46 protein-coding genes are annotated in these 49,759 nt (G+C 73.3%); 34 read left to right on the forward strand and 12 right to left on the reverse strand.

The annotated features are described in order from the left end of the window. Positions 1 to 44: 44 nt before the first annotated feature. Positions 45 to 3,194: an isoleucine--tRNA ligase gene (gene ileS, locus V9U70_RS02670; protein WP_336672786.1), complete on the reverse strand. Its 3,150-nt coding sequence runs from the start codon at positions 3,192 to 3,194 to the stop codon at positions 45 to 47. A 564-nt stretch (positions 3,195 to 3,758) separates the two neighbouring features. Here ileS and V9U70_RS02675 point away from each other — a divergent pair. The 4 genes from V9U70_RS02675 to V9U70_RS02690 are packed head-to-tail and all read left to right on the forward strand — an operon-like array spanning position 3,759 to position 6,688. Next, positions 3,759 to 4,595, forward strand: coding sequence for a TraR/DksA family transcriptional regulator (locus V9U70_RS02675; RefSeq protein ID WP_336672787.1), 837 nt, complete (start codon positions 3,759 to 3,761; stop codon positions 4,593 to 4,595). A 58-nt stretch (positions 4,596 to 4,653) separates the two neighbouring features. Next, positions 4,654 to 5,241 carry a signal peptidase II gene (gene lspA / locus V9U70_RS02680; RefSeq protein WP_336672788.1) on the forward strand — a complete coding sequence of 196 codons (588 nt, stop codon included), beginning with the start codon at positions 4,654 to 4,656 and terminating at the stop codon, positions 5,239 to 5,241. A gap of 23 nt (positions 5,242 to 5,264) precedes the next feature. After that, complete coding sequence (locus tag V9U70_RS02685) at positions 5,265 to 6,206, forward strand: RluA family pseudouridine synthase (protein WP_336672789.1); 942 nt, start codon at positions 5,265 to 5,267, stop codon at positions 6,204 to 6,206. Continuing rightward, entirely contained in the window at positions 6,203 to 6,688 is a 486-nt protein-coding gene (locus tag V9U70_RS02690; protein WP_336672790.1) for a GNAT family N-acetyltransferase, read from the forward strand. Before V9U70_RS02685 ends, V9U70_RS02690 begins: the two co-directional genes overlap by 4 nt. 179 nt (positions 6,689 to 6,867) lie before the next feature. On the opposite strand, the gene V9U70_RS02695 is transcribed toward V9U70_RS02690, so the two are convergent. Further along, positions 6,868 to 8,019 (reverse strand): mechanosensitive ion channel family protein, encoded by a 1,152-nt coding sequence (locus V9U70_RS02695; protein ID WP_336672902.1) that lies wholly within the window; start codon positions 8,017 to 8,019, stop codon positions 6,868 to 6,870. 38 nt (positions 8,020 to 8,057) lie between these two features. Here V9U70_RS02695 and V9U70_RS02700 point away from each other — a divergent pair, with 38 nt between their 5' ends. Continuing rightward, the gene (locus V9U70_RS02700; protein WP_336672791.1) at positions 8,058 to 8,636 is read left to right on the forward strand and encodes a dienelactone hydrolase family protein; all 579 of its coding nucleotides are present in this window, start codon (positions 8,058 to 8,060) and stop codon (positions 8,634 to 8,636) included. A 27-nt stretch (positions 8,637 to 8,663) separates the two neighbouring features. On the opposite strand, the gene V9U70_RS02705 is transcribed toward V9U70_RS02700, so the two are convergent. From V9U70_RS02705 to V9U70_RS02720, 4 genes are all read right to left on the reverse strand, one after another. Continuing rightward, entirely contained in the window at positions 8,664 to 10,334 is a 1,671-nt protein-coding gene (locus V9U70_RS02705; RefSeq protein WP_336672792.1) for an alkaline phosphatase D family protein, read from the reverse strand. 225 nt (positions 10,335 to 10,559) lie between these two features. Then, positions 10,560 to 11,375, reverse strand: a complete 816-nt coding sequence (locus V9U70_RS02710; protein WP_336672793.1) for a DsbA family protein — start codon at positions 11,373 to 11,375, stop codon at positions 10,560 to 10,562. A gap of 64 nt (positions 11,376 to 11,439) precedes the next feature. After that, a complete protein-coding gene (locus V9U70_RS02715) occupies positions 11,440 to 12,168 on the reverse strand; it encodes a hypothetical protein (RefSeq protein WP_336672903.1) in 729 nt (242 codons plus the stop codon). Positions 12,169 to 12,246: 78 nt separating this feature from the next. Then, positions 12,247 to 13,572, reverse strand: coding sequence for a DUF2252 domain-containing protein (locus V9U70_RS02720; RefSeq protein ID WP_336672794.1), 1,326 nt, complete (start codon positions 13,570 to 13,572; stop codon positions 12,247 to 12,249). 191 nt (positions 13,573 to 13,763) lie between these two features. Between V9U70_RS02720 and dnaE the strand changes: the two genes are divergently transcribed. Further along, positions 13,764 to 17,303 (forward strand): DNA polymerase III subunit alpha, encoded by a 3,540-nt coding sequence (gene dnaE, locus V9U70_RS02725; RefSeq protein ID WP_336672795.1) that lies wholly within the window; start codon positions 13,764 to 13,766, stop codon positions 17,301 to 17,303. Positions 17,304 to 17,397: 94 nt separating this feature from the next. On the opposite strand, the gene V9U70_RS02730 is transcribed toward dnaE, so the two are convergent. Beyond that, positions 17,398 to 17,577 carry a hypothetical protein gene (locus tag V9U70_RS02730; RefSeq protein WP_336672904.1) on the reverse strand — a complete coding sequence of 60 codons (180 nt, stop codon included), beginning with the start codon at positions 17,575 to 17,577 and terminating at the stop codon, positions 17,398 to 17,400. 308 nt (positions 17,578 to 17,885) lie between these two features. Between V9U70_RS02730 and V9U70_RS02735 the strand changes: the two genes are divergently transcribed. From V9U70_RS02735 to V9U70_RS02750, 4 genes are all read left to right on the forward strand, one after another. Beyond that, positions 17,886 to 19,160 carry an NYN domain-containing protein gene (locus V9U70_RS02735; RefSeq protein ID WP_336672796.1) on the forward strand — a complete coding sequence of 425 codons (1,275 nt, stop codon included), beginning with the start codon at positions 17,886 to 17,888 and terminating at the stop codon, positions 19,158 to 19,160. 117 nt (positions 19,161 to 19,277) lie between these two features. After that, on the forward strand, positions 19,278 to 20,261 hold the full coding sequence (locus V9U70_RS02740) for an ABC transporter ATP-binding protein (RefSeq protein WP_336672905.1): 984 nt from the start codon (positions 19,278 to 19,280) through the stop codon (positions 20,259 to 20,261). A gap of 91 nt (positions 20,262 to 20,352) precedes the next feature. After that, the gene (locus V9U70_RS02745) at positions 20,353 to 21,186 is read left to right on the forward strand and encodes an ABC transporter permease (protein ID WP_336672797.1); all 834 of its coding nucleotides are present in this window, start codon (positions 20,353 to 20,355) and stop codon (positions 21,184 to 21,186) included. A 111-nt stretch (positions 21,187 to 21,297) separates the two neighbouring features. Then, positions 21,298 to 22,086, forward strand: a complete 789-nt coding sequence (locus V9U70_RS02750) for an ABC transporter permease (RefSeq protein WP_336672798.1) — start codon at positions 21,298 to 21,300, stop codon at positions 22,084 to 22,086. Positions 22,087 to 22,172: 86 nt separating this feature from the next. Here V9U70_RS02750 and ybaK read toward each other — a convergent pair whose 3' ends face one another. The 4 genes from ybaK to V9U70_RS02770 form a co-directional block, all read right to left on the reverse strand. Next, positions 22,173 to 22,673, reverse strand: a complete 501-nt coding sequence (gene ybaK, locus V9U70_RS02755) for a Cys-tRNA(Pro) deacylase (RefSeq protein WP_336672799.1) — start codon at positions 22,671 to 22,673, stop codon at positions 22,173 to 22,175. A gap of 17 nt (positions 22,674 to 22,690) precedes the next feature. After that, on the reverse strand, positions 22,691 to 23,455 hold the full coding sequence (locus V9U70_RS02760; RefSeq protein WP_336672800.1) for an LON peptidase substrate-binding domain-containing protein: 765 nt from the start codon (positions 23,453 to 23,455) through the stop codon (positions 22,691 to 22,693). Positions 23,456 to 23,460: 5 nt separating this feature from the next. After that, positions 23,461 to 24,489 carry a hypothetical protein gene (locus V9U70_RS02765; protein ID WP_419723921.1) on the reverse strand — a complete coding sequence of 343 codons (1,029 nt, stop codon included), beginning with the start codon at positions 24,487 to 24,489 and terminating at the stop codon, positions 23,461 to 23,463. 233 nt (positions 24,490 to 24,722) lie between these two features. After that, entirely contained in the window at positions 24,723 to 26,324 is a 1,602-nt protein-coding gene (locus V9U70_RS02770) for an oxidoreductase (RefSeq protein WP_336672802.1), read from the reverse strand. Positions 26,325 to 26,482: 158 nt separating this feature from the next. On the opposite strand from V9U70_RS02770, the gene hisD reads away from it, so the two are divergent. The 13 genes from hisD (at position 26,483) to V9U70_RS02835 (ending at position 39,888) form a co-directional block, all read left to right on the forward strand. Continuing rightward, positions 26,483 to 27,805, forward strand: a complete 1,323-nt coding sequence (gene hisD, locus V9U70_RS02775) for a histidinol dehydrogenase (RefSeq protein WP_336672803.1) — start codon at positions 26,483 to 26,485, stop codon at positions 27,803 to 27,805. Continuing rightward, entirely contained in the window at positions 27,802 to 28,956 is a 1,155-nt protein-coding gene (locus V9U70_RS02780; RefSeq protein ID WP_336672804.1) for a histidinol-phosphate transaminase, read from the forward strand. Before hisD ends, V9U70_RS02780 begins: the two co-directional genes overlap by 4 nt. Then, complete coding sequence (gene hisB / locus V9U70_RS02785) at positions 28,953 to 29,549, forward strand: imidazoleglycerol-phosphate dehydratase HisB (protein ID WP_109166172.1); 597 nt, start codon at positions 28,953 to 28,955, stop codon at positions 29,547 to 29,549. Before V9U70_RS02780 ends, hisB begins: the two co-directional genes overlap by 4 nt. After that, on the forward strand, positions 29,546 to 29,713 hold the full coding sequence (locus V9U70_RS02790) for a hypothetical protein (protein WP_336672805.1): 168 nt from the start codon (positions 29,546 to 29,548) through the stop codon (positions 29,711 to 29,713). Before hisB ends, V9U70_RS02790 begins: the two co-directional genes overlap by 4 nt. Before the next feature lie 10 nt (positions 29,714 to 29,723). Next, on the forward strand, positions 29,724 to 30,365 hold the full coding sequence (gene hisH, locus V9U70_RS02795; protein ID WP_336672806.1) for an imidazole glycerol phosphate synthase subunit HisH: 642 nt from the start codon (positions 29,724 to 29,726) through the stop codon (positions 30,363 to 30,365). Further along, a complete protein-coding gene (gene priA, locus V9U70_RS02800; RefSeq protein WP_336672807.1) occupies positions 30,365 to 31,090 on the forward strand; it encodes a bifunctional 1-(5-phosphoribosyl)-5-((5-phosphoribosylamino)methylideneamino)imidazole-4-carboxamide isomerase/phosphoribosylanthranilate isomerase PriA in 726 nt (241 codons plus the stop codon). The genes hisH and priA overlap by 1 nt, the downstream gene beginning before the upstream one ends. Further along, positions 31,087 to 31,485, forward strand: a complete 399-nt coding sequence (locus V9U70_RS02805; protein WP_336672808.1) for a RidA family protein — start codon at positions 31,087 to 31,089, stop codon at positions 31,483 to 31,485. The genes priA and V9U70_RS02805 overlap by 4 nt, the downstream gene beginning before the upstream one ends. Continuing rightward, complete coding sequence (hisF, locus tag V9U70_RS02810; RefSeq protein ID WP_336672809.1) at positions 31,482 to 32,237, forward strand: imidazole glycerol phosphate synthase subunit HisF; 756 nt, start codon at positions 31,482 to 31,484, stop codon at positions 32,235 to 32,237. Before V9U70_RS02805 ends, hisF begins: the two co-directional genes overlap by 4 nt. Before the next feature lie 185 nt (positions 32,238 to 32,422). After that, positions 32,423 to 33,340 carry a bis(hydroxyethyl) terephthalate hydrolase gene (gene bdeA / locus V9U70_RS02815; protein ID WP_336672810.1) on the forward strand — a complete coding sequence of 306 codons (918 nt, stop codon included), beginning with the start codon at positions 32,423 to 32,425 and terminating at the stop codon, positions 33,338 to 33,340. Positions 33,341 to 33,474: 134 nt separating this feature from the next. After that, on the forward strand, positions 33,475 to 36,393 hold the full coding sequence (locus V9U70_RS02820; protein WP_336672811.1) for a LuxR C-terminal-related transcriptional regulator: 2,919 nt from the start codon (positions 33,475 to 33,477) through the stop codon (positions 36,391 to 36,393). Between the two features lie 185 nt (positions 36,394 to 36,578). After that, positions 36,579 to 37,868 (forward strand): PucR family transcriptional regulator, encoded by a 1,290-nt coding sequence (locus V9U70_RS02825; RefSeq protein WP_336672812.1) that lies wholly within the window; start codon positions 36,579 to 36,581, stop codon positions 37,866 to 37,868. 84 nt (positions 37,869 to 37,952) lie between these two features. Then, entirely contained in the window at positions 37,953 to 38,540 is a 588-nt protein-coding gene (locus V9U70_RS02830) for a helix-turn-helix domain-containing protein (RefSeq protein WP_336672813.1), read from the forward strand. Positions 38,541 to 38,595: 55 nt separating this feature from the next. Next, complete coding sequence (locus V9U70_RS02835) at positions 38,596 to 39,888, forward strand: MFS transporter (protein WP_336672814.1); 1,293 nt, start codon at positions 38,596 to 38,598, stop codon at positions 39,886 to 39,888. Positions 39,889 to 39,919: 31 nt separating this feature from the next. Here the strand turns inward: V9U70_RS02835 and V9U70_RS02840 are convergent, their stop codons facing one another. Then, positions 39,920 to 40,552: a TIGR03085 family metal-binding protein gene (locus V9U70_RS02840; protein WP_336672815.1), complete on the reverse strand. Its 633-nt coding sequence runs from the start codon at positions 40,550 to 40,552 to the stop codon at positions 39,920 to 39,922. A gap of 83 nt (positions 40,553 to 40,635) precedes the next feature. On the opposite strand from V9U70_RS02840, the gene hisI reads away from it, so the two are divergent. From hisI to lgt, 11 genes are all read left to right on the forward strand, one after another. Beyond that, positions 40,636 to 41,016 (forward strand): phosphoribosyl-AMP cyclohydrolase, encoded by a 381-nt coding sequence (hisI, locus tag V9U70_RS02845; protein ID WP_336672816.1) that lies wholly within the window; start codon positions 40,636 to 40,638, stop codon positions 41,014 to 41,016. 11 nt (positions 41,017 to 41,027) lie between these two features. Further along, positions 41,028 to 42,521 carry an anthranilate synthase component I gene (locus V9U70_RS02850; protein WP_336672817.1) on the forward strand — a complete coding sequence of 498 codons (1,494 nt, stop codon included), beginning with the start codon at positions 41,028 to 41,030 and terminating at the stop codon, positions 42,519 to 42,521. A gap of 14 nt (positions 42,522 to 42,535) precedes the next feature. After that, positions 42,536 to 43,210 carry a TIGR02234 family membrane protein gene (locus tag V9U70_RS02855; RefSeq protein WP_336672818.1) on the forward strand — a complete coding sequence of 225 codons (675 nt, stop codon included), beginning with the start codon at positions 42,536 to 42,538 and terminating at the stop codon, positions 43,208 to 43,210. A 114-nt stretch (positions 43,211 to 43,324) separates the two neighbouring features. Continuing rightward, positions 43,325 to 43,576 carry an HGxxPAAW family protein gene (locus V9U70_RS02860; protein WP_336672819.1) on the forward strand — a complete coding sequence of 84 codons (252 nt, stop codon included), beginning with the start codon at positions 43,325 to 43,327 and terminating at the stop codon, positions 43,574 to 43,576. A 230-nt stretch (positions 43,577 to 43,806) separates the two neighbouring features. Continuing rightward, complete coding sequence (locus V9U70_RS02865; protein ID WP_336672906.1) at positions 43,807 to 44,196, forward strand: DUF2752 domain-containing protein; 390 nt, start codon at positions 43,807 to 43,809, stop codon at positions 44,194 to 44,196. 115 nt (positions 44,197 to 44,311) lie between these two features. Then, a complete protein-coding gene (gene trpC / locus V9U70_RS02870) occupies positions 44,312 to 45,121 on the forward strand; it encodes an indole-3-glycerol phosphate synthase TrpC (protein ID WP_336672820.1) in 810 nt (269 codons plus the stop codon). An 8-nt stretch (positions 45,122 to 45,129) separates the two neighbouring features. Continuing rightward, positions 45,130 to 45,342: a tryptophan biosynthesis modulator TrpM gene (gene trpM, locus V9U70_RS02875; RefSeq protein WP_336672821.1), complete on the forward strand. Its 213-nt coding sequence runs from the start codon at positions 45,130 to 45,132 to the stop codon at positions 45,340 to 45,342. A 242-nt stretch (positions 45,343 to 45,584) separates the two neighbouring features. Then, positions 45,585 to 46,871, forward strand: coding sequence for a tryptophan synthase subunit beta (gene trpB, locus V9U70_RS02880; RefSeq protein ID WP_336672822.1), 1,287 nt, complete (start codon positions 45,585 to 45,587; stop codon positions 46,869 to 46,871). Beyond that, positions 46,868 to 47,680, forward strand: coding sequence for a tryptophan synthase subunit alpha (trpA, locus tag V9U70_RS02885; RefSeq protein ID WP_336672823.1), 813 nt, complete (start codon positions 46,868 to 46,870; stop codon positions 47,678 to 47,680). The genes trpB and trpA overlap by 4 nt, the downstream gene beginning before the upstream one ends. Before the next feature lie 75 nt (positions 47,681 to 47,755). Then, a complete protein-coding gene (locus V9U70_RS02890) occupies positions 47,756 to 48,625 on the forward strand; it encodes a DsbA family protein (protein ID WP_336672824.1) in 870 nt (289 codons plus the stop codon). An 88-nt stretch (positions 48,626 to 48,713) separates the two neighbouring features. Continuing rightward, positions 48,714 to 49,700 (forward strand): prolipoprotein diacylglyceryl transferase, encoded by a 987-nt coding sequence (gene lgt / locus V9U70_RS02895; RefSeq protein WP_336672825.1) that lies wholly within the window; start codon positions 48,714 to 48,716, stop codon positions 49,698 to 49,700. The last annotated feature ends 59 nt before the right edge of the window (positions 49,701 to 49,759 follow it).

A 49,759-nucleotide genomic window follows, 5' to 3' on the forward strand; every position in this document is an offset into this window, starting at 1 on the left:
CCCGGCCGGAGCTTCTCCGGCCGGGCCCTTCGAGGTGGTGCGGGTCAGTGCTCCGTCTTGCGGAGGCGGAACGTCAGGGCCAGGCCCTCGTCCTCGAACGGCGCGCCGTACGTGTCGTCCGCCTCGCCCTGCGCGTAGTCCGGCGCCAGCACCTCGTCCGCGATCAGAGGCGCGTGCTCGGTGAGGGCCTCCACCGTCGCCGGGGACGTGGAGCTCCAGCGCACGGAGATCCGGTCCGCGACGTCCAGGCCGCTGTTCTTGCGGGCCTCCTGGACCAGGCGGATCGCGTCACGGGCCAGGCCCGCGCGGCGCAGCTCCGGGGTGATCTCCAGATCCAGGGCGACCGTCGCGCCGGAGTCGGAGGCCACCGACCAGCCCTCGCGCGGGGTCTCGGTGATGATGACCTCGTCGGGGGCGAGGGCGACCTGCTCGCCGTCGACCTCGACCGACGCCGTGCCCGCGCGCAGCGCCAGGGAGAGCGCGGCCGCGTCCGCGTCCGCGACCGCCTTGGCCACGGCTTGGACGCCCTTGCCGAAGCGCTTGCCCAGGGCCCGGAAGTTGGCCTTCGCCGTGGTGTCGACCAGCGAGCCGCCGACCTCAAAGAGCGAGGCGAGCGAGGAGACGTTCAGCTCCTCCGTGATCTGCGCGCGCAGTTCGGGGGAGAGCGCCTCGAAGCCGGACGCCGCGACCAGGGCACGGGACAGGGGCTGCCGGGTCTTGACGCCCGACTCGGCGCGGGTGGCCCGGCCCAGCTCCACCAGGCGGCGCACCAGCGCCATGTGGGAGGAGAGATCCGGGTCGATCGCGGTCGGGTCCGCCTGCGGCCACGAGGAGAGGTGGACGGAGGCCGGGGCGTCGGCAGTGACCGGGACGACCAGGTCCTGCCAGACCCGCTCGGTGATGAACGGGGTCAGCGGGGCCATCAGCCGGGTGACCGTCTCGATGACCTCGTGCAGGGTGCGCAGCGCAGCCTTGTCGCCCTGCCAGAACCGGCGGCGCGAGCGGCGGACGTACCAGTTGGAGAGGTCGTCGACGAATGCCGAGAGCAGCTTGCCGGCGCGCTGGGTGTCATAGCCGTCCATCGCCACGGTCATCTGGTCGACGAGCGCGTTCAGCTCGCTGAGCAGCCAGCGGTCCAGGACCGTGCGGTCCGCCGGGGCCGGGTCGGCCTCGGACGGGGCCCAGCCCGACGTACGGGCGTACAGGGCCTGGAAGGCGACCGTGTTCCAGTAGGTTAGGAGCGTCTTGCGGACGACCTCCTGGATCGTGCCGTGGCCCACCCGGCGGGCCGCCCACGGGGAGCCGCCCGCGGCCATGAACCAGCGGACGGCGTCGGCGCCGTGCTGGTCCATCAGCGGGATCGGCTGGAGGATGTTGCCCAGGTGCTTGGACATCTTGCGGCCGTCCTCCGCGAGGATGTGGCCGAGGCAGACGACGTTCTCGTAACTCGACTTGTCGAAGACCAGGGTGCCGACCGCCATCAGCGTGTAGAACCAGCCGCGGGTCTGGTCGATGGCCTCCGAGATGAACTGCGCCGGGTAGCGGCTCTCGAAGATCTCCTTGTTCTTGTACGGGTAGCCCCACTGCGCGAACGGCATCGAACCGGAGTCGTACCAGGCGTCGATGACCTCCGGGACGCGGTACGCCTCCAGCTGGCAGTTCTCGTGCGAGCAGGTGAAGGTGATCGCGTCGATGAACGGGCGGTGGGGGTCGAGCGAGGACTGGTCGGTACCCGTGAGGTCCGTCAGTTCGGCGCGCGAGCCCACGCAGGTGAGGTGGTTGTCCTCACAGCGCCAGATCGGCAGCGGCGTGCCCCAGTAGCGGTTGCGGGAGAGCGCCCAGTCGACGTTGTTGTTCAGCCAGTCGCCGAAGCGGCCGGTCTTGACCGAGTCGGGGAACCAGTTGGTCTTCTCGTTCTCCTCAAGGAGCCGGTCCTTGATCGCCGTCGTGCGGATGTACCAGGAGGGCTGCGCGTAGTAGAGCAGCGCGGTGTGGCAGCGCCAGCAGTGCGGGTAGCTGTGCTCGTAGGGGACGTGGCGGAAGAGCTTGCCGCGCGCGTCCAGATCGGCGGTGAGCGCTTCGTCGGCCTTCTTGAAGAAGACGCCCCCCACCAGCGGCAGCTCTTCCTCGAAGGTGCCGTCGGGGCGGACCGGGTTCACCACGGGCAGGCCGTAGGAGCGGCAGACCACGAGGTCGTCGGCGCCGAACGCGGGGGACTGGTGGACCAGGCCCGTACCGTCCTCGGTCGTGACGTACTCGGCGTTGACGACGTAGTGGGCCTCGGCCGGGAACTCCACGAGGGCGAACGGGCGCTCGTAGGTCCAGCGCTCCATCTCGGCGCCGGTGAACGACTGGCCGGTGGCCTCCCAGCCCTCGCCGAGGGCCTTCTCCAGGAGGGGCTCGGCGACGACGAGCTTCTCCTCGCCGTCGGTCGCGACGACGTAGCGCACCTCGGGGTGCGCGGCGACGGCCGTGTTGGAGACGAGCGTCCAGGGGGTGGTCGTCCAGACCAGGAGGGCCGCCTCGCCGGCCAGCGGGCCGGAGGTGAGCGGGAAGCGGACGAAGACCGAGGGGTCGACCACGGTCTCGTAGCCCTGGGCCAGCTCGTGGTCGGACAGGCCGGTCCCGCAGCGCGGGCACCACGGGGCGACCCGGTGGTCCTGGACCAGCAGGTCCTTGTCGAAGATCTCCTTGAGCGACCACCACACGGAGTCCACGTACTCCGGGTCCATCGTGCGGTACGCGTCGTCCAGGTCGACCCAGTACCCCATGCGGGTCGTCAGCTCGGCGAACGCGTCGGTGTGCCGGGTCACCGACTCACGGCACTTGGCGTTGAACTCGGCGATGCCGAACGCCTCGATGTCCTTCTTGCCGTTGAAGCCCAGCTCCTTCTCGACCGCCAGCTCGACCGGCAGGCCGTGGCAGTCCCAGCCGGCCTTGCGGCCGACGTGGTAGCCCTGCATCGTGCGGAAGCGGGGGAAGACGTCCTTGAAGACGCGGGCCTCGATGTGGTGGGCGCCCGGCATGCCGTTGGCGGTGGGAGGGCCCTCGTAGAAGACCCACTCGGGGCGGCCCTCGGACTGTTCGAGGCTCTGGGCGAAGATCTTGCTCTCGCGCCAGAAGTCGAGCACGGCGTGCTCCAGCGCGGGCAGGTCGACCTGGGCGGGTACCTGGTGGTACTGCGGCGATGTCATGTGCGGGCTTCCTCCGGCGGATGTCTTCCACTTCCGTCGGAGGGACGAGAGCCGGTGCGCTCCCGCGGTACCACCCTCCTTGGCTCCGGGCGTGCGCCCGCGGCCCCCTCATTGGGTTCGCGATGCCGGGTCTACTGGCCTCGTGCCTGCGGGCAAGGCCCACGGGCAGAGGCGTTCTTCCGGCGGCTCCGGGGTGATCTTCACGACGCGCTCACCCCCGGGCTCCCACCGTCCCCGGGTCGCTGCTGGCTGCGTACGACGCTACTCGTCCCATCCACGCCTCTCGCTGGGCCCAGTGTACGGGCCCGGACGGGCGACGGCCGACCGGTTTTCCGGCAGGACGCGCTCCACCCGAATGGGCAGACGGAGCGCGTGGACTTCCCGGCGGGCCCAGCGGGCCGGATTACCCGGCGGGGAGCTGGGAACAACGGATGCAGACGAGCCACGAGCGGACATGGGGGAGGGGCGGAACGGCGGCGTGCCCCGTTGCCGCGGGGCTGGGGTCGATTTATCGTCCCAGCACGATTCGCGAGCAAGATCACCCTATGTGGAGGGGTCGCGGCCATGGTGGCGAGGAAGACGGCGGAAGAGGCCGCGGCCGAGCAGGACGGCGTCCAGGAGCCACGGCCGGGTCCGGCCGCCGGGCCCGGGAAGAGAACGGCCAAGAAGGCGGCGGCTGAGAAAGCTGCGGCGAAGAAGACGGTGGCGAAAAAGACCGCGGCCAAGAAGACCGCGGCCAAAAAGGCGGTGGCCAAGAAGGCGGTGGCCAAGAAGAGGGCTGCCGGGAGGACGGAGGCGGGGAGGACGCCCGCCGACGAGCAGGGCGCCGCGCACCCGAGCGCGGCGGAGAAGGCTTCGAGAACGGCCGTCGCGACGGCCACGGAGGCGGCACTGGCCGCCGAGCAGACGGGAGACCACACGGTGGTAGCCAAGAAGAGTGCGAGTCGTCCCGCAGCAGACGCGCGGACGGCGGCCCCGGTGCCGCCGGCCCGCGCCGCCGCCCCCGACGAACTGGCGGTACGGCCCGGAGAGGACCCCTGGACGTCGGAGGAGGTCACAGAGGCGCGGACCCTCCTGACGAGCGAGACGCTGCGGCTGCGCAGAGAGCTGGAGGCCTCGGGGGCGGCGCTCGCCGGACTGATGCGGGACTCCGGCGACGGCGCGGGCGACGACGAGGCCGACACCGGGACCAAGAACATCACCCGCGAGCACGAGCTGTCGCTGGCCGCCCACGCCCAGGAGACGCTGGAGCAGACCGAACGGGCGCTCGCCCGGCTGGAGGCGGGGACGTACGGGCTCTGCGAGGTCTGCGGCAAACCGATCGGCAAGGCGCGGATGCAGGCGTTCCCCCGGGCGACCCTGTGCGTCGAGGACAAGCAGAAGCAGGAGCGGCGCGGCTGATCCGCCCGGGGGTGTCGTACCCTCGTCCTCAGTCAGGCACCTAGGTTGAGGGACTCACGTGGCAGAGGCGGAGCGCATCATCGGTACGCCGGATAATCCCGAGGCCGAGGGCACGGGGGAGGAGGGCGCGAGCGCCGAGGCGGCCGTGGGCGCCGGCCGGGGTGAGCGGAAGATCCTCATGCTCGTCGGGGTGGCCGTCGTGGCCTACCTGCTCGACCTGGTCAGCAAGATGATCGTGGTCGCGAAGCTGGAGCACCAGCCGCCGATCGACGTCATCGGCGACTGGCTCCAGTTCCGCGCCATCCGGAACGCGGGCGCCGCGTTCGGGTTCGGCGAGGCGTTCACCGTGATCTTCACCATCATCGCGGCCGGGGTGATCGTGGTCATCGTCCGTCTCGCCCGCAAGCTCTACAGCCTGCCGTGGGCCGTCGCCCTCGGACTGCTGCTGGGCGGAGCGCTCGGGAACCTCACCGACCGCCTCTTCCGCGCGCCCGGCGTGTTCGAGGGCGCGGTGGTGGACTTCATCGCCCCCAAGCACTTCGCCGTCTTCAATCTCGCCGACTCCGCGATCGTCTGCGGCGGCATCCTCATCGTGATCCTCTCCTTCAAGGGCCTGGACCCCGACGGCACCGTGCACAAGGACTAGTACGCGCAAGGCATACTCGACAGGTGAGTACGCACCCCGAGATCCGCACCCTGCCCGTACCGGACGGCCTGGAAGGCGAGCGTGTCGACGCCGCCATCTCCAGGATGTTCGGTTTCTCCCGCACCAAGGCCGCCGAGCTGGCCGCAGCCGGGAAGGTCCAGGTGGACGGTTCGGTGGCCGGGAAGTCCGAGCGGGTCCACGGAGGCGCCTGGCTGGAGGTGGAGATGCCGCAGGCGGCGGCTCCCGTCCAGATCGTCGCCGAGCCCGTCGAGGGCATGGAGATCGTCCACGACGACGAGGACATCGTCGTCATCATGAAGCCGGTCGGCGTCGCCGCCCACCCCAGCCCCGGCTGGACCGGCACCACCGTCATCGGCGGCCTCGCCGCCGCCGGATACCGGATCTCGACCTCCGGCGCCGCCGAGCGCCAGGGCATCGTGCACCGCCTCGACGTCGGCACCTCCGGCCTGATGGTCGTCGCCAAGTCCGAGCGCGCCTACACCCTGCTCAAGGCCCAGTTCCGCGACCGGGTCGTCGAGAAGAAGTACCACGCCCTCGTCCAGGGCCACCCGGACCCGATGAGCGGCACCATCGACGCCCCCATCGGGCGCCACCCCAACCACGACTACAAGTGGGCGGTCACCGCGGAGGGCAAGCCGTCGGTGACCCACTACGACCTCATCGAGGCCTATCGTGCCGCCAGCCTCCTGGACATCAAGCTGGAGACCGGCCGCACCCACCAGATCCGGGTCCACATGTCCGCCCACCGCCACCCCTGCGTCGGCGACCTGACGTACGGCGCGGACCCGACCCTGGCCAAGCGCCTCGGGCTGACCCGGCAGTGGCTGCACGCCGTGCGGCTGGGCTTCGAGCACCCGGGCGACGGCCGCTGGGTGGAGTTCTCCAGCGACTACCCGGCGGACCTGCACAAGGCGCTGGACACCATCTCCGCGGAGAGCCAGTGAACCCGCGCCCCCTCGCGTACAGCGTCCGCAGGGCCGTGGAGGAGAGCGACCTCCAGGCCTGCTTCCAGATCCGCAAGGACGTCTTCGTCGGTGAGCAGCAGGTGCCCGAGGACATCGAGTACGACGCCCATGACGCGACGGCGGTGCACGTGCTCGCCGTCGCGGCGGACGGTACGGCGCTCGGCACGGGCCGGCTGCTGCACGGGGCGGACGCGGCCGGGAAGACCGGCGGCGATCCGGCCGTCGGCTCGCTCGGCCGGCTCGCGGTGGCCCGGGAGGCCCGCGGCCTGGGGGTCGGCGCCGCCCTGGTGCGGGCCCTGGAGGACGAGGCGCGGACGCTGGGCCTGACCGCCGTCGACCTGCACGCCCAGACGCACGCCCTCGGCTTCTACGAGCGGCTCGGGTACGTCGTGTACGGCCCCGAGTTCCCCGACGCGGGCATCCCGCACCGGGCGATGCGACGGGTCGTCCGCCCGGCCTGACCCGCCCGGGACGGGGAGGACGCCCCGCCCGCCGGGCGGTCCTGTCCGCCCGCGGCGAGGCCGGGCCCGACCCGGAGGCCGGGGCCCGGGCCCTGTGCTCCCTGGACGCCCGCTCGCCGCGCTGAGGACCCGGCGGCGCGGGGCTCGCCCCGCCGGGACCCCGACGCACGGGCACGGTCTCAGGCGCGCTCGGCCCCGGGGCCCCCGGGAGCGCTCCGGCCGGCGGGGAAGACCTTCTTGTCCAGGCCGAGGCCGTTCGGCGCGCCGGTCAGCTCCGCCCACTGCTCGCCGGGTGGCAGCGTGGCGGGCGCGGTGGTCACCCGCGGCAGCGCGTACGGGTGGTTGTCGCGCAGCCAGCCGATCAACTGCTCGCGCACCGCGCACCGCAGCGTCCAGATGTCGTCGGCGTCCTTCGCGGTGACCACGGCCCGCACCTCGATCGTGGTGGGCGTCGTGTCGGTGACGGTCAGCGACCAGCTCCGGCCGTCCCAGGTGGCGATGTCGCCCAGGAGGTCCCGCAGCTTCTCCCGCATCGCGGCCACCGGCGTGGAGTGGTCCAGGTGGAAGAAGACCGTGCCGGTCATCTGGGCGCCGCCGCGCGACCAGTTCTCGAACGGCTTGGCGGTGAAGTACGACACCGGCATGGTGATCCGCCGCTCGTCCCAGGTCCGTACGGTCAGGAACGTCAGGGTGATCTCCTCGACGGCGCCCCACTCGCCTTCCACCACCACGGTGTCGCCGATCCGGACCATGTCGCCGAAGGCGATCTGCAACCCGGCGAAGAGGTTGCCCAGGGTCGACTGGGCGGCGACGCCGGCGACGATGCCGAGCACACCGGCCGAGGCCAGCATCGAGGTGCCGACCGCTCGCATCGCGGGGAACGTGAGCAGCATCGCCGCGATGGCCACGACCGTCACGACGGCTATGACCACCCGCTGGATCAGCGTCACCTGCGTCCGGACCCGGCGCACCCGCGCGGGATCGCGGGTCGTCGTGGCGTACCGGGCGTAACTGGCCTCCACGACCGTCGCCGCGATCCGCACCACCAGCCACGCGGAGGCCCCGATCAGCACCAGGCTGAGCACCTGGCCGATCTCCGTCCGGTGCGCGGTGACCAGTTCGATCCGGGTCTGGCGATAGGTGCCCCGCAGCAGCGCTGTGATGAGCACCACCTGCAACGGAGGACGGCACCGCCGCAGCAGGCCCCACAGAGGCGTCTCGTGGTGACGGCTGTCCGCCCTCCGCAGCAGCAGGTCGACCAACCAGCCGACCAGCAGGGTGATCACTACGGAACCGCCGACGACGATCAGCGGGCGCAGCACGTTCTCCATTGCCTCGTCCTCCAAGCTGTTAGGGCACAAATGGCACCATGGGCCTCATGAACATCATGCTTTTCCACTCGACCTACGGGCTTCGGCCCGCCGTGCACGCGGCGGCAGCCCGCCTCAGGGACGCCGGCCACGAGGTGCGCGTGCCCGATCTGTTCGAAGGGCACACCTTCGACACCGTGGAAGAGGGCATGGCTCACAAGGAGGAGGTCGGTAAGGGAGAGCTGCTCCGGCGTGCCGTGCTGGCCGCCGCGCCCTACTCCGACCAGGGCCTCGTCTACGCCGGCTTCTCCTTCGGAGCGGCGACCGCGCAGACCCTCGCTCTCGGCGACGAGAAGGCGCGAGGGCTGCTGCTGTTCCACGGCACCTCGGACATCGCTGAGAACGCCGTGGTGGACGAGCTCCCCGTCCAGCTGCATGTCGCGGACCCCGATCCTTTCGAGTCGCACGACTGGCTGAACAGCTGGTACCTCCAGATGCAGCGTACCGGTGCGGACGTGGAGGTCTACCGCTACCCCGGGGCCGGGCACCTGTTCACCGACCCCGACCTGCACGACTTCGACCAGGCGGCCGCCGAGCAGACCTGGAAGGTGGCGCTCGGCTTCCTGGCGACCCTCTAGGAGCCGCCCGGCGGCCGCGCGCCGGGCTCAGCGCACCGGACGGTCGGCCCGCTCGACGCGCTGGGTGCCTCTGCGGGTGCGGTAGGAGCGGGTCCAGGCGGAGGTGGCGTCGTGCCGCGTCCGGTCGGAGATCACGTAGTAGTCCATCTGCGCCCGCTCGGCGGTGACGTCGAGCACTCCGTAGCCGTGGGAGTCCATGTCGATCCACTTCACATGGCGGTTGGCCGCCCGCACGGCCGCCGTCGCGACCAGCGACGCGGTCTGCGGGGCGACCCGCAGGATGTCGTCGAGGTTGTCCGAGGTCACGGAGGTGACCACGAACTCCGTCGCGGCCGAAGCCGACAGCGGGTACGTGGCCGCCCGCACCGGCACGTCGTTGGCCCAGGCCATGTGGATGTCGCCGGTCAGGAACACCGTGTCGGTGATCCCCCGTGTCCGCAGATGCCCGATCAGCTCCTTGCGGTCGTCTGTGTAGCCGTCCCACTGGTCGACGCTGACGGCGAGCCCCTCCTTCGGGAGACCCAGCAGTCCGGCCAGCGGCTCCAGCAGATGGGCGGGGAGCGCGCCGAAGGCGACCGGGGAGATCATCACCGAGGTGCCGACCAGCTTCCAGGCCGCGTCCGACCCGGCCAGTCCCGCCTTCAGCCAGTCCAGCTGCGCCCGGCCGGTGATCGTGCGCTCCGGGTCGTCCACGCTCCCGCTGCCGACAAACGCCTGCCGGGAGCGGAAGCTGCGCAGGTCGAGCAGGTGGAGGTCGGCGAGCTTGCCGAAGCGCAGCCGCCGGTGGACGGTGCCCTCGGTGGAGGCGCGGACGGGCATCCACTCGAAGTACGCCTGCTTCGCCGCCGCCACCCGCTGCTGCCAGGCCCCCTCCGCGCCCGGCGTGTGGTTCTCCGCGCCGCCCGACCACGCGTCGTTGGCGAACTCGTGGTCGTCCCAGATGGCGATCACCGCGTGGGCGGCGTGCAGGGCCTGGAGGTCCGGGTCGGTCTTGTAGTTCCCGTGCCGGACGCGGTAGTCGGCCCGCGTCAGGATCTCGTGCGCCGGCCGGTGCCCGCGCAGGGGCGCGTCGGCCGCCGGGTACTGGCCGGCGCCGTACTCGTAGAGGTAGTCGCCCAGGTGCAGGACCGCGTCCAGGTCGGGCCTGGCGGCGAGATGGCGGTAGGCGGAGAACCAGCCCGCCTCCCAGTTGGCGCAGGAGACCACGCCGAAGCGGAGCCGGTCCATGGCGGCGTCGGTCGCGGGCGCGGTGCGGGTGCGGCCCACGGGGGAGACCACGCTCCCCGCTGTGCCCCCGCCCGCCGTGAAACGGTAGAAGTACGCGGTGGCCGGCCGCAGCCCGCGGACGTCGGCCTTCACGGTGTGGTCGGACACGGCCGACGCCACGACGGCGCCGCTCGCGGCTATCCGCTCGAACGCGCGGTCCTCCGCGATCTCCCAGCGGACGGGGGTCTCCTGCCCCAGACCCGAACCGGGCGTCGCGCCGGGCTCCGGGGTGACGCGCGTCCACAACAGGACGCCGTCGGGCAGCGGGTCGCCAGAGGCGACCCCGTGCGCGAAGGAAGGGGTCGCCGCCGTGCGGGCGGGCGCGGCGGAAGTGGCGGAGGCGGTGGCGAGGACGGGGACTGCGGCGGCGCTCGCGGCGGCGGCCCGGACGACCGTGCGGCGGCTCGGCGAGGGAAGGTGTCGACTGGTCACGGCCGATCACCCTACGGCCGCGTAGGGCGAACAGGCGGGCGAACAGGGAAAGTTCGCCCGCCTGTCGGAAAACGGTCGCCGGTCGGTGGCCCGCCGGTCGGCCGAGCGGCCGGCGGGCCTTCCCGTGCGGCCGAAGGGCCGTCGGCGCCCGGCGGCCCGGGAGGAGTCCGCCACGACGCGCGGGCGGCCCCGAGCGGTGCGCGCGGGCCGGGGCCTGGCGGGCCCTCAGCCCTTCAGCGCCTTGTCGACGGCCGCCGTGAACTCGGCCGGCGTCATCGGGGCGTTGTCGCTGCCCTCGCTCGTGACCTTCTCGCCGTCCATCTTCAGCGTCGGAGTGCCCTGGACCCCGCTCTTGTCGAACTTCTCGGACATCTTCATCGCCCAGGCGTCGTAGGTGCCGTCCTCGACGTCCTTCTGGAAGGCCTTGTTGTTCTTCAGGGCGTCGACCGAGTCGGCGACCTCGATGAGGTAGCTGTCCTCTGCGAACTTGTCTTCGCTCTCCGCCGGGTGGAACTCCGCGGAGTACAGCGCGGCCTTGTACTCCATGAACGCCTCGGGGCTCACGTCCAGCGCCGCACCGAGCGCGCTCAGGGCGTTCTTGGAGCCCGAGCCGTTGTCGACGTTGTCGATGAAGGTCGCGCCGACGTACTCGATCTTGTACTTACCGGCCTCGACGTCCTTCGCGATGGTCTCGCCCACGCCCTGCTCGAACGTGGCGCAGACCGGGCAGCGGGAGTCCTCGTACAGCTCCAGGGTCTTCTTGGCGCCCGGCTCGCCGATCACGACGGTGGTGCCCTCGTCGCCCGAGGTGTTCTTCGGCGCGGTGACGTTCTTCGCGTCGGCGGCCGCCTCCCAGGCGTCCGGCTTGTTCAGCTGCGTCACGCCGTAGCTGATGCCGCCGACCACGGCCAGGGCGGCGACGACCGAGACCGCGACGACGAGCTGCTTGCGGGTCCGGTCCTTCTTCGCCTGGCGCTCGCGCTCGGCGCGCAGCCGCTCGCGGGCGGCCGCCTTGTTGGCCTGGCTGTTGCGGTTGCTCATGATCGTTCTCCGTGAAGGTGTGTGGGGAGTGGGCGGTGCGCTGCTCCGTTGCGTCGCCGTGCCCTCAGGCAGCGGCGTACGTCGCGAGCGGCGGGCCCCTGCGCCCCACGCAGTGCACGAGGAAACGGGCGCTCGCGAGCGGGCGCGGGCGGGTGGCGGGGCGGGGGCGGAGAGCCGTGGGGCCGGGGCCCGCTCCCGCCACGGCCACCGCGACCAGCAACGGCCGGAACGCCGTCAGGGCCGCCGCGCCCAACAGCCGGCCCAGAGCCGCCTCGCCGCGCCGCAGCCAGAGGGCTGCCAGCAGCCCGACGGCCAGGTGGGCGGCGAGGAGCAGCCACGGCACGGCCGGTCCGGGCTGGGCCAGCAGGGCCGCCGCGCGGTCGCCCGCACCGGCCACCCCGGCGAGCGGGACGCCCATCGCGCCGACGCCCGCGATCCGGGCCCCGCCCGCACCGACCTCGCCGCCGCCGCACAGGACGTCGAACCCCACCGCGCGCAGCGGACCCGTGACCGGGCCGCCGGCCGCCCCGTAACAGAGGTGCTGGCCGGTGGTGAGGAACGTGTCGGCGGCCAGCTCCAGCGGCACCAGCAGACCCGCGATCGCCCCGAAGCCGCGCTCCCGGCCGGCCAGGGCGTACGCCACGGCGAAGACCGCGGCGGCCAGCAGCGCGACCGCGCTCAGCGGCAGCGGGACCCGGGAGAGCAGTACGTGCGAGGCGATGGACAGGGTGACGACGAGCGCGGTGAAGAGTGCCGCGCGCGCCGCCCTGAGCTGCGTCCCCGAGATGTCCATCACGAGAAAGTGTGTCATGCGCCGAGGTAGGAGGACCTTAAGGAGGCTGGGAGCCCCGGCCGCGGCGGAGGGAGGCGCCTACAGGCCGGGGATGCGGCCGTTGCGGAAGAGGTCCACGAAGATCTGGTGGTCCGCGCGGGCCCTGGCGCCGTAGCTGTGGGCGAAATCGACCAGGAGCGGCGCGAAACCCTCCTCGTCGGCCGCGATGGCCGCGTCGATCGCGCGTTCCGTGGAGAAGGGCACCAGCGAGTGACCGCTCTCGTCGTCGGCCGCCGAGTGCATCGTGGCGGTCGCCCGGCCCAGGTCGGCGACGACCGCCGCGATCTCGTCCATCTCGTCGATGTCGGACCAGTCCAGGTCCACCGCGTACGGCGAGACCTCGGCGACCAGCTGCCCGGAGCCGTCCAGCTCGGTCCAGCCCAGCCACGGGTCCGCGTGCGCCTGGAGGGCGCGCTGCGAGATCACGGTGCGGTGCCCCTCGTGCTGGAAGTACTCCCGCACGGCGGCGTCCGGGAGGTGCCGGGAGACCGCCGGGGTCTGCGCCTGCTTGAGGTAGATCACCACGTCGTTCTCCAGGGCGTCGCTGTTGCCCTCCAGCAGGATGTTGTACGAGGGGAGCCCGGCGGAGCCGATGCCGATGCCCCGGCGGCCCACCACGTCCTTCACCCGGTAGGAGTCGGGCCGGGCCAGGCTCGACTCGGGCAGCGTCTCCAGATAGCCGTCGAACGCCGCCAGCACCTTGTAGCGGGTCGCCGCGTCCAGGTCGATCGCCCCGCCGGCGTCGGCGAACCGGCGCTCGAACTCGCGGATCTGGGTCATCGAGTCCAGCAGCTCGAAACGGGTGCGCGAGCGGGCGGCGCGCAGCGCGCCCAGCAGCGGCCCGTCCGCCGTGTCCAGGGTGAAGGGCGGCACCTCGTCGTTCTTCGCGCCCGTGGCCAGCGCGTGAATCCGCTGCCGGTAGGCCTCGGCGAAGATCTTGACCAGCTCGGTGATCTGCTCGTCGGACAGCGCCTTCGCGTAACCGATCAGCGCCACGGAGGCGGCGAAGCGCTTCAGGTCCCAGGTGAAGGGGCCGACGTACGCCTCGTCGAAGTCGTTGACGTTGAAGACGAGGCGGCCGTTGGCGTCCATGTAGGTGCCGAAGTTCTCCGCGTGCAGGTCGCCATGAATCCACACCCGGCCGGTGCGCTCGTCCAGGAACGGGCCGCCGTGCCGCTCCCGCTCCAGGTCGCCGTAGAACAGGCAGGCCGTGCCCCGGTAGAAGGCGAAGGCCGAGCCCGCCATCTTGCGGAACTTGACCCGGAAGGCCGCCGGATCGGCGGCCAGCAGCTCCCCGAAGGCGGTGTCGAAGACAGCGAGAATCTGCTCCCCGCGCCGCGCTGCGCCGGTCTGCGTTTCCGACATGTCGTGCTGCCTCCTGGTACCTGGCGTATGGAAGGGGTGCGTGACCGAGTGCATGACAAAACGGACGCCTGTCCCGCCCTGTCCAACGCTCGGCGGAGGCGGGTAGTGCCCGTCGGCCGGGTCGCTCACGCCGTAGACTTCCCCGCACTCCCCCCGTCCGTCATCGCCCGACTTCCCGGAGGCCCGACGCCGTGACCAAGCCGCCCTTCACGCACCTGCACGTGCACACCCAGTACTCGCTGCTGGACGGTGCGGCGCGGCTCAAGGACATGTTCGAAGCGGCCAACGAGATGGGCATGTCGCACATCGCGATGACCGACCACGGCAACCTCCACGGGGCCTACGACTTCTTCCACTCCGCGCAGAAGGCGGGCGTCACGCCGATCATCGGCATCGAGGCGTACGTCGCTCCGGAGTCGCGCAAGCACAAGCGCAAGGTGCAGTGGGGACAGCCGCACCAGAAGCGCGACGACGTGTCCGGCTCCGGCGGTTACACCCACAAGACGATCTGGGCGGCCGACAAGACGGGGCTGCACAACCTCTTCCGGCTCTCCTCCGACGCGTACGCCGAGGGCTGGCTCCAGAAGTGGCCGCGGATGGACAAGGAGACCATCTCCCAGTGGTCCGAGGGCCTGATCGCGTCCACCGGCTGCCCCTCGGGCGAGGTGCAGACCCGGCTGCGGCTCGGCCAGTTCGACGAGGCGGTCCAGGCGGCCTCCGACTACAAGGACATCTTCGGCGCGGACAGGTACTTCCTGGAGCTGATGGACCACGGCATCGAGATCGAGCGCCGGGTCCGTGACGGGCTGCTCGAAATCGGCAGGAAGCTGGACATCCCGCCGCTGGTGACGAACGACTCCCACTACACGTACGCCCACGAGGCCACCGCCCACGACGCCCTGCTCTGCATCCAGACCGGCAAGAACCTCTCCGACCCGGACCGCTTCCGCTTCGACGGCACCGGCTACTACCTCAAGACGACGGACGAGATGTACGCCATCGACTCCTCCGACGCCTGGCAGCAGGGATGCGCCAACACCCTCCTGGTCGCCCAGCAGATCGACACCGCCGGCATGTTCGAGGCCAAGAACCTCATGCCGAAGTTCGAGATCCCCGAGGGCTTCACGGAGATCACCTGGTTCCAGGAGGAAGTCCGGGCCGGCATGCAGCGCCGCTTCCCGAACGGCGTGCCCGACGACCGGCAGAAGCAGGTCGAGTACGAGATGGACATCATCATCCAGATGGGGTTCCCCGGGTACTTCCTGGTCGTCGCCGACTTCATCATGTGGGCCAAGAACAACGGCATCGCGGTGGGCCCCGGGCGTGGCTCCGCCGCCGGTTCGATCGTGGCGTACGCCATGGGCATCACCGACCTCGACCCGATCGAGCACGGGCTGATCTTCGAGCGGTTCCTCAACCCCGAGCGCGTCTCCATGCCCGACGTCGACATCGACTTCGACGAGCGCCGGCGCGTCGAGGTGATCCGGTACGTGACCGAGAAGTACGGCGCCGACAAGGTCGCCATGATCGGCACCTACGGCAAGATCAAGGCCAAGAACGCGATCAAGGACTCCGCCCGCGTGCTGGGCTACCCGTACGCGATGGGCGACCGGCTCACCAAGGCCATGCCCGCCGACGTCCTCGGCAAGGGCATCGACCTCAACGGCATCACCGACCCCAAGCACCCGCGCTACAGCGAGGCGGGCGAGATCCGGGGCATGTACGAGAGCGAGCCGGACGTCAAGAAGGTCATCGACACCGCCAAGGGCGTCGAGGGCCTGGTGCGGCAGATGGGCGTGCACGCCGCCGGCGTCATCATGTCCAGCGAGCCGATCGTCGACCACGCGCCGCTCTGGACGCGGCACACCGACGGCGTCACCATCACGCAGTGGGACTACCCGCAGTGCGAGTCGCTCGGCCTGCTCAAGATGGACTTCCTCGGCCTGCGCAACCTGACGATCATGGACGACGCCATCAAGATGGTGAAGTCCAACAAGGGCATCGACCTGGAGATGCTCTCCCTGCCGCTGGACGACCCCAAGACCTACGAGCTCCTCTGCCGCGGCGACACGCTCGGCGTCTTCCAGTTCGACGGCGGGCCGATGCGCTCCCTGCTGCGCCAGATGCAGCCCGACAACTTCGAGGACATCTCCGCCGTCTCGGCCCTCTACCGGCCGGGCCCGATGGGCATGAACTCGCACACGAACTACGCGGAGCGCAAGAACGGCCGCCAGGAGATCACTCCGATCCACCCGGAGCTGGAGGAGCCCCTCAAGGAGGTCCTCGGCCTCACCTACGGCCTGATCGTCTACCAGGAGCAGGTCCAGAAGGCCGCCCAGATCGTCGCCGGCTACTCGCTCGGCGAGGCCGACATCCTGCGCCGTGTGATGGGCAAGAAGAAGCCCGAGGAGCTGGCGAAGAACTTCGTCCTCTTCGAGAAGGGCGCCAAGGAGAAGGGCTTCTCCGACGCGGCGATCAAGGCGCTGTGGGACGTCCTCGTGCCGTTCGCCGGCTACGCCTTCAACAAGGCGCACTCCTCTGCGTACGGGCTGGTCACCTACTGGACGGCGTACCTCAAGGCGAACTACCCCGCCGAGTACATGGCCGCCCTGCTGACCTCGGTCAAGGACGACAAGGACAAGTCCGCGGTCTACCTCAACGAGTGCCGCCGCATGGGCATCAAGGTGCTGCCGCCCAACGTCAACGAGTCGCTGTCCAACTTCGCCGCCCAGGGCGACGACGTGATCCTCTTCGGCCTGACCGCCGTCCGCAACGTCGGGCAGAACGTCGTCGACTCGATCATCCGGTCCCGGAAGGCGAAGGGGAAGTTCAGCAGCTTCCCCGACTTCCTGGACAAGGTCGAGGCGATCGTCTGCAACAAGCGCACCGTCGAATCGCTCATCAAGGCCGGTGCCTTCGACGAGATGGGGCACACCCGCAAGGGCCTCGTCGCCCACCACGAACCGATGATCGACAACGTGGTGCAGGTCAAGCGGAAGGAGGCCGAGGGGCAGTTCGACCTCTTCGGCGGCATGGGCGAGGAGGAGAGCGACGAGCCGGGCTTCGGGCTCGACGTGGAGTTCTCCGACGTCGAGTGGGAGAAGGCCTACCTGCTCGCCCAGGAGCGGGAGATGCTCGGCCTGTACGTCTCCGACCACCCGCTCTTCGGTCTGGAGCACGTGCTGTCGGACAAGGCCGACGCCTCGATCTCCCAGCTCACCGGCGGGGACTACGCGGACGGCTCCGTCGTCACCGTCGGCGGCATCATCTCCGGCCTCCAGCGCAAGATGACCAAGCAGGGCAACGCCTGGGCCATCGCCACGGTGGAGGACCTGGCGGGCTCCATCGAGTGCATGTTCTTCCCCGCCACCTACCAGCTGGTCTCCACCCAGCTCGTCGAGGACACCGTCGTCTTCGTCAAGGGACGCCTGGACAAGCGCGAGGACGTGCCCCGGCTGGTCGCCATGGAGATGCAGGTCCCCGACATCTCCAACGCCGGGACCAACGCGCCCGTCGTCCTCACCATCCCCACCGTGAAGATCACCCCGCCGATGGTGACCCGGCTCGGCGAGGTGCTCAGCCACCACCGCGGCGACACCGAGGTGCGCATCAGGCTCCAGGGCCCCCGCAAGACCACGGTGCTCCGGCTCGACCGGCACCGCGTCAAGCCCGACCCGGCCCTCTTCGGCGACCTGAAGGTGTTGCTCGGCCCGTCCTGCCTGGCCGGCTGACGGCCGCCGCCACCACGACGCCAGGGGCGTCCCGCACCGGCGGGACGCCCCTGGCAGTTCTCCGGCGCACGTCCTGACGCACGCGGCCGGCGCGTCAGTTGTGGCCGAAGCGCCTCTGATGCTTGCGCGCGACGTCGGCGGGGCTGCCCTGCGCCTGAGCCCGCGGCTGTGCCTGCGTCTCGTACGCCGTCGACTTCGCCTGTTCCGCACCGCGCTCCGCCGCGGACGCGCGGTCGGACCGGCTGCCCTGCTTGCGGTTCTTGTTCTTGGCCATGGTGAACGCCTCCTGTGGGGAATCCTGGTGGGCCAGGACCGATGTCAGATTCACATGGCACCGCAAACGCCGCATGTTGGATCATTACGGGGCGTAGCGGCGATCGCCATCGCCCCGCGACCGCCCCCATCCAGCCCCCTGGGGTCGCTCCCCGGCCTTTTCGTGATCCTTTCCGAATCCGCCACGCCGATGATCCAGTTCCGGCAGTCAACCCTTGCGCCGTCGGGCAGACTCGAAGGAAACCCTGGGTAAGCGGACCCGGTCATCGAGGAGCGGGCCGCTGAACCGTTCCCGAATTCTGGAAGAGGGTGGAACGCGTGGACCGTTGCGTCGTCCTGGTGGACGCCGGCTACTTGCTGGGCGCAGCCGCGAGTCTGCTGGCCGGAGAGCCCGCCCGTTCCCGTATCACCGTCGACCACGCGGCCCTGATCCTCGGGCTGCGCGAGCGCGCCGAGGCCGACACCCAGCAGCCGCTGCTGCGCATCTACTGGTTCGACGGCGCGCCGGACCGGGTGCCCCAGCCCGAGCACCGGCGGCTGCGGGTGATGCCGCGCGTGACGGTCCGGCTGGGGGCCCTGACCCGCAGCGACGGACGCTGGGCCCAGAAGGGCGTGGACGCCGCCATGCACGCCGAGCTGACCGAGCTGGCCAGGAACCGGGCCTGCTCCGACGTGGTCCTGGTGACCGGCGACGGCGATCTGCTGCCCGGCCTGATGTCCGCCAAGGAACACGGCGTCGCCGTTCACCTGTGGGCCGTCCAGGCCGCCGACGGCGACTACAACCAGTCGGAGGACCTGGTCGCGGAGGCCGACGAACGCCGGGTCCTGGACCGGGCCTGGATCACCAAGGCCGTACGCGCCAAGGACGCGCCAGGCGTCTGCGCCCCAGCCTCCGCCCCCCGCCCCGAGATCGCCGCGATCCTCTCCGCGCCGCTGCCGGAGGCCGCCCTCGCCGCCTCCGCCGAACGGGCCTCCGAAGCCCAGGCGGCCGCCGCCCGCAACGGCCCCGCCGCCCCCGCCGAGAGCGACGCCGACTCCTCGCCCGCGCCCTCCGACACGCCGTCCGCACCCGGCCACAAGGGCGTGCCCACCCCCAAGGACCTGGCCGCGCTGCGCGCTCCCGCCGCCCACCCCGAGCGGCCCCACCCGGCCCACCCCGGCGGCGCGACCCTGCGCTGGTCCTCCGACCGGGGCTGGGTGGAGCGGGGCGGCCCCCTCGGCGAACCGGCGGAGACCGCGTCCCTGCCCACCCTCGCCCAGGTCACCAGCGCCGAACAGCGCTGGGCGGACCGTGAGGAGGACATCACCACCGTCGGCGGCGACCCCTTCGAGGTGGGCCAGGTCTTCGCCCGCCGCTGGATGGAGCGTCTCCCGGAGACCGTCCACCTCCAGAAGCTGTCCACCATGTACCCGCGCATCCCGCACCGCATCGACGGGGAGCTGCTGCGGTACGCCGCCCGCTTCGGGCTGCTGGCCCACAAGGACGACCAGATCGACGAGCACGACCGCTACGCGATCCGGGCGGGCTTCTGGCGGGAGATCGACGTGCGCGCCGCCGCCGAGCACGTGCCGGCGGCCGAGTAGCGCCCTCCACCGGCCGGCGACGCGGTCCGGCCCCGGGCGCGGATCGGGACACGCGACCCCGTACCCTCGTACCTCGTGAGTACGGGCACAGCACAGGCGCGAAGGGCCACCGACACCGTGTGCGCGGTGCGGGACCTGGTGAAGACCTATGCCGCCGTCAGGGGCCGCCGGGGCGCGCCCGCCTCCCCCGAGATCCGGGCCACCGACGGGGTCAGCCTGGACGTCGAGCGCGGTGAGATCTTCGGACTGCTCGGCCCCAACGGCGCCGGCAAGTCCACCCTCGTCCGCCAGCTCACCGGCCTGATGCGGCCCGACTCCGGCAGCGTGGAGATGCTCGGCCACGACCTCGTGCGCCACCCCGAGCGGGCCTCGCGCCTGATCGGCTACCTCGGCCAGGAGTCCACCGCCCTCGACGAGCTGACGGTCTCCCTGGCCGCCGAGACCACCGGGCGGCTGCGCGGCCTCGCCGTGCGCGACGCCCGGGCCGAGCGCGACGCCGTCCTGGAGGAGCTGGGCCTCACCCCGCTCGCCGGACGCCCCCTGAAGAAGCTCTCCGGCGGTCAGCGCCGGCTCGCCTGCTTCGCCGCCGCCCTGGTCGGCGACCGGCCCGTCCTGGTCCTGGACGAGCCGACCACCGGCATGGACCCGGTCGCCCGACGCGCCGTGTGGGCCGCCGTCGACCGGCGCCGGGCCGAACGCGGGGCCACGGTGCTCCTGGTCACCCACAACGTGATCGAGGCCGAGACCGTCCTCGACCGGGTCGCCGTGCTCGAACGCGGCCGGGTCATCGCCTGCGACACCCCCGCCGGGCTCAAGGAGCAGGTGGCCGGGGAGGTCCGCGTCGAGCTGGTGTGGCGCGAGCGGGCCCCGCTGGACGTACCGGAGGTGGCCGCCCTGCGCCCGTCCGCCCAGGAGTCGGGACGGCGCTGGACGCTGCGGCTCGGCCCCGACGAGGCGCGGGCCGCGGTCGCCGCGGTGACGGGCGGCGCGGCCTTCTCCGCGCTCGACGATTTCACCCTGGCCACGCCCAGCCTGGAAGATGTCTATCTCGCCCTCGGGGGAGACGCGGCCAATGCGACCAAGGGGCTGGTGAAGGCGTGAGAGACCAGGCGGACGTGGAGAGCGTGCCCGGCCGGCCAGACGTGCCGAACCCGCGGAGGACGACCAACGTGTCTAAGGGGAGCGGCCTCAGGTGACGAGCATCATTCCGGCCAGGACCGCGCCGTCGCGCGTCCGGCCCGCATCCGGCCCGCCCCCCGCCCGTACGGTTCCCGGGCCGCTCGCGCCCCGCGCCCGGCTGCTGCCCTCGCTGGCAGCCGTCTACCGCGCCCAGCTCTCCCGGGCGAGGGTCGCCCGCATCCCGCTGCTCTTCGTGGCGACCTTCCAGTCCGTGGGGATCATGGTCCTCATGCGGGGGGTCGTGGACGGCGGATCGGAGGCCCGCGCGGTGGTCGCCGGCTCCAGCGTCCTGGTCGTCGCGTTCGTCGCACTCAACCTGCTCGCCCAGTACTTCGGCCATCTGCGGGCGGGCGGCGGGCTCGACCACTACGCCACCCTGCCCGTGCCGCCCGCCGCCGTGGTGCTCGGGGCGGCCGCCGCGTACGCCTCGTTCACCGTGCCCGGCACGGTCTTCACGGCGATCGCCGGGAGCGTGCTGTTCCAGCTGCCGATGACCCACCTGTGGGTCCTGGCCGCGGTGATCCCGCTCTCCGGGGCGGCGCTGGCCGGGCTGGGGGCGGCCCTGGGCCTGCTCGCCCCGCGCCAGGAGCTGGCGACGCTGCTGGGGCAGCTGGGGATGTCCGCCGCCCTGCTGCTCGGGGTCCTGCCGGCCGAGCGGCTGCCGCAGCCGGTGGAGTGGGCGCGCGACCTGCTCCCCTCCACGTACGGGGTCGAGGCACTGGCCCGCTCCTTCGACGCCCGTCCGGACTGGGGCGTGATCGGCTTCTTCCTCGCCGTCTGCGCGGCCGTGGGCGTCCTCTCGCTGGCGGTCGCGACCTGGGCGTACCGGCGGGCGGCCGTACGGTAGGACCTCCGGAGCGGCCCGGCGCCGGGCCGCCCGCCGGTCCCCGGCCGGCCGTGCGCGGCGCCGGAGCGGGCCGTGGGCCCGGCTGCGGCAGCCGGTGCGGCGCCGCACGGGATGGCCTGGCACGATGGCACGGTGACCGCACCGCTGACGCCGCCTCACCAGCCGAACCCCGACGACCCGTGGCAGGCCCCGCCCTCGGGCTCCCATCCCTCCGTCGCGTCGGGCGCGCCGGACGATCCGGACACCGCGACGGAGCTGCGTCAGGCCGCCGTGGTCGCCGTGCTGGTCGCGCTCACCGGCATCGGGCTCGGCCTCCTGTGGATCTGGCTCGCGCCGAGGGTTTTGCTGGTCTCCGACGACACGGCCGTCTTCCTGCGGAACAGCGAGGGCGAGGAGGCCGTCGGGGCGGACGGCGTCTTCGTCCTGCTGGCGCTCGCCTTCGGCGCGCTGACGGCGGCCGCCGTCTTCTGGCGGCTGCGCCGTGGCGGCGTCCTCGTGGTCGTGGGCCTGGCGCTGGGCGCGCTGCTCGGGTCGCTGCTGGCGTGGCGGGTCGGGAGCTGGCTGGGGCCCTCGTCCGACGTGGTGGGCCGGGCCCGGGAGGCCGGCGCGGGCGTGACGTTCGACGCGCCGCTGGAACTGCACGCGGTGTGGGCGGCGGCGCTGGCCTGGCCGTTCGCGGCGATGGCGGTCCACCTGCTGCTGACCGCGGCGCTCGGCCCCCGGGAGGACGAGCCGCGAGGGCAGGAGCCCCACCCCGACTGGCCGGGGTCCTTCGAGGGGACGCCGCGGCAGCCGTGGGCCGGGCCCGGGCCGGAGCAGGCCCCGGGCGCGCCGTCGTCCCCGCAGGCGCCGCCCTCCGGCTCGACCCCGCCGGGCGACGGGCGGGGGCCCGGGGCCTGAGTGCGGCGGTCCCCGCCCGCCCCGTACGGTCGGGTCGAGACCGCGCTCCGGCCCGCCGGCCGGGCCCGCTCCGGGGCGGCGTCCCCTCAGGCGGTCCTGGCGATGGGCGCGAAGACGGCCCCGGTCAGCGCCGCCAGGTCCGCGGCCGCCAGCTCAACCTCCAGGCCTCGCCGGCCCGCGGAGACGCAGACCGTCGGGTGGGTCCGCGCCGACGCGTCCAGCACCGTGCGCAGGCGCTTGCGCTGGCCAAGCGGGGAGATGCCCCCGCGGACGTAGCCCGTGGTGCGCTCCGCGGCGGCCGGGTCCGCCATGGCGGCGCGCTTGCCGCCCACCGCCGCGGCCAGTGCCTTGAGGTCCAGGGAGCCGGCGACCGGCACCACCGCCACCGTCAGCTCGCCGTCCACGTCGGCGACCAGGGTCTTGAAGACCCGGTCGGGGGAGACGCCGAGGGCCTCTGCCGCCTCCTCGCCGTAGGAGGGGGAGGCCGGGTCGTGTTCGTACGCGTGGACCGTGAAAACGGCGCCCGCCGCGGTCAGAGCGACCGTGGCGGGCGTGCCGCCCGACTGCTTCTTCGGCTTCTTCGGCACCGTCAGGGGGTCCTCGTTCAGTTGGGGTGGGTGGGGGCGCGGGTCAGGTCGGCCGCGGGCAGCGAGGGCAGATGCCGGATGACCGCGGTCTCCTTGCGCAGCAGTGTCAGCTCCTCGCGCAGCCGGGTCGCGGTGTCCGGGGCCTGGAGCAGGCGCTGCTTGGTCGGGACGTCCAGGACCGTGGCCGCGGCGACCAGGTAGGAGACGACGGACGGGTCGTCGGGCAGCTCCGCCCCGGTGGCGAGCGAACGCTCGCTGGCCCCGGCCAGGCGCTTCTGGTAGGAGCGGAAGGCGCGCAGGACGCCCTCGGCGAGGGCCCCCGCCTCGTCGCTCCCGTCGGGCGCGGGCGACTCTTCGTCGATCTCCTCCACCTCGGCGCTCAGATACGGCCCCTCGGCGTCGACGCTGAGCAGTCTGACCCGGGTGGTGCCGGTGGCCAGGACCTCGAAGCTGCCGTCGGCGCGCTCGCGGATGGTCGCCGCGTCGGCGACGCAGCCGACCCGGTGGAAGGTCTGGAGGGGGTCGGGTCCGAAGCCGTCCGCCGGGGAGCGTTCCGCGGGCGGGGCGGCCGCCACGGTGTCCGGCATGCCGGTGGCTGTCGGGGCGGTCTCGCGGCCGTCGCGGATCGCGACCACGACGAAGCGGCGAGGGGTGTCCTCGTCGCTCTTCAGCAGCTCCCGCATCAGGGCCCGATAGCGCTCCTCGAAGACGTTGAGCGGCAGCACGAGGCCGGGGAACAGCACCGCGTTGAGCGGGAAAAGGGGAAGACGGGCGGTGGTCACAACGCTCAAGCGTAATGGCCGCGGGCCGGGCCGCTACCGGCCCGGTCGCGCAAGGGCGTCAGGGAGGCCACCCGCAGGCGTGCGCCGTCCCGCGCGTCGAGGAAGCGGCCGAGCGCGTCCTCGGACACCGACGACCACGGGAACGAGGTGGCGTACCGGCCGATCATGGCGAACTGTTCCAGCGCCTCGGTCCAGCGGCCCCGGGCGAGCAGGACGTACGCGAGGAGGTTGCGGGCCTCGGCCGGCCACAGGTCGCCGGGCCGGTGCGCGGCGGAGAACCTGATCGCCAGGTCGGCCGCCGCGTCGATCCGGTCCTCCAGCACGGAGGTGGTCCGGCCCGCCGCCTGGGAGTCCAGGAGCAGCGCGAAGGCGGCCCTGGCCGGCAGGGCCTGCACCAGGGAGTCGGGCGCGGTGTCCTCCGCGGCCCGTTCGGCGAAGTCGAAGCACTCGCGGTGCGAGCCGTACCAGGCGGCCGAGAGGTAGCGCAGCGCCGCCACGTGGCAGCCGTAGTGGTGCGCGCAGCGGCGCACCGCCTGTTCCCACAGCGCCTCGAAGGCGGTGTGCGTGGCGTGGGCGCCGCGGGCGTGGTCCAGGGCGAGCCGCCACGGCACCGGGTCGCGCGGGTCGGCCTCTGCGGCGGCGGCGATCAGCGGGCCGACGTCCCGGAGCCGTTCCACGCGGGCGGGCGACTCCCAGGCCCGGCGGACGGCCAGCTCCGCCTTCACGAGCAGCGCGTCCGGGTCGCGGGGGGAGGCGGCGAGCCAGTCGACGAGCCAGCCGTCCCGGTTGCGGGCGAAGGCGACGAGCCGGCCCAGATAGCGGTCGCGGTCCTCCCACTCGGCGGCGTCCCGGGTCACGGCCAGCAGCTTGGCCGCCGGTTCGTAGTCGCCCAGGGCGGCGGCGACCAGCGCGGGGGAGAGCCGCTCGTCGGGGGCGTCGAGCAGCACCGCGTCGTCGGCGGACAGCCCGGCGGACAGCGGGGAGCTGTGCCGGGCCATGCGCGCGGTCCTGAGCAGAGCGCGGAGGAAGGCCATGGTGCGGCCCATTGAAAAGCGCTGGTGAGGGCCGCGCCAGAGGTGTGCTGTGAAGCTTCTGTGCCGAGTGGAGGGGTTGTATCGCGCCAAGTCAAGAAAGGGCAAAGGAAAGGGGCCCGGTTGGCTGGAACACTCCCTTCCGGTCGTCTTTCCGGCCGTGCCGGAGAGTCCCGCCCGGGGGCCGCGGGACGCCCGGCGCCGGACGCCCCGGCCGGAACGAAGGGGCGTCCGGGTCACCCTCTGCGGAGCGTCCGGGACGCCCCCGCCGCCACCGTGGTGGCCAGAATCCACCCCACCAGCACCAGGCCGGCGGCGGCCCACTGCCAACTGCCCTCCGTCCGCCAGTAGCCGTCCTGGCCGAGGTTGATCACCGGGATCAGCAGATCCAGCGCGTACAGCGCCGGATTCCAGGTCGGGTGCTCGTCCCCCTTGATCGACTCGGGGTCGTACCGTGAGAAGGCCGTCGCGCCCGCCGCCCACAGCACTGCCATCCACACCGCCGCCCGTCCGGGCCGGTAGCCGTACGCCACCGCCCAGTCCTGGAGGTACCCCCAGGCCTTCGCCGCGGGCGGCAGCGTCTCGCGACGGCGGCGCTGCTTGGCCAGCAGGACCTCGCGGGCGTCGGCGTCCTCGCCGCAGCTGCGCATCACCGTCGCGAGCCGCTCGTAGGGCTCGGGGACGTACTCCGGGGTCGCCGCCTGCACCCACTCCAGCCGCCGGGAGAGCGGGAAGTGGCCGTACGGCACGAGGTTCTCGTAGACGAACCCGCCCATCGCCAGTCCGCCGGGCCCCGGCCAGCTGGTCGACAGGTCGATCAGCGTCACCACCTTCGCCCCGTTCAGGACGACCCGGCCCTCCTCCGGACGCTCCGCGTTGAACCGCAGCTCCGGCGTGACGATCCGGCGCAGCGACAGCTCCTCCTGCCGCGTCATCGTGAACCGGGCCTTGTGCAGGTCCACCGCGTCCCCGAACCGCCCGTCGTCCAGCCGTACCCCGCCCTTGCACTCGAAGATCTGCGACCGGGTGCCGCGCGCCGGCGTCGGCGCGTAGACCACGCCGTACGGGGGAGTGGCGCCCTGGTTCCCCGTGTCGACGCTCACCCATGCCTCGGACATGTACAGCGTGCGCTCCACCGTCAGCTGCGGAGCGTTCAGCGCACGGCGGTCCGCCCCGGCACGCAGCCGGCTGCCCCGCAGGCTCAGCGAGCCGCCCACCTTCGCGCCGCGCAGGCTCAGCTCGCCGTGCGTCTCGACCATCTCGGCCTGCAGGTCCTGGGCGACCGACATGCCGTCCCCGACGACCGCCCGCCCATGGCGGTCGGGGCCCACGCTGAGCTGGTTGATCAGCAGGTCCGTGCCGATCTGGGCGTCGGTGAGCCGGATGCCCCGGTCGACCCGGCAGCGCGGCAGATGCAGATCCCCTTCCGTGTGCAGCCGCGCCGCCTCCAGCCGGGGCAGGGCGCAGCCCACCAGGCGCAGCGTCGTGAAGTGGCACTCCGGGAGCACCACCTCCTGCTCGAAGCGGCAGCCGGTCAGCTCCACGTACGGAGAGACCCGGCCGCCCGCCAGATCCAGCTTTCCGGTGATCCGCACCCCGCGGAGCTTCAGCGCCGCCACCCGGCCGGGGCGGGCGGGCGGGCCGCTCAGCAGCAGCCGCGCCACCGTGCGCGCGCCGACGCTCCGCTCCGGCCCCCAGGCGTGCTGGGCGAACGGGTCGTTGCGAACCATGTCGTAGGTGCGTAAGTCGTAGGTGGTTCCGTTGCGGAAGGACTGCCACATGCCCAGCTCCGCTGCGCTGAGGCCGTCCGGAATGTCGCCATCGTGCGGCTCGGTCACTGCCGCTCCCTCCGTGCCCACTGCTTACAGCTGTTCTTCCCCTCTGTGTGACGGCGTGAACGCACCTGGTCAGCAGGGACGGCCGTGCATGGCTGGGACATGTATCAGCCAGTGATACGGGAGACCGACGGCCCGCGCGGGTCTGCGAGAATTGCGGGGTGATCTCTCGAATCGATCTGCGCGGTGACGCCCTCCCCGAGGGCGCCGCCCTGCGCGACCTGCTGCCCCGTGCCGAGTTCGACGTGGAAGCCGCCCTGGAGACGGTGCGGCCGATCTGTGACGACGTACGCCATCGCGGCTCCGCGGCAGTGATCGAGTGGGGGGAGAAGCTCGACGGTGTCCGGATCGAGTCGGTCCGGGTTCCGGCCGCCGCGCTCGCCCGCGCGCTGGAGGAGCTCGACCCGGCCGTCCGCGCCGCGCTGGAGGAGTCGACCCGCCGCGCCCGGCTCGTCCACCGCGAGCAGCGCCGCACCACCCACACCACCCAGGTCGTCCCCGGCGGCGCCGTCACCGAGAAGTGGGTGCCGGTCGAGCGCGTCGGGCTCTACGTCCCCGGCGGCCGCTCGGTCTACCCCTCCTCCGTCGTGATGAACGTCGTCCCCGCCCAGGAGGCCGGGGTCGAGGGCATCGCCGTCGCCTCCCCGCCGCAGAAGGACTTCGGCGGGCTGCCGCACCCCACGATCCTCGCCGCCTGCGCGCTGCTCGGCGTCGACGAGGTGTACGCGGCCGGCGGCGCCCAGGCCGTCGCGATGTTCGCGTACGGCACCGAGGACTGCCTCCCGGTCAACCTGGTCACCGGCCCCGGCAACATCTTCGTCGCCGCCGCCAAGCGCCTGCTCAAGGGCCGGATCGGCATCGACGCGGAGGCCGGGCCCACCGAGATCGCCATCCTCGCCGACGCCACCGCCGACCCGGTGCACATCGCCGCCGACCTGATCAGCCAGGCCGAGCACGACCCGATGGCCGCCGCCGTCCTGGTCACCGACTCCGCGGAGCTGGCCGCCGCCACAGAGGCCGAGCTGGGCCCGCAGGTCGCCGCCACCAAGCACGTCGAGGACCGCATCGAGCCCGCCCTCGCCGGCCGCCAGTCCGCCATCGTCCTGGTCTCCTCCGTCGAGGACGGCCTGAAGGTCGTCGACGCGTACGGGGCCGAGCACCTGGAGATCCAGACCGCCGACGCCGCCGCCGTCGCCGACCGGGTCCGCAACGCCGGAGCCGTCTTCGTCGGTCCCTGGTCCCCGGTCTCCCTGGGCGACTACTGCGCAGGGTCCAACCACGTCCTGCCCACCGGCGGCTGCGCCTGCCACTCCTCCGGCCTGTCCGTGCAGTCGTTCCTGCGCGGCATCCACATCGTCGACTACACCCGCGACGCGCTCGCCGAGGTCGCCCACCACGTCGTGACCCTCGCAGAGGCGGAGGACCTCCCCGCCCACGGCGCCGCCCTCAAGGCACGGTTCGGCTGGAAGGTTCCGCAGCGGTGACGCACGAAAGCACCACGCCCGACGCCGGGAGCGGCCCGCCGCCCCGCAACGCCTGGGACGAGCTCCCCATCCGCGACGAACTGCGCGGCCAGTCCCCGTACGGAGCGCCCCAGCTCGACGTCCCCGTCCGGCTCAACACCAACGAGAACCCCTACCCGCTGCCCGAAGCCCTGGTCGACCGGATCGCGGAGCGAGTCCGCGAGGCCGCCCGCGACCTCAACCGCTACCCCGACCGGGACGCCGTCGAGCTGCGCACCGAACTGGCCCGCTACCTCACCCGCACCGCCGGACAGGAGGTGACGGCGGCCCACGTATGGGCCGCCAACGGCTCCAACGAGGTCCTCCAGCAGCTGCTACAGACCTTCGGCGGCCCGGGACGCACCGCGCTCGGCTTCGAACCCTCGTACTCCATGCACGCCCTCATCGCGCGGGGCACGGGCACCGGCTGGATCTCCGGGCCGCGCGGCGAGGACTTCACCATCGACGTGGACGCCGCCCGCGCCGCCATCGCCGGACACCGGCCCGAGGTCGTCTTCATCACCTCGCCCAACAACCCCACCGGCACCGCCGTGGACGCCGACACCGTCCTCGCCCTGTACGACGCCGCCCAGGCCGCCGGACCTTCGGTGGTCGTCGTGGACGAGGCGTACGGCGAGTTCAGCCACCACCCCTCGCTGCTCCCGCTGATCGAGGGCCGCCGCAACCTGATCGTCTCCCGGACCATGTCCAAGGCGTTCGGCGCCGCCGGGCTGCGCCTGGGCTACCTCGCCGCCGACCCGGCCGTGGTCGACGCGGTGCAGCTGGTGCGGCTGCCGTACCACCTCTCCTCCGTCACCCAGGCCACCGCGCTCGCGGCCCTGGAGCACACCGATACGCTGCTGGGATACGTCGCGCAGCTCAAGAGCGAGCGCGACCGGCTGGTGGCCGAGCTGCGCGCCACCGGCTACGAGGTCACCGAATCGGACGCCAACTTCGTCCAGTTCGGCCGCTTCGCCGACAGCCACGCCGTCTGGCAGCAGATCCTCGACCGGGGCGTCCTGGTCCGGGACAACGGCGTACCGGGATGGCTGCGGGTCACCGCGGGAACCCCGGCAGAGAACGACGCGTTCCTCGATGCGGTACGCGAACTCAAGAAGGAGCACGACGCATGAGCCCCCGCGTAGGCCGCGTGGAACGCACCACGAAGGAAACGTCCGTGCTGGTCGAGATCAACCTCGACGGCACCGGAAAGGTCGATGTCGCCACCGGGGTCGGCTTCTACGACCACATGCTCGACCAGCTCGGCCGCCACGGCCTCTTCGACCTCACGGTCAAGACCGAGGGCGACCTGCACATCGACAGCCACCACACCATCGAGGACACCGCCCTCGCGCTCGGCGCGGCCTTCCGGCAGGCCCTCGGCGACAAGGTCGGCATCTACCGCTTCGGCAACTGCACCGTCCCGCTGGACGAGTCGCTGGCGCAGGTCACCGTCGACCTCTCCGGCCGCCCCTACCTCGTGCACACGGAGCCCGAGAAGATGGCCCCGATGATCGGCGAGTACGACACGACGATGACCCGGCACATCCTGGAGTCCTTCGTCGCCCAGGCGCAGATCGCCCTGCACGTCCACGTGCCGTACGGGCGCAACGCCCACCACATCGTGGAGTGCCAGTTCAAGGCCCTCGCCCGCGCCCTGCGGTACGCCAGCGAGCACGACCCGCGCGCCGCCGGCATCCTGCCCTCCACCAAGGGCGCCCTGTGACCGGCCTCAACACCATCCTGATCGTCGTCGGCCTCTTCCTGGCAGGCGGGGTCTACTCCTTCGCGAAGCAGGGCATGCCCAAGGGCGTCGTCGTGCTGCTCTTGCTCGCCTCGGCGATGTGCCTGGTGGCGGGCGTCATGCGCATCCAGGGACTGTGGGACTGAGGGGCACGCCATGACTGACAAGAAGAAGGTCGTCGTCTTCGACTACGGCTTCGGCAACGTCCGCTCCGCCGAGCGGGCCCTCGCCCACGTCGGCGCGGACGTCGAGATCACCCGCGACTACGACCGCGCGATGAACGCTGAAGGGCTGCTCGTCCCCGGCGTCGGCGCGTTCTCCGCCTGCATGGACGGGCTGAAGCAGGCCCGCGGCGACTGGATCGTGGGTCGCAGGCTCTCCGGCGGCCGCCCGGTGATGGGCATCTGCGTCGGGATGCAGATCCTGTTCGAGCGCGGCATCGAGCACGGCGTGGAGACCGAGGGCCTGGACGAGTGGCCGGGCACGGTCGGGCCGCTCCAGGCCGACGTCGTCCCGCACATGGGCTGGAACACCGTCGAGGCCCCCGAGGACTCCCGGCTCTTCGCGGGCCTGGACGCCGACGCGCGCTACTACTTCGTGCACTCCTACGCGGCGCACGACTGGTCCCTCGAAGTGACCAACGCCAAGATCCGTGCCCCCAGGGTCACCTGGGCCACGCACGGCGAGCGGTTCGTGGCCGCCGTGGAGAACGGCGCGCTGTGGGCCACCCAGTTCCACCCCGAGAAGTCCGGCGATGCCGGCGCCCAGCTGCTGACCAACTGGATCGAGACGCTGTAATGCCGAAGCTTGAACTGCTCCCCGCCGTCGACGTCCGCGACGGCCAGGCCGTCCGCCTCGTGCACGGCGAGTCCGGCTCCGAGACCTCCTACGGCTCCCCGCTGGAGGCCGCCCTCGCCTGGCAGAGCGCCGGCGCCGAGTGGCTGCACCTCGTCGACCTGGACGCCGCCTTCGGCACCGGTGACAACCGTGCCCTGATCGCCGAGGTCGCCGGTGCCATGGACATCAAGGTCGAGCTGTCCGGCGGCATCCGCGACGACGCCTCGCTCGCCGCGGCCCTGGCCACCGGATGCCGCCGCGTCAACCTCGGCACGGCCGCCCTGGAGACCCCCGAATGGGTCGCCAAGGTCATCGCCGAGCACGGCGACCGGATCGCCGTCGGCCTCGACGTCCGCGGCACCACCCTGCGCGGCCGCGGCTGGACCCGCGACGGCGGCGACCTCTACGAGACGCTGGAGCGCCTCGACTCAGAGGGCTGCGCGCGCTACGTCGTCACCGACATCGCCAAGGACGGCACCCTCCAGGGCCCCAACCTGGGCCTGCTGCGCGACGTCTGCGCCGTCACCGACCGCCCGGTCGTCGCCTCCGGCGGGGTCTCCTCGCTCGACGACCTGCGGGCGATCTCCCTCCTCGCCCCCGAGGGCGTCGAGGGCGCGATCGTCGGCAAGGCGCTGTACGCGAAGGCCTTCACGCTGGAAGAGGCGCTCAAGGCGGTCGCCGCATGACCGACGCCGTACGCCGCATCGCCACCGGCGCCCCGTGGGAGGAGAGGTTCGGCTACTCCCGTGCCGTCGAGCTCCCGAACGGCCTCGTCCTGGTGGCCGGCTGCACCTCCGTGGTGAACGGCCAGATCTCCGCCGGCTCCCCCTACGAGCAGGCGATCACCGCCTTCGACGTCGCCTTCGCGGCGCTGGAGCAGGTGGGCCTGGGCCGTGAGGACGTCGTCCGCACCCGGATGTACCTCACGCACGCCCGGGACGTGGACGACATCGGCCGCGCCCACAAGGAGCTGTTCGACGCCGTGCGCCCCGCCTCCTCCATGATCATCGTGTCCGGGTTCGTGGACCCGAGCCTGGTCGTCGAGGTCGAGGTCGAGGCCTACCGGGGAGGCGCGAAGTGAGCCTCGCCGTACGCGTCATCCCCTGCCTGGACGTCGACGGCGGCCGGGTCGTCAAGGGCGTCAACTTCCAGAACCTGCGCGACGCGGGCGACCCCGTCGAGATGGCCAAGCTGTACGACGCCGAAGGCGCCGACGAGCTGACCTTCCTCGACATCACCGCCTCCAGCGGCGACCGCGAGACGACGTACGACGTGGTCCGCCGCACCGCCGAGCAGGTCTTCATCCCGCTCACCGTCGGCGGCGGCGTCCGCACCCTGGACGACGTCGACAAGCTGCTGCGCGCCGGGGCCGACAAGGTCGGCGTCAACACAGCGGCCATCGGCCGTCCCGACCTCATCCGCGAGATCGCCGAACGCTTCGGCCGCCAGGTCCTCGTGCTCTCCGTCGACGCCCGCCGCACCCCGCAGGGCGGCTTCGAGGTCACCACGCACGGCGGCCGCAAGGGCACCGGCATGGACGCGGTCGCATGGGCGCACCAGGCCGCCGAGCTGGGCGCGGGCGAGATCCTGCTCAACTCGATGGACGCGGACGGCACCAAGGACGGCTACGACACCGAGATGATCGAGGCGGTGCGGAAGCACGTCACCGTCCCCGTCATCGCCTCCGGCGGCGCGGGCCGGCTCGCGGACTTCGCCCCGGCCGTCGACGCGGGCGCCGACGCGGTGCTCGCCGCGTCCGTCTTCCACTTCGGCGACCTGCGGATCTTTGAGGTCAAGGAGTCCCTGCGGGAAGCCGGACACCCGGTCCGCTGAACGGTGCGGGATCACCGGCTCGTCGAGACCGGTGATCCCGCCGATGCGTGCGCACGGGGCGCACCGCGAGAGTGGCGGTCGCCGACGAACGACGACGGCAGCCACGCGGCGCCCCCGAAGCCCCCGGACGACGGGCTCGTGGGCCACGCGTGGTGTGGTTCCGCCATCGCAGAGAGGACCCCCCCGTGCAGCACCTCTTCTCACGCCAGCACCCCCCGCGCCAGAGCCGCCCCCGCACGTTCACCAGCCTGCTGACCGCCGCCGCGGCCACCGCCGGCCTCCTGATGACCGCCCTGGCCCCGGGCGCGCAGGCCGCCGACAACCCCTACGAGCGCGGCCCGGCCCCCACCGAAGCCAGCATCGAGGCGAGCCGCGGCCCGTACGCCACCTCCCGGACCTCCGTCTCCTCGCTCGTCGCGAGCGGATTCGGGGGCGGCACCATCCACTACCCGACGTCCACCGCGGACGGCACCTTCGGCGCGGTCGTCGTCTCGCCCGGCTTCACCGCCTACGAGTCCTCCATCGCCTGGCTCGGACCGCGCCTGGCGTCGCAGGGCTTCGTCGTCTTCACCATCGACACCCTCACCACGGTCGACCAGCCCGCGAGCCGGGGCCGCCAGCTGCTCGCCGCCCTGGACTACCTGACCGAGCGCAGCTCGGTGAGGAACCGGGTCGACGCCGCCCGGCTCGGCGTGATGGGCCACTCGATGGGCGGCGGAGGGTCCCTGGAGGCCGCCAAGAGCCGTACGTCGCTGAAGGCGGCCATCCCGCTGACCGGCTGGAACCTCGACAAGACCTGGCCCGAACTGCGCACGCCCACGCTCCTGGTGGGAGCGGACGGCGACACGGTGGCTCCCGTCTCCTCGCACTCCGAGCCGTTCTACGAGTCGCTGCCCCGCTCGCTGGACAAGGCCTACCTGGAGCTGCGCGGCGCCTCGCACTTCACGCCCAACACGTCCGACACCACGATCGCCAAGTACAGCATCTCGTGGCTGAAGCGCTTCATCGACGACGACACCCGCTACGAGCAGTTCCTCTGCCCGATCCCGCGGCCGAGCCTGACCATCGCGGAGTACCGGGGCACCTGCCCGCACTCCTCGTAGAACCGGCTCCCCGGCGGCTTCGGCACTGTGCCCGCGCACAGCGCCGGAGCCGTCCGGCTGGGAGCCCGCAACGCTCCGTCGGGCCACCGGACGCGTGCCTTCCGCCGCCGCCCACGCGAACGTAACGTGCCGATGTGACCTCATCGACGACCGTGCACCGTCCGCTCCGGCTGTACGGCCGCGGCGGCGAACTGGCCGTCCTGGACGGCATCCTGGCCCGGCTGCGCAAAGGCGACGGCGGCGCCCTCGTGCTGGCGGCGCCGCCCGGCCTCGGCCGTACGGCGCTGCTGCGCGAGGCCGCCGCCGCCCACCGTCCCAGGGGCCCGGTGCTCTACTCCACCGCCTCATCCTCCGAACGCGGACTGCCCCACAGCGGCCTGCGCGCGCTGCTCGGATCGGCCCCGGCGGCGGGGGCGACGGCCGGGCCGCGCCACCCCGTCGGGCTCACGCCGGACGCACTGCTCACCCGGTTGCGGCAGCTCGGCGAAGAGCGGCCGTTGCTGGTCTGCGCCGACGACGCGCACGCCTGGGACCGGGCTTCCCGGACCACCCTCGGCTTCGCCGCCCGCAGGCTCGGTGCGGGCAGCCGGGTCGCCGTCCTGATCGCCGCCGACGACGGACCCGACTTCGCGGGACTGCCCGCACTCCGGCTCGGCCCGCTGGACGCGGACGCGGCCGCCGCACTCCTGGACCGGCTCACCAGCGGCACGGAGGGCCTCGACCCGGTGGTCCGCGCCGAGCTCCTCCGCGAGGCGGCCGGCAACCCCCGCCTGCTCGCCGGGCTCGCCGGCCGCCTCACCCCCGACCAGCTCACCGGACGCGCCCCGCTGCCCTCCTTGCTGCCCGGGGCCGAGAGCGTGCTGGCCGCCCACGCGGACCGCCTCGCCGGGCTCCCCGCGCACACCCGTGCGCTGCTCCTGCTGGCCGCCGCCGCTCAGGAGCACGAGCCGGCCGGCACCGGGGCGGACGCGCTGCTCCTGCTGCGCGCGGGCACCCGGACCGGGCTGCCCCGGGACTTCCTCGACGGCGTGCTGTTCGGCTCCGCCGGGACCGAGGGCCTCCTCCAACGGGCCGGCAGCCGGGTCCACTTCAGCCATCCGCTGCTCGCCCGCGCGGTCCTGCACCACGCTGCGCCCGCCTGCCGCCGCGCCGCCCACGAACTGCTCGCCGCCCTGCTGGCGGAGGCCGGCGACCGCCTCGCCCCGCCGGCCGCTCCGCTGGCGCGCCCCGGCGACGGCCTCGCGCCGCTCGCCTCCCTCGTCCAGCGGGCCTGCGCCGCGCCGGGCCCCGACGCCGCGCTCGCCGCCCGGCTGGAGGCCGCGGCGAAGGCCCCGTACCCGCACGCGGAGCGCTCCTCCGCCCTGGCCCGCGCCGCCGCGCTCACCGCGGCGGCGGCCCCGCGCCAGGCCCGCTTCGCCGCGGCGGCCGAACAGGCGGCCCTCGCCGGCGACCCGTCCCGGGCCCGCGCCCTCCTTGCCCGGACCGACTCCTCGGCGGGGGCGGCGGGGGAGCCGGCCGTCGACCCTGCGCCCGGGGCCGCTCCCGGCACGGAGGCCGGCGCCGCGGCGGACCGGGGCCCCGCGCCCGACCGCGGCCTCGTCCCCTACGTCCACGGCCTGCTCGCCCTGCGCTCCGGGCCCGCCGCCGACGCCCACGAAGCGCTTCTCGCGGCCGCCGCGCTCATCGGCCCCGACGACCCCCGGCGCGCCCTCGACGCCCTCGTGGGGGCAGCCGAAGCGGCCTGGGTGGTGGGCGACATCCCCGGCTATCTGAAGGCCATGGGCCGCATCGACCCCGCTCCGCACGACCGCCAGTTCGCCTCCTACCGGGCGGGGATGTGCGCGGTGCTCGCCGGACGCACGGCCGAGGGGCACGCCCTCCTGCGGCAGTGTCTGGAGCCGTCGGACCGCGCCGGGAGCCGAGCGGCCGGCCGGGACCCCGGGCCGCCCCTCCCCGACCCCGTCGCCCTCCTCCGCGCCGGGGCCGCCGCCCTCGTCCTCGGGGAGGTCGCCACCGCCTGCCGGACCGGGGCCCGGGCGCTCGCCGCCGTACGGACCCGGGGGCCCGACGCCCTGCTGCCGCAGGCCCTGGAGCGCCTCGCCTACGCGGAGCTACGGGCCGGACGGCACGCCGGGGCCCGCGCCCACGCCCTGGAGGGGCTGCACGCCGCCCGCCGTACCGGGCAGCCGAACAGCTCCGTCCACCTCCACGCGGCCCTGGCCCTCGCGGCCTCCGTGGAAGGCCCCGCCGAGGCCTGCGCCGCCCACTGCGACGCCGCGCTGGCCGGTGCGGTGCCGCACGGGCTCGCCCTGCCCGCGACCCTCGCGATCTGGGCCCGGGGGCGGGCCGACCTGGCGGCGGGGCGGTCGGAGGAGGCGGCCGCCCGGCTCGGTCCGCTGGTGCGGCCGGGACCCCGCCAGGGCCACGTCGCCGCCCGGATGCTCGCCGTCCCCTGCTATGTCGAGGCCGTCGTGCTCGGCGGCCGGGCCGCGGAGGAGGCCGGCGAGCTGCGCACCGCCGTGACCGAGTTCGCCGGATGGGCCGCCCGGACCGCCGATCCGCAGGCCCCCGCTCAACTGGCCCGCTGCCGCGCCCTGCTGGCGCCGACGGAGGAGGCCGACGCCCGGTACGCCCAGGCCCTCGCCCACCACGACCGGGCGGGCGGCGATTTCGAGCGCGCCCGGACCCAGCTCCTCTACGGGCAGTGGCTGCGCCGTCGTCGGCGCACCCGCGCGGCGCGCACCCCGCTGCGCGACGCCCTGATCGCCTTCCAGCGCTGCTCGGCCCGCGCCTGGGCCGAACGGGCGGGCGGCGAGCTGCGGGCGGCGGGGGAGCCGGTCCGCTCGGTGCGGCCCGCGGCGGACGGGGCGCTCGCCGCCCTCACCCCGCAGCAGCAGCGCATCGCCCGCTGCGTCGCAGAAGGGGCCACCAACCGCGAGGTGGCGCTCCGGCTCTCGCTCAGCCCGCGCACGGTCGACCACCATCTGCGCAACGTCTTCGCCGCCCTCGGCATCCGCTCCCGCACCGAACTGGCCCGCCTCCTGGGCCCGTGAGCCGCTCGATCGGCGGCCCGGGTTGCAGGACCGTGATGACAAGTTCCGCGCAGACCCCTAGGTACCGACCGGGCGGTATGTCATTCTGCGGGCGTCAGGATCATTCGGCTGCGCTCGTGCCCTGCCGGGCCGGGCGCTCCGGGCCGGCCCATCGCGCAGCCGGCCGATTCCCGGTGGAGGCCGCCATGCCCCAGGTCGTACGTTCGCGGATCGCGGTGCCGCACGGCACGCCTTCGGCGGCGCCGTCGCCCCAGCGCTTCCGTTCTCTCGCCGACCGCGAGGCCGTGGAGGTGCTGCACCGGGCCGCCCGGGTCCTCGTGGCCTCGCTCCCGGCGCTCACCGACCGGCTCGTCGCGTCCCTGTACGAGCAGGAACCCGGCTACCGGGCGGCGATCGACTCCGACCGGGCCGAGGTCTGGCAGGAGGTCCACCACTCGCTGCGGCACAACGTCGGCTCGCTGATCCAGCCCCGGGAGTTCCGCGGGGCCGCGCACCGCACCTCCCGCCTGATCGGCGAGATCCGCGCCGGCCAGGGCGTCCCGCTCGACGCCGTCCTGCACGCCTTCCGGATGGGCGGCGCGATGGTCTGGCAGGACCTGGTGGACGAGACCGCCCGCCAGGACCCCGATGCCGTACGGCTGCTCGTCCATGTCGCCGCCGATGTGTGGAACTTCGTCGACGAGCACTGCGGGATCGTCACGGACGCCTACCGGCAGGCCGAGCGGCGGCTGTCCTGGCGGCGCGAGAACAGGCAGCGGCTGATGATCGCCGCGCTGCTCGACGGCACGGCCAGAATCGCGGACCTCTGCGAGGCGGGGACGGTGCTGGGCCTGCCGGAACAGGGCCGGTACGCGGTGCTCGCGGTCGCTTCCGCACCGGGCGGGCCCCAGCGGCCGGGGCCCGCCCGGCCCCCGCTGACGCTGCCGGCCCCTCCTGGGGCCGCGGCCCCCCTCTGGCACACCGGACCCGAGGCGGACTTCGCGGTCCTCCCGCTCACCGGCGAGCCCGGCGAACTGCACGCGCTCTCCGCCGGCCTGGACGCCCCCGCCGGGACCCGGGCCGGAATCGGCTCCGCCGTCGAGGGCCTGGCCGCGCTCGGGGACGCCCGGCGGCTGGCGGAGACCGCGCTGCGCGCCTGCCCCGCCTCCGGGGGCACGGTCCTGCTCGACGAGCACCTTCCCGACGCCCTCGTCGTCTCCTCGCCGTCCCTCGGGTCCGCGCTCGCCGCCCGGGTGCTCGGCCCGCTGGACCGGCTGGACCCCGGGGACCGGGAGGTCATCGTGGAGACCCTGACGGCCTGGCTGGACGCGGACGGCTCGGCGCAGCGGGCGGGCGCGCGGCTCTACTGCCACCGCAACACCGTCCTCAACCGGCTGCGCCGCTTCGAACAGCTCACGGGCCGCTGCCTGTCCCGGCCCCGGGACGCCGTCGAGGTCTCCCTCGCCCTGGCGGGACGCCGGCTGCTCGGAGAGTGAGGAGCGGCGCGGGAGCCCAGACGCACAGCTTTCTTTGCGCAACAAATATTGCGCAAGAAAAACTGCACACCTAGAATGGCGGTCATGCCAAGCAAGGAAACCCGCCGCGTCTCCGATCTCGCCACGCTCAAGGTGTTCGGCCATCCACTGCGCATGAAGCTCTACCGGGCGCTGTTCATCGCCCGCCGGGCCACCGCCTCCCAACTGGCCGAACAGGTCGACGAGGCTGTCTCGCTGGTCAGTTACCACCTCCGCAGACTCGCCGACCACCAACTGATCGAACCGGCCGAGAGCGACAGCGGGGACGGCCGGGAGCGATGGTGGCAACCCTCCTCCCAGGGATTCAGCTTCCGGGACGAGGACTTCGACGACGCCCCGGAGGAGGCCGCCGCGTACGCCGCGGTGGGCCGGGTCTCCTTCGACCAGCACACCGAGCTGTACCGGAGCTTCCTCGACGCCCACCGGACCTGGCCCGCGCAGTGGCGCGGCGCCGCCTTCCGCTCCGAGTGCCTGGCCCGGCTCACCGCGGAGGAACTGGCCGGCCTCAGCCGCGAGATGCACGAACTCGTCCGCCGGTACGAGGACCTGGGCCGCGGCCGGGAGGAGTCCGGTGAGACCGAGGGACGCGAGAACGTCGCCCTCCACCTGTACGGGTTCCCGTTCCGGCCCTGAGGCGCCCCGCCCCACCCCGCTCGACGCCCCCAGGCCGCCGCCCCGTAAGGACCCCATGACCGCCGCCGTCGCCGACGCACCCGAAGCCCCCGAGCGCCTCGCCCACCGCGACCCGAACGTCCTGCGCTGGCTCGGGGCGTACACCGCCTCGATGATCGGCGACAGCGTCTACTTCATGGCCCTTGCCTGGGCCGCCGCCCGGACCGGCAGCGCCGCCGGCACCGGTCTGGTCCTCGCCGCCGGCTCGATACCCCGGGCTCTCCTGCTGCTCGGCGGGGGAGTGCTCGCCGACCGCTGGGGCCCCCGCCGCGTCGTCATCGGCAGCGACACGGCCCGAGCGCTCGTCGTCCTCTGCCTCGCCGGAGCGCTGGTTCTCACCACGCCCACCGTGGGGACCCTGGTGGCCGTCGCCCTGGTCTTCGGCGCGGTGGACGCCCTGTTCCTGCCCGCGGTGGGGGCGCTGCCGCCGCGGATCACCACCACCGGCCAGCTCGCCAGGATTCAGGGCCTGCGCGGCCTGGCCGCCCGCGGCGCCGGCATCGTCGGCGCGCCGCTGGGAGGCGTCGCCGTGGCCGCCGGCGGGCCCGCACTGGCCTTCGCCGCGGCCGGGCTGCTCTTCGCCCTCTCCCTCCCCCTGCTTCTGCGGGTGCGGATCGGACCGCTGCCGGAGCCGGCGGTCCCTGCCGAGCGGCTGCCCCACGACACGGGGGCCCGCGCCCCGTCAGCCGGACAGCCGTCGACCGTCTGGCACGACCTCGTCGACGGACTGCGCCACATCCGCCGCCACCCGCTGCTCGGCCCGCTCATGCTCGTCATCGCCGTCAGCGAGCTCGGCTTCATCGGACCGCTCAACCTCGGACTGATCCTGCTCGCAAAGGAGCGCGGCTGGGGCGCGGCCGGAATGGGCTGGATCGTCGCCGGGTTCGCCGCCGGCGCGGCCTCGGCCGCCCTGGTCCTCGCCGTCCGGGGCCGGGCGCCGCGCGCCGGGCTCGTGATGTGCCTGACCGTGTTCCTCGGCGCTGCGGGCATCGCGGCGCTGGCCCACGTGCCCTCCGTGGCCCCGGCCGCCGCGATCGCCGTCCTGGTCGGCCTGTTCGTCGGCCTCGGCGGGGCCCTGTGCGGAGCGCTCGTCCAGACCTCGGCGGACCCGGCGTACCTGGGCCGGGTCACCTCCGTCTCGACGCTCTTCACCTACGCCGTCGCCCCGCTCAGCTACCCGGTCACCGGGGCCGCCGTCGCCCTCTGGGGCACCGGACCGGTCTTCGCGGCCGGCGCCGCCGTGTGCGCGGCGGGCGGCGCGGCGGGGCTGGCCTTCGCCGGCCTCCGCCGCGCCGAACTGCCCCGCTGACCCCGCGCCCCGCCGCGGCCGGGGGAGAGCCCTACATCCCCAGCTCCGCCGTGCTCAGCCGCTCCACCGCCTCCTTGTCGCCCTCCGTCTCGACGTCGGCCGCCCGCTGCCGGCCGAACGCGAACAGCAGCAGCTCGGCGGGCTCCCCGGTCACGGTCACCACCGGGGCGCCCTTGTGGGCGACCGCCGTCCGGCCGTCCGGGCGGCGCAGCACCAGGCCCACCGGGGAGCCGCGGCCCAGCAGACGGGCCGTCCTCTCGACGCGCGCCCACAGGAGGTCCGCGAAGACCGGGTCGAGTTCGCGGCGCGACCAGTCGGGCTGGGCCCGGCGCACGTCCTCCGCGTGGACGAAGAACTCGACGGTGTTCGCCGCCTCGTCGACCTGCTTGAGGGACATGGGGGAGAACCGGGGCGGGCCGGTGCGGATCAGCTGGATCAGCTCCTCGTACGGCTTTGCCGCGAACTCCGCCTGCACCCGCTCCAACCGGCTCTTCAGAGCGCTGATCACCAGCCCGCCCGCCGCGTCCGCGCGGCGTTCGCGGACCACCACGTGGGCGGCCAGATCGCGGGTTCTCCAGCCCTCGCACAGGGTCGGGGCCTCGGGTCCGGCCGCCTCCAACAGATCGGCGAGCAGAAGACGTTCACGCTTGGCATGGGTCGACATGCCCGCCAGCGTACGGCCGGAGGAGGCGGTCCGCCCAGTGGACGCGGCCCGGGAGAGCCCCGCTGCCACGGCACAATGGGCCCATGACCAGCACGCCCGGCCCCACGCCCCCCGCCAGCAGCCTCGACCCCGCCATCGCCGCCCGCCTCAAGCGCGGCGCCGACGGCCTGGTCCCGGCCATCGCCCAGCAGTACGACACCGGCGAGGTGCTGATGCTCGGGTGGATGGACGACGAGGCGCTGCACCGCACGCTCACCACGGGCCGCTGCACCTACTGGTCACGCAGCCGCCAGGAGTACTGGGTCAAGGGCGACACGTCCGGACACGTCCAGCAGGTCAGGTCCGTGGCCCTGGACTGCGACGCCGACACCGTCCTGGTCAGGGTCGACCAGACGGGCGCGGCCTGCCACACGGGCGACCGCACCTGCTTCGACGCCGACGTCGTCCTCCCTCCCGCCCAGTAAGGTCACCGGCCATGGACCTCGACACCTTCCGCAAACTGGCCGTCGACCGGCGCGTCGTCCCCGTCAGCCGCCGGCTCCTCGCGGACGGCGACACCCCGGTCGGCCTCTACCGCAAGCTCGCCGGCGAACGCCCCGGCACCTTCCTCCTGGAGTCCGCGGAGAACGGCCGGACCTGGTCGCGCTACTCGTTCGTCGGCGTCCGCAGCGCCGCTGCCCTCACCACCCGCGACGGCCGGGCCCACTGGCTCGGGACCCCGCCCGTCGGCGTCCCGGTGGACGGCGACCCGCTCGTCGCCCTGCGCGCCACCGTCGAAACCCTGCACACCCCGCGCGACCTGGTCGGCGACGCGGGGCTGCCGCCGTTCACCGGCGGCATGGTCGGCTATCTCGGCTACGACGTCGTGCGCCGCCTGGAGAAGATCGGCGAGCACGGCGGCGACGACCTGGAACTGCCCGAGCTGACCATGCTCCTCACCTCTGACCTCGCCGTCCTCGACCACCGCGACGGCACCGTCCTGCTGATCGCCAACGCGATCAACCACAACGACCTGGCCACCGGCGTCGACGAGGCCTACACGGACGCCGTCGCCCGCCTCGACGCCATGGAGCAGGACCTGCGCCGCCCCGTCGAGAGCGCCCCCGCCGTGCTGCCCCCGTCCGAGCTGCCGCCGTACACCGCGCTGTGGGGCCAAGGGGCGTACCAGGACGCCGTGACGGACATCAAGGAGCGCATCCACGCCGGTGAGGCCTTCCAGGTCGTCCCCTCCCAGCGCTTCGAGACCCCCTGCGCCGCGAGCGCCCTGGACGTCTACCGGGTCCTGCGGGCCACCAACCCGTCCCCGTACATGTACCTCTTCCGGTTCGACGGGTTCGACGTCGTCGGCTCCAGCCCGGAGGCCCTCGTCAAGGTCGAGGACGGACGGGCCATGGTCCACCCGATCGCCGGCACCCGGCACCGCGGCGAGACCCCGCAGGAGGACCAGGCCCTCGCCGACGAACTGCTGGCCGACCCCAAGGAACGCGCCGAGCACCTGATGCTCGTCGACCTCGGCCGCAACGACCTCGGCCGGGTCTGCGAGCCCGGCAGCGTGGAGGTCGTCGACTTCATGTCGATCGAGCGCTACTCCCACGTCATGCACATCGTCTCCACCGTCACCGGCCGGGTCGCAGAGGACCGCACCGCCTTCGACGTCCTGACCGCCTGCTTCCCCGCGGGCACCCTCTCCGGCGCCCCCAAGCCCCGCGCCATGCAGATCATCGAGGAGCTGGAGCCGAGCCGCCGGGGCCTGTACGGGGGCTGCGTCGGCTACCTCGACTTCGCCGGGGACTCCGACACCGCCATCGCCATCCGCACCGCCCTGCTCCGCGACGGCACCGCGTACGTGCAGGCCGGGGCGGGGGTCGTCGCCGACTCCGACCCGGTCGCGGAGGACACCGAATGCCGCAACAAGGCGGCCGCCGTGCTCCGTGCCGTCGATACGGCCAACCGGCTCCACGAACGCTGAACCGGTAGGGGATAGTGGAGGGCGTGAGCGCTGCCCCCGTACCCCAGCCCCGTGCCCGCACCGCCGGCCCCGCCCCCGGTGGCGCGCCCGACTCCGCCGGGAGCCGCCGCAGTCTCGCGGCGGCCCTGCTCCTCGGATCGGCCGGCGCGACCGTCGTCCTCCTCGCCTCCGGGCAGACGTGGGCGAGCGGCGAGGCGGCGACCGGCGGCGGGGCCCTGCCGCTGACCGCCGAAGGCCGTGACGTCACCGGCCTGCCCGCCGCCCTCGCCGTCGTCTCCCTCGCCGCTCTCGTCGCCCTCTTCGCCGTACGCGGCGCGGGCCGCCGGATCGTCGCCGCCCTGCTCGCCCTCAGCGGCCTCGGAGCGGGGATCGGCGCCTGGGCCGGCGCCGTCGACCGCGCGGCGCTCGACGAGGAGGCCGCCCGCACCACCGGCGACGCGTCGGCCGCCATCGAGGCCCTCACCCACACCGCCTGGCCCTACGTCACGGCCGCGGGCGGGCTGCTGATCCTGCTCGCCGGGCTCCTCGCCCTGCGCTACGGCAGCCGCTGGCCTGCCATGTCCGGAAAGTACGAACGCGACGGCTCCCCGCGCCCCCGCCGGGCCCCGCGGACCGCGCCCGACCCGGAGCGGCCCGAGGAGCTGTGGAAGGCCCTGGACCGCGGGGAGGACCCGACGCGCGAGGGGTGACCCCCCACGCTCACCTCCGTCCGGCCCGTACGGGACAATGGGCGTGAGCCGTCCCCCGGGCGGCGGCCCCAGTCACAGCGACACCCACAGCGCAACACCAACGAGGAGCAACTCATGGCGGGCAGCAGCCACGGACACACCCCGGCCGCCTGGACCGGTGTCATCATCTCCTTCATCGGCTTCTGCGTCGCAGGCGTCTTCATGGTCGCGGCCAACCCGCTCGGCTTCTGGGCCGGCATCGCCGTCATCTTCCTCGGCGGGATCGTGGGCTTCGCCATGAAGGCCGCCGGTCTCGGCATGCCGAAGGAGTCCGCCGAGATGGCGGAGGCCCGCGCGAGCGCCGGGCGCGCCCAGACCTCCCACTGAGCCTGCCGCCGGCCCGCCCCGGCGAGCGACACGCAAGAGGCGCGGCCCCCGCCGGGGCTGCGCCTTCGCGTCCGGGCGGGGACAATCACCGGGTGGACGCCTCACCTCCCCCCGCCGCACCCCCGCCCCCCGCCTCCGGTCCGGCCGCCCGGCCGCCGGGCTCCCGGGCCGCAGCCCCGGCCTCAGGAGCCCCGCCCGCCTTCGCACGGGCCCCGGCGCCCGCCTCGCGGATGCGCCGCATGGCCACCCCGGCGGGCATCCTGGCCGCCGTGGCGGGCGCCTTCGCCTACGTCGGCTCCGTCGACCCCAACGAGCCGGGCCACTACCCGCCCTGCCCGCTGCTGGAGCTCACCGGGGTGCTCTGCCCCGGGTGCGGCGGGCTGCGCAGCGCCCACGCCTTCGTCGGCGGCGACCTCGGAACGGCCTTCGGGGCCAACGCGGTCGCCGTCGCCGGCTACTTCCTCTTCGCCGCGCTATGGGTCCTGTGGCTGGTGAGGGCCTGGCGCGGACAGCCCCTGCGGATCACGCTCGCGCCCGTCTACCGGTGGGGGGCGGGAGCCCTTTTGCTGGTCTTCACCGTGGTCCGGAATCTGCCCTTCGGCTCGGCGCTCGCCCCCTGAACGCCCAGGTAGTGGGATGCGGCGTGGCCGGATGCGAGCCCTGAGGCCTCCTGCGGATACCATCGGTCTGGCTGATCCTGTTCCCTCAACACCGTTCCGGAAGGGGGCCGCTCGCGTGAGTGTGCTCGACGAGATCATCGACGGCGTTCGCGCCGACCTCGCGGAGCGGCAGGCGCGCGTCAGCCTCGACGAGCTGAAGGAGCGCGCTGCCCGCGCCCCCCAGGCCAAGGACGGAGTCGCCGCCCTGCGCGGCGAGGGCGTGACCGTCATCTGCGAGGTCAAGCGCTCCTCCCCCTCCAAGGGGGCCCTCGCCGCCATCGCCGACCCGGCCGCGCTCGCCGCGGACTACGAGGCGGGCGGCGCGTCCGTCATCTCGGTCCTCACGGAGGAGCGCCGCTTCGGCGGCTCGCTCGCCGACCTGGAGGCCGTCCGCGCCAAGGTCGACGTCCCGGTCCTGCGCAAGGACTTCATCGTCACCTCCTACCAGCTGTGGGAGGCCCGCGCCTACGGCGCCGACGTCATCCTGCTGATCGTCGCCGCCCTCGACCAGGAGGCCCTGGTCTCGCTGATCGAGCGGGCCGAGTCGATCGGGCTCACCCCGCTCGTCGAAGCGCACGACGAGGAGGAGGCGGAGCGCGCCGTGGACGCCGGAGCCAAGATCATCGGTGTCAACGCGCGCAACCTGAAGGACCTCAAGGTCGACCGCTCCACCTTCGAGCGCGTCGCCCCCGAGATCCCCGACCACATCGTCAAGGTCGCCGAGTCCGGCGTCCGCGGCCCGCACGACCTGATCGCGTACGCCAACGCCGGCGCCGACGCGGTCCTGGTCGGCGAGTCCCTGGTCACCGGCCGCGACCCGCGCGCCGCGGTGGCCGACCTGGTCGCCGCGGGCGCCCACCCCGCCCTGCGCCACGGACGGGGCTGAACCCCGCCGTGACCGGCCGTCCCGCGCCCCGCACCCGGCCGGGCCCGTGCCCCGCCGGGGCCGCGGCCCGGGACCCGCACGCCCCGCTGGCCCGCGGGTGCAGGCCGCGCGGCTGCCGCGCCCCGGCCCGCCGGGTGCACGGACGGCGGGTGCGGTACGTGATCGGCGACGAGCCCGGCCAGGTGAACGGCATGCGATGGCGCCCGGGGTCCGCGCCCTGAGCGAGCCCCGTCCGACGTACCGCAGTCCCCGCCACGGAACCGCAGCACCCGCTGACGTACCGGAGCGGGCCCCCGCCTGCCGCAGCCACCGCTGACGTGCCGGAGAGGGCGCCCGCCCGTCGACACCGCGGCCTTCCCTGCCCTCGTACGGACCCACGCCCCGACCGCCCGCCGGTCGCGGTGGCGCTTTGCCCCGGCGCATACGGTGAAGCCATCCGTTGCCATGCCAAGGAGCACGTCGCATGTCGTCCGACTTCTTCCTCCCGGACCCCGAGGGTCTGGTTCCCAGCGCCGAGGGCTACTTCGGCGCGTACGGCGGCACGTTCATCCCGGAGGCGCTCGTCGCCGCCGTGGACGAGGTCGCCGTCGAGTACGCCAAGGCCAAGGCCGACCCGGCCTTCGCCGCCGAGCTCGACGAGCTCATGGCCCACTACACGGGGCGGCCCAGCGCGCTGACCGAAGTCCCGCGCTTCGCCGGGCACGCGGGCGGGGCCCGCATCTTCCTCAAGCGCGAGGACCTCAACCACACCGGCTCCCACAAGATCAACAACGTGCTGGGCCAGGCGCTCCTCACCCGGCGCATGGGCAAGACCCGCGTCATCGCCGAGACCGGCGCCGGCCAGCACGGTGTCGCCACCGCGACCGCCTGCGCCCTGTTCGGCCTCGACTGCACCATCTACATGGGCGAGATCGACACCCAGCGCCAGGCACTGAACGTCGCCCGGATGCGGATGCTGGGCGCCGAGGTCGTCGCCGTGAAGTCCGGCTCACGCACCCTGAAGGACGCCATCAACGAGGCGTTCCGCGACTGGGTCGCCAACGTGGACCGCACCCACTACCTCTTCGGCACGGTCGCCGGACCGCACCCCTTCCCGGCGATGGTCCGCGACTTCCACCGGGTCATCGGCGTCGAGGCCCGCCGCCAGCTCCTGGAGCGCGCCGGGCGCCTTCCGGACGCCGCGGTCGCCTGCGTCGGCGGCGGCTCCAACGCCATCGGGCTCTTCCACGCCTTCATCCCCGACGCCGCGGTCCGCCTGGTGGGCTGCGAGCCCGCCGGGCACGGCGTGGAGACCGGCGAGCACGCGGCGACCCTGACCGCGGGGGAGCCGGGCATCCTGCACGGCTCGCGCTCCTACGTCCTCCAGGACGACGAGGGCCAGATCACCGAGCCGTACTCCATCTCGGCGGGCCTCGACTACCCGGGCATCGGCCCGGAGCACGCCTATCTCAAGGACTCCGGCCGCGGTGAGTACCGCGCCGTCACCGACGACGCGGCCATGCAGGCCCTGCGCCTCCTGTCGCGCACCGAGGGGATCATCCCGGCCATCGAGAGCGCCCACGCGCTCGCCGGTGCGCTGGAGCTCGGCAAGGAGCTCGGCAAGGACGGGCTGATCCTCGTCAACCTGTCCGGCCGCGGTGACAAGGACATGGACACGGCCGCCCGCTACTTCGATCTGTACGACACCGACGCCGCCGTAGAGGCGGACGCCGACAGCGACCGCGCCGAGATCGAGGGGGACGCGAAGTGAACGGCAACATCGAGCTGTTGAACACGGCCCTGGCCGCCGCCAGGGCCGAGGACCGGGCGGCGCTCATCGCCTACCTCCCTGCGGGCTTCCCGACCGTCGACGGCGGCATCGAAGCGGTCAAGGCCGTCGTCGCGGGCGGCGCGGACGTCGTCGAGGTCGGGCTCCCGCACAGCGACCCGGTCCTCGACGGGCCGGTCATCCAGACCGCCGACGACATCGCCCTGCGCGGTGGCGTCCGGATCGCCGACGTCATGCGCACGGTCCGCGAGGCACACCGGGCCACCGGCGTCCCGATCCTGGTGATGACGTACTGGAACCCCATCGACCGGTACGGCGTCGAGCGCTTCACCGCGGAACTGGCCGAGGCGGGCGGGGCCGGGTGCATCCTGCCCGACCTGCCCGTCCAGGAGTCCGCGCTGTGGCGCGAGCACGCCGACAAGCACGGTCTGGCCACCGTGTTCGTCGTCGCCCCCAGCAGCCGGGACGCCCGCCTCGCCACCATCACGGCGGCCGGGAGCGGCTTCGTCTACGCCGCGTCCCTGATGGGCGTCACCGGCACCCGTGTCACCGTCGGCGCCCAGGCGCAGGACCTGGTGCGACGCACGCGCGCCACCACCGAGCTGCCGGTCTGCGTCGGCCTCGGCGTCTCCAACGCGGAGCAGGCCGCGGAGGTCGCCGGATTCGCCGACGGAGTGATCGTCGGATCGGCGTTCGTCAAGGCGATGCTGGATGCCCCCGACGAGGCCGCCGGCATCGAAGCCGTCCGTTCGCTCGCGGGCGAGCTGGCAGAGGGTGTTCGAAAGCGCTGACGCCCAGACCACCCGAACGGGTGGATTGTGGACCGGGGAGGCGCGCTGGCGCCTCCCCGGTTCGTTGCTGCGGGTGTGAGCGACAAGATCCCTGAGGGAAACCGAAGTGCGCGTGAGCGCCTGGCCCAGCAGCGCGAGCGGGAGAAGGGGCGTGAGAAGCGCCGCCGGACACTGATCGTCTCCTCCGCGGTGGTCGGGGTGCTCGCGCTGGCCGCCGTGGTCGGCCTGATCGCGGCCAACGCCGGCAAGGACGACGAGGGCGCCCGCGCGTCGGGCCCCGCCATCGCCCCCTCGGGCGCGAGCGGCGAGGACGCCCTGACCCTGCCGGTCGGCGCGTCCGACGCGCCGTCCACGCTCACGATCTGGGAGGACTTCCGCTGCCCGGTCTGCGCCCAGTTCGAGACCGCCTTCCAGGACACCGTCGAGGAACTGGTGGACCAGGGGCGGATCAAGGTGGAGTACCACCTCGCCACCATCATCGACGGCAACCTCGGCGGCACCGGGTCGCTCCGCGCCGCCAACGCCGCCGCCTGCGCGCAGGACGTCGGCAAGTTCGCCCCGTACCACGAGGTCCTCTTCCGGAACCAGCCTCCCGAGCCGGACGACGCCTTCGCCGAGAACAGCCGGCTCATCGAGCTGGCCGGACAGGTCGAGGGGCTCGACACGCCGGGCTTCCGCAGCTGTGTGGAGGACGGCGAGCACGACAGCTGGGTGAAGAAGTCCGACGCCGCGTTCCGCGAGGGCGGCTTCCAGGGGACGCCGACCGTGCTGCTCAACGGGGAGTCCGTCTTCCCGAGCAAGGGCGACGAGCAGATCTCCCCGGAGAATCTGAAGAAGTGGGTCGCCGAGGCCAACAAGGGCAAGGAGCCGGGCACCGCCACGCCGTCCGCCCCGGGCGGGGGGCCCGCCGCTCCGGTCGCCACGTCGTCCGCGGCCGCCCCCTGACCACCGCCCGTGGCGCGGCCCTCGTTACCCATACGTTGCCGGGTGGCTTGCCGTACCCACGGTCCGGCAGGGTAGCGTCGACCTCGTCATGAACCTTGCCTCCATTCCCAGCCCGTCGACCGGCGTGATCGATCTCGGCCCGATCCCGCTCCGCGGCTACGCGTTCTGCATCATCATCGGTGTCTTCGTCGCCGTCTGGTTCGGCAACAAGCGCTGGATCGCCCGGGGCGGCAAAGCCGGCACCGTCGCCGACGTCGCCGTCTGGGCGGTGCCCTTCGGGCTCGTCGGCGGCCGGCTCTACCACGTGATCACCGACTACCAGCTGTACTTCAGCGACGGTGAGAACTGGGTCGACGCCTTCAAGATCTGGGAGGGCGGACTCGGCATCTGGGGCGCCGTCGCGCTCGGCGCGGTGGGCGCCTGGATCGCCTGCCGCCGCCGGGGCATCCCGCTGCCCGCCTGGGCGGACGCGCTGGCCCCCGGCCTCGCCCTCGCCCAGGCCATCGGCCGCTGGGGCAACTGGTTCAACCAGGAGCTGTACGGCAAGCCCACCGACCTTCCCTGGGCACTGGAGATCAGCGAAGGGCCGAACCGGGTCGCCGGCACCTACCACCCGACCTTCCTCTACGAGTCGCTGTGGTGCGTCGGCGTCGCTCTGCTGGTCGTCTGGGCCGACCGCCGGTTCCGGCTCGGCCACGGGCGGGCGTTCGCGCTGTACGTCGCGGCCTACTGCGCGGGGCGCGGCTGGATCGAGTACATGCGCGTCGACGAGGCCCACCACGTCCTCGGCCTGCGGCTGAACGTGTGGACCGCGATCGTCGTCTTCGTCCTGGCCGTCGTCTACATCGTGATCTCCGCGAAGATCCGCCCGGGGCGCGAGGAGATCGTCGAGCCCGACCGGGACGCCGAGGGCGCTGGGGGGACCGGGACGGAGGACGGCACGGAGAAGGACGCCTCGACCCAGGACGCCCCGGCGAAGGACCCGCTGACGAAGGACGCGCCGGAGGCGGGCGGCGAGCCCGCCGCCGGGACGGCGGAAGCCTCGGAGGCGGCGGGAACCGCCGAGAAGAGCTGACCGGCGGGGCCGCCGCGCCCCGCCCCTCGCACGCACCCGCATGACCCCGGTCGCGGGGA

This window comes from Streptomyces pratensis, assembly GCF_037137275.1.
Classification (GTDB): domain Bacteria; phylum Actinomycetota; class Actinomycetes; order Streptomycetales; family Streptomycetaceae; genus Streptomyces; species Streptomyces pratensis_B.

Coding starts and splice junctions, on each gene's coding strand:
- ileS (WP_336672786.1), bottom strand. CDS start 3,194: ATGACATCGCCGCAGTACCACCAGGTACCCGCCCAGGTCGACCTGCCC.
- V9U70_RS02675 (WP_336672787.1), top strand. CDS start 3,759: ATGGTGGCGAGGAAGACGGCGGAAGAGGCCGCGGCCGAGCAGGACGGC.
- V9U70_RS02695 (WP_336672902.1), bottom strand. CDS start 8,019: ATGGAGAACGTGCTGCGCCCGCTGATCGTCGTCGGCGGTTCCGTAGTG.
- V9U70_RS02700 (WP_336672791.1), top strand. CDS start 8,058: ATGGGCCTCATGAACATCATGCTTTTCCACTCGACCTACGGGCTTCGG.
- V9U70_RS02710 (WP_336672793.1), bottom strand. CDS start 11,375: ATGAGCAACCGCAACAGCCAGGCCAACAAGGCGGCCGCCCGCGAGCGG.
- V9U70_RS02715 (WP_336672903.1), bottom strand. CDS start 12,168: ATGGACATCTCGGGGACGCAGCTCAGGGCGGCGCGCGCGGCACTCTTC.
- V9U70_RS02720 (WP_336672794.1), bottom strand. CDS start 13,572: ATGTCGGAAACGCAGACCGGCGCAGCGCGGCGCGGGGAGCAGATTCTC.
- V9U70_RS02730 (WP_336672904.1), bottom strand. CDS start 17,577: ATGGCCAAGAACAAGAACCGCAAGCAGGGCAGCCGGTCCGACCGCGCG.
- V9U70_RS02750 (WP_336672798.1), top strand. CDS start 21,298: ATGGCCTGGCACGATGGCACGGTGACCGCACCGCTGACGCCGCCTCAC.
- V9U70_RS02765 (WP_419723921.1), bottom strand. CDS start 24,489: ATGGCCTTCCTCCGCGCTCTGCTCAGGACCGCGCGCATGGCCCGGCAC.
- hisB (WP_109166172.1), top strand. CDS start 28,953: ATGAGCCCCCGCGTAGGCCGCGTGGAACGCACCACGAAGGAAACGTCC.
- hisH (WP_336672806.1), top strand. CDS start 29,724: ATGACTGACAAGAAGAAGGTCGTCGTCTTCGACTACGGCTTCGGCAAC.
- priA (WP_336672807.1), top strand. CDS start 30,365: ATGCCGAAGCTTGAACTGCTCCCCGCCGTCGACGTCCGCGACGGCCAG.
- V9U70_RS02805 (WP_336672808.1), top strand. CDS start 31,087: ATGACCGACGCCGTACGCCGCATCGCCACCGGCGCCCCGTGGGAGGAG.
- V9U70_RS02825 (WP_336672812.1), top strand. CDS start 36,579: ATGCCCCAGGTCGTACGTTCGCGGATCGCGGTGCCGCACGGCACGCCT.
- V9U70_RS02830 (WP_336672813.1), top strand. CDS start 37,953: ATGCCAAGCAAGGAAACCCGCCGCGTCTCCGATCTCGCCACGCTCAAG.
- V9U70_RS02835 (WP_336672814.1), top strand. CDS start 38,596: ATGACCGCCGCCGTCGCCGACGCACCCGAAGCCCCCGAGCGCCTCGCC.
- V9U70_RS02840 (WP_336672815.1), bottom strand. CDS start 40,552: ATGTCGACCCATGCCAAGCGTGAACGTCTTCTGCTCGCCGATCTGTTG.
- hisI (WP_336672816.1), top strand. CDS start 40,636: ATGACCAGCACGCCCGGCCCCACGCCCCCCGCCAGCAGCCTCGACCCC.
- V9U70_RS02850 (WP_336672817.1), top strand. CDS start 41,028: ATGGACCTCGACACCTTCCGCAAACTGGCCGTCGACCGGCGCGTCGTC.
- V9U70_RS02860 (WP_336672819.1), top strand. CDS start 43,325: ATGGCGGGCAGCAGCCACGGACACACCCCGGCCGCCTGGACCGGTGTC.
- V9U70_RS02865 (WP_336672906.1), top strand. CDS start 43,807: ATGCGCCGCATGGCCACCCCGGCGGGCATCCTGGCCGCCGTGGCGGGC.
- trpB (WP_336672822.1), top strand. CDS start 45,585: ATGTCGTCCGACTTCTTCCTCCCGGACCCCGAGGGTCTGGTTCCCAGC.
- lgt (WP_336672825.1), top strand. CDS start 48,714: ATGAACCTTGCCTCCATTCCCAGCCCGTCGACCGGCGTGATCGATCTC.